General features: G+C 63.8%; 50 protein-coding genes and 1 pseudogene (2 of these 51 running past the window's edge). 29 read left to right on the top strand and 22 right to left on the bottom strand.

Annotated elements, in window-relative coordinates; genetic code table 11:
- The 3 genes from JT360_RS15060 to JT360_RS15050 all read right to left on the bottom strand — a co-directional run.
- Nucleotides 1-710 carry the 5' portion of an aldo/keto reductase gene (locus JT360_RS15060; protein ID WP_214472445.1) on the bottom strand. Its footprint begins 136 nt before the window's first position, so only the first 710 of its 846 coding nucleotides appear in the window; the start codon lies at nucleotides 708-710; its stop codon lies off the left edge, out of view.
- A 92-nt stretch (nucleotides 711-802) separates the two neighbouring features.
- Nucleotides 803-1195 carry a CopM family metallochaperone gene (copM, locus tag JT360_RS15055; protein WP_214472444.1) on the bottom strand — a complete coding sequence of 131 codons (393 nt, stop codon included), beginning with the start codon at nucleotides 1193-1195 and terminating at the stop codon, nucleotides 803-805.
- 44 nt (nucleotides 1196-1239) lie between these two features.
- Nucleotides 1240-3744: a heavy metal translocating P-type ATPase gene (locus JT360_RS15050; protein ID WP_214472443.1), complete on the bottom strand. Its 2505-nt coding sequence runs from the start codon at nucleotides 3742-3744 to the stop codon at nucleotides 1240-1242.
- A gap of 295 nt (nucleotides 3745-4039) precedes the next feature.
- Between JT360_RS15050 and JT360_RS15045 the strand changes: the two genes are divergently transcribed.
- The 6 genes from JT360_RS15045 to JT360_RS15020 all read left to right on the top strand — a co-directional run bounded on the left by JT360_RS15045 (nucleotide 4040) and on the right by JT360_RS15020 (nucleotide 12127).
- Nucleotides 4040-4837, top strand: coding sequence for a glycosyltransferase family 25 protein (locus tag JT360_RS15045; RefSeq protein ID WP_214472442.1), 798 nt, complete (start codon nucleotides 4040-4042; stop codon nucleotides 4835-4837).
- 91 nt (nucleotides 4838-4928) lie between these two features.
- Nucleotides 4929-7730, top strand: a complete 2802-nt coding sequence (locus JT360_RS15040) for a [protein-PII] uridylyltransferase (protein WP_214472441.1) — start codon at nucleotides 4929-4931, stop codon at nucleotides 7728-7730.
- A gap of 46 nt (nucleotides 7731-7776) precedes the next feature.
- Nucleotides 7777-9384, top strand: coding sequence for a murein biosynthesis integral membrane protein MurJ (gene murJ, locus JT360_RS15035; RefSeq protein ID WP_214472440.1), 1608 nt, complete (start codon nucleotides 7777-7779; stop codon nucleotides 9382-9384).
- 173 nt (nucleotides 9385-9557) lie between these two features.
- Nucleotides 9558-10625, top strand: coding sequence for a tryptophan--tRNA ligase (gene trpS, locus JT360_RS15030; RefSeq protein ID WP_214472439.1), 1068 nt, complete (start codon nucleotides 9558-9560; stop codon nucleotides 10623-10625).
- 104 nt (nucleotides 10626-10729) lie between these two features.
- Nucleotides 10730-11221 carry a universal stress protein gene (locus tag JT360_RS15025; protein WP_214472438.1) on the top strand — a complete coding sequence of 164 codons (492 nt, stop codon included), beginning with the start codon at nucleotides 10730-10732 and terminating at the stop codon, nucleotides 11219-11221.
- A 336-nt stretch (nucleotides 11222-11557) separates the two neighbouring features.
- Nucleotides 11558-12127 carry a NifU family protein gene (locus JT360_RS15020; protein ID WP_214472437.1) on the top strand — a complete coding sequence of 190 codons (570 nt, stop codon included), beginning with the start codon at nucleotides 11558-11560 and terminating at the stop codon, nucleotides 12125-12127.
- 139 nt (nucleotides 12128-12266) lie between these two features.
- On the opposite strand, the gene JT360_RS15015 is transcribed toward JT360_RS15020, so the two are convergent.
- Nucleotides 12267-12884, bottom strand: a complete 618-nt coding sequence (locus JT360_RS15015) for a L,D-transpeptidase (RefSeq protein ID WP_214472436.1) — start codon at nucleotides 12882-12884, stop codon at nucleotides 12267-12269.
- A gap of 223 nt (nucleotides 12885-13107) precedes the next feature.
- On the opposite strand from JT360_RS15015, the gene cueR reads away from it, so the two are divergent.
- Both cueR and JT360_RS15005 read left to right on the top strand, forming a co-directional pair.
- The gene (gene cueR, locus JT360_RS15010; RefSeq protein WP_214472435.1) at nucleotides 13108-13530 is read left to right on the top strand and encodes a Cu(I)-responsive transcriptional regulator; all 423 of its coding nucleotides are present in this window, start codon (nucleotides 13108-13110) and stop codon (nucleotides 13528-13530) included.
- A 765-nt stretch (nucleotides 13531-14295) separates the two neighbouring features.
- On the top strand, nucleotides 14296-14796 hold the full coding sequence (locus JT360_RS15005) for an MmcB family DNA repair protein (RefSeq protein WP_214472434.1): 501 nt from the start codon (nucleotides 14296-14298) through the stop codon (nucleotides 14794-14796).
- A gap of 38 nt (nucleotides 14797-14834) precedes the next feature.
- Here the strand turns inward: JT360_RS15005 and nhaA are convergent, their stop codons facing one another.
- The 5 genes and pseudogenes from nhaA to JT360_RS14980 form a co-directional block, all read right to left on the bottom strand.
- Nucleotides 14835-16025: a Na+/H+ antiporter NhaA gene (gene nhaA, locus JT360_RS15000; RefSeq protein ID WP_214472433.1), complete on the bottom strand. Its 1191-nt coding sequence runs from the start codon at nucleotides 16023-16025 to the stop codon at nucleotides 14835-14837.
- 341 nt (nucleotides 16026-16366) lie between these two features.
- Nucleotides 16367-16930, bottom strand: coding sequence for an ActR/PrrA/RegA family redox response regulator transcription factor (locus JT360_RS14995; protein WP_010913121.1), 564 nt, complete (start codon nucleotides 16928-16930; stop codon nucleotides 16367-16369).
- Between the two features lie 64 nt (nucleotides 16931-16994).
- The gene (locus JT360_RS14990) at nucleotides 16995-18326 is read right to left on the bottom strand and encodes an ActS/PrrB/RegB family redox-sensitive histidine kinase (protein ID WP_214472432.1); all 1332 of its coding nucleotides are present in this window, start codon (nucleotides 18324-18326) and stop codon (nucleotides 16995-16997) included.
- A 26-nt stretch (nucleotides 18327-18352) separates the two neighbouring features.
- On the bottom strand, nucleotides 18353-20935 hold the full coding sequence (hrpB, locus tag JT360_RS14985; RefSeq protein WP_214472431.1) for an ATP-dependent helicase HrpB: 2583 nt from the start codon (nucleotides 20933-20935) through the stop codon (nucleotides 18353-18355).
- 46 nt (nucleotides 20936-20981) lie between these two features.
- A pseudogene (locus tag JT360_RS14980) lies at nucleotides 20982-21131 on the bottom strand (DMT family transporter); the annotation flags it as partial.
- 309 nt (nucleotides 21132-21440) lie between these two features.
- Between JT360_RS14980 and JT360_RS14975 the strand changes: the two are divergent.
- From JT360_RS14975 to JT360_RS14910, 14 genes are all read left to right on the top strand, one after another.
- The gene (locus JT360_RS14975; protein WP_214472430.1) at nucleotides 21441-22772 is read left to right on the top strand and encodes an ABC transporter substrate-binding protein; all 1332 of its coding nucleotides are present in this window, start codon (nucleotides 21441-21443) and stop codon (nucleotides 22770-22772) included.
- 109 nt (nucleotides 22773-22881) lie between these two features.
- Nucleotides 22882-23829 carry a carbohydrate ABC transporter permease gene (locus tag JT360_RS14970; protein ID WP_214472429.1) on the top strand — a complete coding sequence of 316 codons (948 nt, stop codon included), beginning with the start codon at nucleotides 22882-22884 and terminating at the stop codon, nucleotides 23827-23829.
- Nucleotides 23826-24776 (top strand): carbohydrate ABC transporter permease, encoded by a 951-nt coding sequence (locus JT360_RS14965; protein ID WP_214472428.1) that lies wholly within the window; start codon nucleotides 23826-23828, stop codon nucleotides 24774-24776. The genes JT360_RS14970 and JT360_RS14965 overlap by 4 nt, the downstream gene beginning before the upstream one ends.
- A complete protein-coding gene (locus tag JT360_RS14960; protein ID WP_081850242.1) occupies nucleotides 24773-24979 on the top strand; it encodes a hypothetical protein in 207 nt (68 codons plus the stop codon). The genes JT360_RS14965 and JT360_RS14960 overlap by 4 nt, the downstream gene beginning before the upstream one ends.
- A gap of 2 nt (nucleotides 24980-24981) precedes the next feature.
- Nucleotides 24982-26094, top strand: a complete 1113-nt coding sequence (locus JT360_RS14955) for an ABC transporter ATP-binding protein (protein ID WP_214472427.1) — start codon at nucleotides 24982-24984, stop codon at nucleotides 26092-26094.
- Nucleotides 26087-27100, top strand: coding sequence for an ABC transporter ATP-binding protein (locus JT360_RS14950; RefSeq protein WP_214472426.1), 1014 nt, complete (start codon nucleotides 26087-26089; stop codon nucleotides 27098-27100). The genes JT360_RS14955 and JT360_RS14950 overlap by 8 nt, the downstream gene beginning before the upstream one ends.
- 75 nt (nucleotides 27101-27175) lie before the next feature.
- Entirely contained in the window at nucleotides 27176-28819 is a 1644-nt protein-coding gene (locus JT360_RS14945) for a dihydroxyacetone kinase subunit DhaK (RefSeq protein WP_214472425.1), read from the top strand.
- 72 nt (nucleotides 28820-28891) lie between these two features.
- Nucleotides 28892-29494: a dihydroxyacetone kinase subunit DhaL gene (gene dhaL, locus JT360_RS14940; protein ID WP_214472424.1), complete on the top strand. Its 603-nt coding sequence runs from the start codon at nucleotides 28892-28894 to the stop codon at nucleotides 29492-29494.
- Entirely contained in the window at nucleotides 29491-29880 is a 390-nt protein-coding gene (dhaM, locus tag JT360_RS14935) for a dihydroxyacetone kinase phosphoryl donor subunit DhaM (RefSeq protein WP_006206912.1), read from the top strand. Before dhaL ends, dhaM begins: the two co-directional genes overlap by 4 nt.
- Nucleotides 29881-29898: 18 nt before the next feature.
- Nucleotides 29899-30201 (top strand): HPr family phosphocarrier protein, encoded by a 303-nt coding sequence (locus JT360_RS14930; RefSeq protein ID WP_214472423.1) that lies wholly within the window; start codon nucleotides 29899-29901, stop codon nucleotides 30199-30201.
- Nucleotides 30202-30242: 41 nt separating this feature from the next.
- The gene (gene ptsP, locus JT360_RS14925; RefSeq protein WP_214472422.1) at nucleotides 30243-31817 is read left to right on the top strand and encodes a phosphoenolpyruvate--protein phosphotransferase; all 1575 of its coding nucleotides are present in this window, start codon (nucleotides 30243-30245) and stop codon (nucleotides 31815-31817) included.
- Nucleotides 31818-31828: 11 nt separating this feature from the next.
- Nucleotides 31829-32254, top strand: a complete 426-nt coding sequence (locus tag JT360_RS14920) for a hypothetical protein (RefSeq protein ID WP_214472421.1) — start codon at nucleotides 31829-31831, stop codon at nucleotides 32252-32254.
- Between the two features lie 32 nt (nucleotides 32255-32286).
- The gene (dhaK, locus tag JT360_RS14915; protein ID WP_214472420.1) at nucleotides 32287-33273 is read left to right on the top strand and encodes a dihydroxyacetone kinase subunit DhaK; all 987 of its coding nucleotides are present in this window, start codon (nucleotides 32287-32289) and stop codon (nucleotides 33271-33273) included.
- A gap of 66 nt (nucleotides 33274-33339) precedes the next feature.
- Nucleotides 33340-34362 carry a nucleotidyltransferase family protein gene (locus tag JT360_RS14910; protein ID WP_214472419.1) on the top strand — a complete coding sequence of 341 codons (1023 nt, stop codon included), beginning with the start codon at nucleotides 33340-33342 and terminating at the stop codon, nucleotides 34360-34362.
- 9 nt (nucleotides 34363-34371) lie between these two features.
- On the opposite strand, the gene JT360_RS14905 is transcribed toward JT360_RS14910, so the two are convergent.
- Genes JT360_RS14905 through JT360_RS14895 form a run of 3 tightly spaced genes read right to left on the bottom strand, consistent with a single transcriptional unit; the run spans nucleotide 34372 to nucleotide 36092 of the window.
- A complete protein-coding gene (locus tag JT360_RS14905) occupies nucleotides 34372-35358 on the bottom strand; it encodes a phosphoenolpyruvate carboxykinase (ATP) (protein WP_214472418.1) in 987 nt (328 codons plus the stop codon).
- Nucleotides 35355-35789, bottom strand: a complete 435-nt coding sequence (locus JT360_RS14900) for a lasso peptide biosynthesis B2 protein (protein ID WP_214472417.1) — start codon at nucleotides 35787-35789, stop codon at nucleotides 35355-35357. The genes JT360_RS14905 and JT360_RS14900 overlap by 4 nt, the downstream gene beginning before the upstream one ends.
- A gap of 18 nt (nucleotides 35790-35807) precedes the next feature.
- A complete protein-coding gene (locus tag JT360_RS14895) occupies nucleotides 35808-36092 on the bottom strand; it encodes a PqqD family protein (RefSeq protein WP_214472416.1) in 285 nt (94 codons plus the stop codon).
- 663 nt (nucleotides 36093-36755) lie between these two features.
- On the opposite strand from JT360_RS14895, the gene JT360_RS14890 reads away from it, so the two are divergent.
- From JT360_RS14890 to JT360_RS14880, 3 genes are all read left to right on the top strand, one after another.
- The gene (locus JT360_RS14890) at nucleotides 36756-38663 is read left to right on the top strand and encodes a propionyl-CoA synthetase (protein ID WP_214472415.1); all 1908 of its coding nucleotides are present in this window, start codon (nucleotides 36756-36758) and stop codon (nucleotides 38661-38663) included.
- 130 nt (nucleotides 38664-38793) lie between these two features.
- Nucleotides 38794-39876 (top strand): acyltransferase family protein, encoded by a 1083-nt coding sequence (locus tag JT360_RS14885; RefSeq protein WP_214472414.1) that lies wholly within the window; start codon nucleotides 38794-38796, stop codon nucleotides 39874-39876.
- A 223-nt stretch (nucleotides 39877-40099) separates the two neighbouring features.
- On the top strand, nucleotides 40100-40858 hold the full coding sequence (locus tag JT360_RS14880; RefSeq protein ID WP_214472413.1) for a metallophosphoesterase: 759 nt from the start codon (nucleotides 40100-40102) through the stop codon (nucleotides 40856-40858).
- Between the two features lie 6 nt (nucleotides 40859-40864).
- Here JT360_RS14880 and JT360_RS14875 read toward each other — a convergent pair whose 3' ends face one another.
- The 6 genes from JT360_RS14875 to JT360_RS14850 form a co-directional block, all read right to left on the bottom strand.
- Entirely contained in the window at nucleotides 40865-43252 is a 2388-nt protein-coding gene (locus JT360_RS14875) for a polysaccharide biosynthesis tyrosine autokinase (RefSeq protein ID WP_214472412.1), read from the bottom strand.
- Between the two features lie 235 nt (nucleotides 43253-43487).
- Complete coding sequence (locus JT360_RS14870; protein ID WP_214472411.1) at nucleotides 43488-44384, bottom strand: UTP--glucose-1-phosphate uridylyltransferase; 897 nt, start codon at nucleotides 44382-44384, stop codon at nucleotides 43488-43490.
- Between the two features lie 74 nt (nucleotides 44385-44458).
- A complete protein-coding gene (locus JT360_RS14865; RefSeq protein ID WP_214472410.1) occupies nucleotides 44459-45427 on the bottom strand; it encodes a glycosyltransferase family 2 protein in 969 nt (322 codons plus the stop codon).
- Nucleotides 45417-46367 carry a glycosyltransferase family 2 protein gene (locus tag JT360_RS14860; RefSeq protein WP_214472409.1) on the bottom strand — a complete coding sequence of 317 codons (951 nt, stop codon included), beginning with the start codon at nucleotides 46365-46367 and terminating at the stop codon, nucleotides 45417-45419. The genes JT360_RS14865 and JT360_RS14860 overlap by 11 nt, the downstream gene beginning before the upstream one ends.
- A complete protein-coding gene (locus tag JT360_RS14855; RefSeq protein ID WP_214472408.1) occupies nucleotides 46367-47356 on the bottom strand; it encodes a glycosyltransferase family 2 protein in 990 nt (329 codons plus the stop codon). The genes JT360_RS14860 and JT360_RS14855 overlap by 1 nt, the downstream gene beginning before the upstream one ends.
- A gap of 15 nt (nucleotides 47357-47371) precedes the next feature.
- Nucleotides 47372-48538, bottom strand: a complete 1167-nt coding sequence (locus JT360_RS14850) for a glycosyltransferase family protein (protein WP_214472407.1) — start codon at nucleotides 48536-48538, stop codon at nucleotides 47372-47374.
- 471 nt (nucleotides 48539-49009) lie between these two features.
- On the opposite strand from JT360_RS14850, the gene JT360_RS14845 reads away from it, so the two are divergent.
- The 4 genes from JT360_RS14845 to JT360_RS14830 all read left to right on the top strand — a co-directional run bounded on the left by JT360_RS14845 (nucleotide 49010) and on the right by JT360_RS14830 (nucleotide 54149).
- On the top strand, nucleotides 49010-50356 hold the full coding sequence (locus tag JT360_RS14845; protein WP_214472406.1) for a glycosyltransferase family 4 protein: 1347 nt from the start codon (nucleotides 49010-49012) through the stop codon (nucleotides 50354-50356).
- A 212-nt stretch (nucleotides 50357-50568) separates the two neighbouring features.
- Complete coding sequence (locus JT360_RS14840) at nucleotides 50569-51363, top strand: family 16 glycosylhydrolase (RefSeq protein ID WP_214472405.1); 795 nt, start codon at nucleotides 50569-50571, stop codon at nucleotides 51361-51363.
- Between the two features lie 214 nt (nucleotides 51364-51577).
- A complete protein-coding gene (locus JT360_RS14835; protein WP_214472404.1) occupies nucleotides 51578-53074 on the top strand; it encodes a lipopolysaccharide biosynthesis protein in 1497 nt (498 codons plus the stop codon).
- 52 nt (nucleotides 53075-53126) lie between these two features.
- Nucleotides 53127-54149: a phosphoribosyltransferase family protein gene (locus tag JT360_RS14830; RefSeq protein WP_214472403.1), complete on the top strand. Its 1023-nt coding sequence runs from the start codon at nucleotides 53127-53129 to the stop codon at nucleotides 54147-54149.
- A gap of 45 nt (nucleotides 54150-54194) precedes the next feature.
- On the opposite strand, the gene JT360_RS14825 is transcribed toward JT360_RS14830, so the two are convergent.
- The 4 genes from JT360_RS14825 to JT360_RS14810 form a co-directional block, all read right to left on the bottom strand.
- On the bottom strand, nucleotides 54195-55274 hold the full coding sequence (locus tag JT360_RS14825) for a glycosyltransferase (protein ID WP_214472402.1): 1080 nt from the start codon (nucleotides 55272-55274) through the stop codon (nucleotides 54195-54197).
- A gap of 69 nt (nucleotides 55275-55343) precedes the next feature.
- Nucleotides 55344-55793, bottom strand: coding sequence for a hypothetical protein (locus JT360_RS14820; protein WP_214472401.1), 450 nt, complete (start codon nucleotides 55791-55793; stop codon nucleotides 55344-55346).
- A 13-nt stretch (nucleotides 55794-55806) separates the two neighbouring features.
- On the bottom strand, nucleotides 55807-57249 hold the full coding sequence (locus JT360_RS14815) for a GMC oxidoreductase (RefSeq protein ID WP_214472400.1): 1443 nt from the start codon (nucleotides 57247-57249) through the stop codon (nucleotides 55807-55809).
- A 67-nt stretch (nucleotides 57250-57316) separates the two neighbouring features.
- Nucleotides 57317-57671, bottom strand: partial view of a UDP-glucose dehydrogenase family protein gene (locus JT360_RS14810; protein WP_214472399.1) — the end only. The gene runs 977 nt beyond the window's last position; the window shows 355 of its 1332 coding nt (coding positions 978-1332); its start codon lies beyond the right edge, outside the window — the gene reads right to left on this strand; it ends in the stop codon at nucleotides 57317-57319.

The following is a 57671-nucleotide window of genomic DNA, read 5'->3' as shown; positions in this document are numbered from 1 at the left end:
ATGGCGATGATTCCCTCCTGGTGCATCACCCAGGCCAGGGCGATCTGCGCCGGCGTCGCATTGTGGCGGGCGGCGACGGCGTCGAGCCTGGGATTGCGGGCCAATGTACCCTGCTCGACTGGCGAATAGGCCATCAACGGAATGCCACGCTTGCGGCTCCAGGGCGCGAGATCGAACTCGAGGCCGCGCCGGACGAGATTATAAAGCACCTGGTTGGTCTGGACATTGCCACCATCGGTCAAGCCGGCCAGTTCCTCTATCTCCTCGATGTCGAAATTGCTGACGCCCCAGTGGCGGATCTTGCCGGCCTTCTTCAAAGCCTCGAAGGCTTCGACCGTCTCCGTCAACGGCACGCTGCCCGGCCAATGCAAGAGATAGAGATCGATGCGGTCGGTGGCGAGACGCTTCAGGCTGTTCTCGCAGGCGCGCTGCACGCCCGCGCGCGAAGCGTTCGAGGGCAGAACTTTCGAGACCAGGAAGACCTCTGCGCGGCGGCCGGCAATGGCTTCGGCCACCACCTCCTCGGCACCGCCACTGGCATACATCTCGGCGGTATCGATCAGCTTGACGCCGAGATCGAGGCCGAGCTTGAGAGCATTCACCTCTTCGGCGCGGCGGCGCGAATCCTCGCCCATCTTCCACGTCCCCTGGCCGAGAACGGGTATGGTCTCGCCGGAGGGCAGCGTGGTGGTTCTGACGCTCGAAGACATGGCAGGCTCCAATTGCGGCCGGATCGCATCACAGGCTGGCGGGAAATCCAGGGCGCTTTTGCCGCGGGCTGCCTTGCGATGCGTGGGAAAACCTATTTCACCGGATGCGCGGCGAGCCAATCCTGCATCTGCTTGATCTCGGCTTCCTGCGCGGCAATCACCGCTTCGGCCAGCTTGCGGATCTCCGGATCCTTGCCGGTGGCAAGCTCGACCTTGGCCATGTCGATGGCGCCTTGATGGTGCGGGATCATGCCCCTAACAAAATCAACGTCGGCATTGCCGGTATACTCGGAGGCCATCATGCCGGCATGCATCTTGTCCATCGCCGCCTTGTAGCCTTCGGTCGACGGGCTGGTCGCATCCGTGGACATGCCAGCCATGTCGTGTTTCATCTCTTCGCTCTGCGCCGGAACGCTTTCGAGGAAGACGGCGAGCAGCATTCCGGCCGCCATCAGCAAAAGCACGAGCTTCTTGGCCAAGGTCATTCATGGTCTCCTGTCGCTTGGGGTTTCGTATTTGGGGCTTTGGATCAGAGTTTCAACGTTCTCAGCCGCAATGCGTTTGATATCACCGACACCGACGACAGGCTCATCGCCGCCGCCGCCAGCATCGGCGACAAAAGCGTGCCGGTGAGCGGATAGAGCACGCCGGCGGCGACCGGCACGCCGAGCACATTGTAGAGGAAGGCGAAGAACAGGTTCTGCCGGATGTTGCGGATCGTCGCCTGGGCCAGCGTGCGGGCGCGCACGATGCCGTTGAGATCGCCCTTGACCAGGGTGATGCCGGCGCTTTCGACGGCGACATCGGCGCCGGTGCCCATGGCGATGCCGACATCGGCGCTGGCCAAGGCCGGTGCGTCGTTGACGCCGTCGCCGGCCATGGCGACGCCGGCGCCCTTGCCGCGCAATTCGTCGACGAGGGCCGCCTTCTGTTCCGGCAACAGCCCGGCGCGCACCTCGTCGATGCCAAGGCTTCTGGCGATGGCGTTGGCCGTGCGTTCATGGTCGCCGGTCGCCATGACGATCCTCAAGCCGCTGTCGTGCAGGGCCTTGATCGCTTCGGCGGTGGTCGCCTTGACCGGATCGGCGACGGCGACGATGCCGGCCAGCCTGCCGTCGACAGCGACGAACATCGCCGTCTTGCCATCGCCCTGCAGTGCTTCCGCGCCGGCCGAAACGGCGGCAACGTCGATGCCGAGGTCGTGCATCATCGCGGCGTTGCCGAGCGCGACAGTCTTGCCCGACACCGTACCGGAAACGCCTTTGCCGGTGACCGCCTCGAAGCCGCTGGCATCGGCCACGGGCACGCCGCGCGCCGCGGCGCCTTCCACGACAGCCTCCGCCAGCGGGTGCTCGGACCCTTTCTCCAGGCTCGCGGCAAGCCCCAGCAATTCATCGTCGGAAAAGCCGTTGGCGGCCATGACGTCGGTCAGTTTCGGCCGCCCCTCTGTCAGCGTTCCGGTCTTGTCGACGATCAGCGTGTCGACGGATGCAAAGCGTTCCAGCGCAGCGGCTTCCTTGATCAGCACGCCGGCATGCGCCCCGCGCCCGGTGGCGGTCATGATCGACATCGGCGTGGCAAGGCCGAGCGCGCAGGGACAGGCGATGATCAACACCGAGACCGCCGAGACGACAGCGAAGATCAGGCTGGGCTCCGGGCCGAAGACCGCCCAGGCGATGAACGCCGCGATCGCGACAAGGACGACGGCCGGGACAAAGTAAAAGGAAACGCGATCGGCCAGACCTTGGATCGGCGCGCGCGAGCGCTGCGCCTTGGCGACAAGCTCGACGATGCGCGCGAGCGTGGTCTCGGCGCCGATCCGTTCGGCACGCATGATCAGCGAGCCGTTCTTATTGAGCGTGCCGCCGGTCAGCGCATCGCCCTCGGTCTTTTCGACCGGCAGCGGCTCACCCGTAATCATCGATTCGTCGATGGAGGAGCGGCCTTCGAGCACAGTGCCGTCGACCGGCACTGCATCGCCCGGCCGGATGCGCAGGCGATCGCCGGCCTTGACACTGTCCAGCGGCACGTCGGTCTCGGAGCCGTCTTCGGCGATACGCCGCGCGGTCTTCGGCGCCAGATCAAGCAAGGCGCGGATCGCCGATCCGGTCTTTTCGCGGGCGCGCAGTTCCAGCACCTGGCCGAGGAAGACCAGTGAGACAATGACGGCAGCAGCCTCGAAATAGACTGGCACCGCACCGCCATGATCGCGGAACTGATGCGGAAAGATGTCCGGGAAGAGCGTGGCGACGACGCTGTAGAGGTACGCCGCGCCGACACCGAGCGAGATCAGCGTCCACATGTTTGGGCTGCGGTTGAGAACCGATTCCCAGCCGCGATGAAAGAAGGGAAAGGCGGCCCAAAGCACCACAGGGCTTGCCAGGATCAGTTCGACCCAGACCTTTGTGCGATCCGTGATCAGGCCTTCCAGCGACAGGCCGAGCATCGGCGCCATGGCGATGAACAGAAGCGGGATCGACAAAGCCGCGCTGACCCAGAACCGCCTGATGAAGTCGACCAGCTCGGGATTTGGCCCTTCATCGCCTGATGGTACGCCCATCGGCTCCAGAGCCATGCCGCAGATCGGGCAGGAGCCCGGCTTGTCGCGGACGATTTCCGGATGCATCGGGCAGGTGTATTGCGTGCCCTTGGGCGCAGGCACCGGCGCTGGCCTGTCGCCGAGATAGGTTTGCGGTGCCGATTCGAACTTCGCCTGGCAAGCGGCGGAACAGAAATAGAAGCCCTGGCCGTCGTGGCGGACAAAGTGCCTGGCGGTGGCCCGGTCGACGCTCATGCCGCAGACGGGGTCGGTGGCCGTCAGATATTGTTCCGGCTGTGCCTGGAACTTCGTCCGGCAACGTTCGCTGCAGAAATGATAGAGCCGGCCGCCATGTTCTGCGGTCGGCTTGCCGGCGGCCGGATCCACGGTCATGCCACAGACCGGATCGCGCGTTGCCGCGCCCGCATCCACGGCCGCACCTTTCGGAGCGCAACAGCCGCCATGCGCGTGATGATCGTGATCTGGATGCGTCATTCCGAGGGCCTCTATCCAACTGCTTCGAGCCGGAGGTAGTGCTTCCAGTAACTGGAAGGTCAAGAGCTGTTTTGACGTTTCCCATCGGCGCCGATAGCGGATTGGACGACTGGCAAAACTGTATACAGCCGGAAGCTCGCCAACATAGGTGTGGTTCAGGCGCTACTTGTCATTCACCGCGCGCAAACCCTCCAAAAACACCGCGCGCAAATCCTCCAAAAAAAGTCGGCAGACACCGGCTCCGGGTGTGCTAGAGAGCGCCGCCACTCCCGCAAGATAGTGATTTCGCGTAGTAATGAAGCTCCTGGTCATCAACCTCGATCGATCTCCGGATCGCCTTGCCCATATGACGGCGGAGTTTACCCGGATCGGCATTGGGTTCGAGCGGGTCGCCGGGATCGATACCAAGCAACATCCCGACCTGGTGTTGCAGCCGCAGCACGCAATACACGCCATCCGGCCCCTTGCCGGCAGCGAGATCGCCTGCCTGCACAGCCATCGCGCCTGCTGGACGATCATAGCCCAGGACGACGCTCCGTACGGCGCCGTGTTCGAGGACGACATGGTCTTCTCCGGCAAGGCCGGTGCGCTGCTGGGCGATACGAGCTGGGTGCCGGCAGACGCCGACGTCGTGAAGCTCGAGACGTTCTTCTCCAGAACAGTGATCCAGAGGAGAAGGACCTCTGCCGGACACGGTTTTTCCATGGTCCGGCTCCGCAAGGGCCATCCGGGAGCTGGGGGCTATCTCCTCTCGCGGCAAACGGCACGCGATTTTCTGCAGGCAACCGCGCAGGTCAATATAGCTGTCGATGATCTCATCTTCGACCCCATCGTGTCAGCCGGCAAGACTGTCTATCAACTTGTTCCCGCGCTTTGCGCGCAAGACCAGTTCGTCGGCGACAGGCTGCCAAGCCTGCTTGACCATGAACGGGATGCCGCGCGGACCGCGAGCGGGCTTATGATAAGGCAGAGGAAGCCGACATCCCTGAGAATCAGGAGAGAAGCCAGGCGAACCCTGAGGTGGATCGCCGACTTCTGCAGGCTGCGGCGACGGATCGTCGTGCCCCTCGATCCGATCGAGGCGACGGACTAGCCCGCTTGCCGGGCTCTCGGCCGGCCCCATACCCAGCGCCGCGAAAACGCGCTATAGACGCCGCCCAACAAGGCAAGGCCAACCGATACCTATGGCGAAAATCTCCCTGAAGCTCGATGAACTGATCGACGGCGAAGCCTTGCGCCGCGAGATGACCGCGCTAACCACGGCCACGGCCGGCGACGGCTCCGGGCCGGTCGCCCGCGCCGGCGTCCTGCAGCTTCTCAAGGCCAGGCTCGCCGAAGGCCGCAAGACCGCCGAGACCATGCTGAGGCAGGACGGCGGCGGCAATGCCTGTGCCGAGCGGCTGTCGCATGTGATGGATGAGCTGATCCGGGCGCTTTACGATTTCGCGGCGACGCATGTCTACCGGGTGAAGAACCGCTCTTCGGCGGAGCGTATGGCCGTCGTGGCGGTCGGCGGCTATGGCCGGGGCACGCTGGCGCCGGGATCCGATATCGACCTCCTGTTCCTGCTGCCCTACAAGCAGACGCCGTGGGGCGAACAAACCGTCGAATACATGCTCTACATGCTGTGGGACCTCGGGCTGAAGGTCGGCCACGCCACCCGCAACATCGATGAGTGCCTGCGGCTGTCGCGCACCGACATCACCATCCGCACCTCGATCCTGGAAGCGCGCTTCCTGTGGGGCGAACGCAAGCTCTATGACGAGCTGATGCTGCGCTTCGACCATGAGGTGGTGCGCACGACCGGCCCGGAATATGTGCAGGCCAAGCTCGCCGAACGCGACGAGCGCCACGCCAAGGCCGGCGAAAGCCGCTATCTGGTCGAGCCCAACGTCAAGGACGGCAAGGGCGGGCTGCGCGACCTGCAGACGCTGTTCTGGATCGGCAAATATTTCTACCGGGTGCGCACCGGCGAGGAACTGGTCGAGAAAGGTGTCTTCACCGAGGCCGAGTACCGTGAGTTCCAGAAAGCCGAGGATTTCCTGTGGGCGGTGCGCTGCCACATGCATTTCCTCACCGGCAAGGCCGAGGAGCGGCTGCATTTCGACATCCAGCGCGAGATCGCCGAGCGGCTTGGCTACACGACGCATCCCGGCCTGTCGGCGGTCGAGCGCTTCATGAAGCACTACTTCCTCGTCGCCAAGGATGTCGGCGACCTCACCCGCATCTTCTGCGCCGCGCTCGAGGAGGAGCAAGCCAAGCACGTGCCTGGCTTCAACCGCATCTTTCTCACCTTCCAGCGCCGCAAGCGCAAGCTCGCCGGCACCTCCGACTTCATTGTCGACAACCACCGCATCAACATCGCCGACGACCAGGTGTTCGAACGCGATCCGGTCAACCTGCTGAGACTGTTCTGGTTCGCCGACAAGCATGGGCTGGAATTCCACCCCGATGCGTTGAAGCTGCTGACCCGCTCGCTCGGCCTGGTCAACAAGTCGCTCAGGCGCGACGAGGAGGCCAACCGGCTGTTCCTCGACATCCTCACATCGGACCGCAACGCCGAACTCAACCTGCGGCGCATGAACGAGGCCGGGTTGCTGGGCAGGCTGATCCCCGACTTCGGCAAGATCGTCGCCATGATGCAGTTCTCGATGTACCACCACTACACGGTGGACGAGCACCTGATTCGCTGTATCGGCGTGCTGGCGGAAATCGAGCGCGGCGATGGCGAGAAGGTCCATCCGCTGGCGCATTCGCTGATGCCGGGCCTGAAGAAGAGCCGCGAGGCGCTCTATGTCGCCGTACTGCTGCACGATATCGCCAAGGGCAGACCGGAAGATCATTCCGAGGCCGGCGCCCGCATCGCGCGGCGCATCTGCCCGCATATGGGGCTGTCGGCGGTCGACACGGAAACGGTCGCCTGGCTGGTCGAGAACCATCTCGTCATGTCGATGACGGCGCAGACCCGCGATCTGAACGACCGCAAGACCATCGAGGATTTCGCCTCGATCGTGCAGTCGGTCGAGCGGCTGAAGATGCTCCTGATCCTCACCGTCTGCGACATCAGGGGCGTCGGACCGGGTGTCTGGAACGGCTGGAAGGGCCAGTTGCTGCGCACACTTTATTATGAGACCGAACTGCTCCTCACCGGCGGCTTTTCGGAAGTGTCGCGCGCCAAGCGCACCGCGGCGGCGCGCGAACGCCTGGCCGAAGCGCTCGCCGACTGGCCCGACAAGGCCCGCAAACGCTATGTCGGCCAGCATTACGAGAATTATCTCCTGACCGTCGACCTGCCGGACCAGCTTCGCCACGCCGAATTCATCCGCGAGGCGGACGCGGCGGGCAAAAAGCTCGCCACCATGGTCAAGACGCACCAGTTCGAAGCGGTGACCGAAATCACCGTTCTGGCGCAGGATCATCCCCGTCTTCTCTCGGTCATTGCCGGGGCATGCGCCGGCGCCGGCGGCAACATCGTCGACGCGCAGATCTTCACCACCTCGGACGGCCGCGCCCTGGATACGATCCTGATCAGCAGAGAATTCGACCGCGACGAGGACGAGCGCCGGCGCGCCGAGCGCGTCGGACGGCTGATCGAGGACGTGCTGTCGGGCAAGAGCTGGCTGCCGGAGATGATCGAGAAGCGCACCAAACCGCGGCGCGGATCCAAGGTGTTCAAGATCCCGCCACGCGCCGAAATCCGTAATGCGCTGTCGAACCGTTTTTCGGTCATCGAGGTCGAGGGGCTCGACCGCCCGGGGCTGCTGTCGGAGATCACCGGCACGCTGTCCGACCTGTCGCTCGATATCGCGTCGGCGCACATCACCACTTTCGGCGAAAAGGTCATCGACACCTTCTACGTCACCGACCTCACCGGCCAGAAGATCGACAGCCCGGCCCGCATCGCCACCATCCGCAACCGGCTTATCGCGACGCTCGAAGGCATCGCCCCCGAGCGCGGCGGCAAGGCCAAGGCGGCCGCCGAGTGAGAGCCATCCTCACCTTGTCCCAATTCCACAGGCAGTCTTCGAACGCATGAGCCTCGTCAAGAAATTCGCAACGGTCGCTTCCGGCACGCTGATGAGCCGCGCGCTCGGTTTCGGCCGCGAGATGCTGATGGCGGCAGCCCTCGGCACCGGACCGGTGGCCGACGCCTTCAACGCCGCCTTCCAGTTTCCCAACACGTTTCGCCGGCTGTTCGCCGAAGGCGCCTTCAACGCGGCCTTCGTGCCGCTGTTCGCCAAGGAGATCGAGACGCACGGCACCGACGGCGCCAAGCGCTTCTCCGAGGAAGTGTTCGGGGTGCTGTTCTCGGCGCTTCTGGCACTGACCATCGCGATGGAACTGGCGATGCCGCTGATCGTGCGCTACCTGGTGGCGCCGGGCTTTGCCGACACGCCGGGCAAGTTCGAAACGACCGTCGCACTGGCGACGATCATGTTCCCGTATCTCATCTGCATGTCGCTGGCCGCCATGATGGCCGGTATGCTGAACTCGCTGCGCCGCTATTTCGCGGCGGCGATCGCGCCCGCTTTCCTCAACATCATCCTGATCAGCGTGCTTGGCTACGCCTGGTATCGCGGGCTGGATGCACATGCAGTCGGCTTCAGCCTGTCCTGGGGCGTTTTGGCGGCGGGCATCGTGCAACTCGCCATCGTCTGGGTGGCGGTGCGCAACGCCGGCATCTCGATCGGCTTCCGCCGGCCGAAGATGACGCCGAACGTGAAGCGGCTCCTGATCCTGGCACTGCCGGCGGCGATCACCGGTGGCATCACCCAGATCAACCAGCTGATCGGCACGGCGATCGCGTCTGCGCAAGACAGTGCCGTGTCCTCGCTGGCTTACGCCGATCGCGTCTATCAGCTGCCGCTGGGGGTGGTCGGCGTGGCGGTGGCGATCGTGCTGTTGCCCGAACTGTCGCGGGCGCTGAAATCAGGCAATCTGATCGAGGCCGCCAATCTGCAGAACCGCTCCGTCGAGTTCACCTTGTTCATGACCTTGCCGGCGGCGGCGGCGCTCTGGGTGATGTCGGAGCCGATCGTGCGGCTGGTCTATGAGCGCGGCGCGTTCGCCGCCAACCATTCGACGCCGACGGTGGCGGCGATCCTGGCAATCTTCGGTCTCGGCCTGCCGGCCTTCGTTCTGATCAAGGCCTTCACCCCAGGCTATTTCGCCCGCGAGGACACGCGCACGCCGATGATCTTCGCCGCCATTTCGGTGGCGGTGAACGTTGCCACCGCGCTGACGCTGTTTCCCAGGATGGGCGCACCCGGCATCGCGGTCGCCTCGGCCGTGGCCGGCTGGGTCAACGCGCTGATGCTGCTTGCCGTGCTCATCCGGCGCGGCCATTGGGGCCGCGACGTGCCGCTCCTGAAGCGCATTCCCCGCCTGGTGCTGTCGGCGGCGGTGATGGCGGTGGCGCTGTATTTCGCCGAGCACTGGCTGGCCGTCAGGCTCGGCCCCGGCTCGCCGCTGGTCGTCAAGGCGACGACGCTGCTGGCGCTGGTGGCCGGCGGAGCGCTGCTCTACTTCATCACGGCGTTTGCCACCGGTGGCGCCGATTTCGGCATGCTCCGGCGCAATGTCAAACGCGGATCGAGCAAGGCAGCGCCACCAGCCGCCAAGGCCGAATCGGACGAATAGACCGGTCAAGCAGACAGAAACACCGGTCTTGATCGTTGCGTCGTGTTCGTCCATAAGCGCGCCGTCGCAAGACTTTCGCCGCGCGCGGTTTCCAGCCGCATGATTGGCTCCAAAAAGGTCTGCAACTTTTTGGAATCATGCTTATACGGCCCTCCACAAGCCATGAGGAAACCATGTCCGCCTTCAAGCCACTCGTCTTCTCCGGCGTCCAGCCGACCGGCAATCTGCACCTCGGCAACTATCTTGGCGCCATCAAGAAATTCGTCGCCCTGCAGGAAACGTCCGATTGCATCTACTGCGTCGTCGACCTGCATTCGCTGACCGCGCAGCTCGTTTATGACGATCTTGCCGACCAGACGCGCTCGATCACCGCTGCCTTCCTCGCCTCCGGCATCGACCCGAAGAAGCACATCGTCTTCAACCAGTCGCGGGTGATGCAGCACGCCGAACTCGCCTGGATCTTCAATTGCGTCGCGCGCATCGGCTGGATGAACAAGATGACGCAGTTCAAGGACAAGGCCGGCAAGGACCGCGAGAATGCTTCGCTGGGACTGCTCGCCTATCCCTCCCTGATGGCTGCCGACATCCTCCTGTACCGCGCCACGCATGTGCCGGTGGGCGAGGACCAGAAGCAGCATCTGGAGCTGACCCGCGACATCGCCCAGAAGTTCAACAATGATTTTTCCAGCCGCATCGCCAGCCTTGGCGTCGGCGTTGAGATGCAGGTTGGCGAGGAGACGGTGAACGGCTTCTTCCCGATCACCGAACCGGTCATCGGCGGCCCGGCGGCGCGCATCATGAGCCTGCGTGACGGGTCGAAGAAGATGTCGAAATCGGACCCGTCGGACCTGTCGCGCATCAACCTGACGGACGATGCCGACACCATCTCGAAGAAGATCCGCAAGGCCAAGACCGATCCGGAAGCCTTGCCGAGCGAAGTTGACGGGCTGGAAAGCCGGCCCGAGGCCGAAAACCTGGTCGGCATCTATGCGGGGCTGGCCGAGATGTCGAAGGCCGACGTGCTGAAGGAATTCGGCGGCCAGCAATTCTCCGTGTTCAAGCCGGCGCTGGCCGATCTCGCAGTGGAGAAGCTGGCGCCGATCGCCGGCGAGATGCGCCGCATCCAGGGCGACCGCGCCTATGTCGACGCCGTGCTCAGGGACGGCGGCGAACGCGCCGGCGTGCTCGCGCGGGCGACGATGAAGACGGTGCGCGACATCATCGGGCTGCTGCAGGGCTGACCCCGATCGTCAGTGCACCGCACCACACTGGCCCAAGGTCGGCGGCTTGCCGCCGGTCTGCCGTGGTGGCAGATTGCGGCCGAAGCGATGCCGAGTAGATAGACATGGTCTCAAAACGCCTCAGCCGCGAAGCCGGTCATCGCAGGAAATTCCTGGCGATCATCGACGACACGCCGGAATGCGAGCGCGCCGTCGCCTACGCCTCGAAGCGGGCGCAGAGCACGAGCGGCACGCTGGTGCTGCTCTATGTCATCGTGCCGGACGATTTCCAGCACTGGCTGGGCGTCGAGAAGATTATGCGCGAAGAGGCGATGGCAACAGCGCGCGCGGCCCTCGACGGCCACGCCAACAAGGTACGCCAGAAGCTCGGCATCGAGCCGGAGATGGTGGTGCGCGAGGGCAAACCGACGGAAGAGATCCACAGGCTGATCGAGGAAGACCAGGATATCGCCATCCTGGTGCTGGCGGCCGGCGCCGGCAAGGAAGGGCCCGGACCGCTGGTCGGCGCAGTGGCCGGCAAGGGTGCGGCCTTCCCGATCCCGGTCACGGTCGTGCCGCAAAACCTTTCCGATGAGGAGATCGACAGCCTCGCCTGAGGTGTATTGATATTCAGGTGATGCCGGCCTGCAAACGGCGGTTTCCTGCGCTTCCGGCCTTCGCCGGCCGAAGCATCCATGATAGTGATGATGGAGCTAAGGCTATGGCCGGCGTAGGCCGGTGCTCACGTACGAAAAGTACGCTCCGCTCCGGTTCTCGGAATCCACCATTTTCGGCGCGGCCTGACCTGAATCTCAATACACCTCAAAGTGGAGCCGCAAAAAACATTCCGTTAGCCGGCCTTTCGGGCGATGCGTTTCGCTTGAATGTCGCGCCGATAGAGCCTATTTAGAACTATTCCAAACTATCTGCCCGAAACGGGCACGGAGACGGCTATGTTCATCCAGACCGAATCGACGCCCAATCCGGCGACGCTGAAATTCCTGCCCGGCAAGGAAGTGCTGCTCGAAGGCACGGCCGATTTTCGCGATGCCGACAGTGCGGCAACGGCCTCGCCGCTGGCCGGCCGGCTGTTCGAGATTCCCGGCGTGACCGGCGTCTTCTTCGGCTACGACTTTGTCACCGTGACCAAGGACGGTCCCGACTGGCAGCATCTGAAGCCGGCGATCCTCGGCGCCATCATGGAGCATTTCATGTCCGGCGCGCCGGTCATGGCCAAGACCGGCCCGGCCGCCGAGACCAGCCAGACCGGCGAATTCTACGACAAGGCGGACGAGGAACTCGTCATCACCATCAAGGAACTGCTCGACACGCGGGTGCGCCCGGCGGTGGCCCAGGATGGTGGCGACATCACCTTCCGCGGCTTCGAGAACGGCACGGTGTTCCTGCACATGAAGGGCGCTTGCGCTGGGTGCCCGTCATCGACGGCGACGCTGAAGCACGGCATCCAGAACCTGCTTCGCCATTTCGTGCCTGAAGTGCAGCAGGTCGAACAGGTCGCTTGATCGCTCCGCACGGGACACCATCTCAACCGCAAACAACAAAAAACCGGGCCGAATTGCCCGGTTTTCTGTTTTAGGACGTCCATTGTTGCCTAGACGGTCCGCGTACGAACAGGTTTAACCTTGATCCCTGCGATCACGGTCAGAGGACGATGACCTTGGCGCCAACCTCGGCGCGGTCGTAGAGGTCGATGACGTCCTGATTCATCAGCCGGATGCAGCCCGACGACATCGCCTTGCCGATCGAGTTCCATTCCGGGCTGCCATGCAGTCGGTAACCCATGTCGCCGCCCTTGTTGAACAGATACATGGCGCGCGCGCCGAGCGGGTTCTTCAGACCAGGGTCCATGCCGCCGGCGAACTTGGCAAGCTCCGGCTGGCGCCTGATCATCTGGGAAGGCGGCGTCCAGGTCGGCCATTCGCGCTTGATCGCGATATGGGCGGTGCCGTGCCACTCAAAACCCTCGCGGCCGACGCCGATGCCGTAGCGGATCGCCCGGCCGTCGTCCTCGACGAAATAGAGGAACTTGTTCTGCGTATCGACGATGATGGTGCCGGGCTTTTCCTTGGTGTCGTAGCTGACTTCCTGGCGATGATACTTCGAGGGCACCTTCTCGATCGGAATGCGCGGCAGCTGGTAACCAGCATCGGTCACCGCGCCATAGTCGTTGGAGAATATCTGCCCGCCAATGGTGCTGCAACCGGCGATAGCCGTGGACAGCGCCAACGCGGCGATTATTGCAAGCGACTTCATGCGCATGAGATGATCCGGTGCCCTGCCAAACTTAGCGGCTCGAGTCGGCCGCTTTATCGCCATCATTCATGCTGGCATTTGCTTTGCTTGCCAAGCACACGATGCCTATATCCAGGACCTTACCTGCCGGTAAGCGTATAACTATGGCATTTCGGCAACAGCCTTCACCGGATTGTGAAGGAAATTCAATGGGCCTGAATCGCAGGCCGCAAAATCGAGGTACCCAGCCATGAATGTCGGCGACGCCGCCAACCGTTCAGGCCTGCCGGCCAAGACCATCCGTTACTATGAGGAGATCGGCCTGATCGCCCCCGCGCGGGCCGCCAACGGCTATCGCGACTATTCCGGCGACGACATCCACCGGCTGGCCTTCCTGCGACGCGCGCGCAATCTCGGCTTTTCCATAGACGATTGCCGCCAACTGATGGCGCTCTACCAGGATCGCGGCCGCGCCAGCCACGACGTGCGCGAGATCGCCGCCGCCCATGTCACGGCGATCGAGGAGAAGGTGCGCGAGCTGCAGTCGATGCGCTCGACCCTGCAAAAACTGATTCACTCCTGCAATGGCGACAGCAGGCCGGACTGCCCGATCCTTGATGATATGGCGGGAGCCGCTTTGCCCGGCGACAGGGCCGTTTCACAGTCCGCCTGAGGGCAAGCGCCGGGTTCGGCCGACCAGCGCTCGCTTCGCGGTCGGCGACTTGTCGAAGCGCCGGCTCGACGCAGCACCGTGGAACAAGGGACTTCAGTCTTATTTGCGCGATTGCTAATATACGTATAGATTGATCGATGCGGGGACGATCATACCCAAAGCCCAGACCCGCAATGGCCGGCGCAGCCCCCCTTAAACCCAAAGCCAAACTGCGCCGGCCATTCCGCCAGCCATTGTGATTGGTGGATGCATCCAGACGATCGCCCGAAAAAGAAGCCAAGGAATAGCGATGCTCGCCCCGTCTTGCGGTACCGGAGGTCTTCTACATGGCCTGTAGCCATTCCCCTACGGCTGGGTAGCGTCCGCCAAAGGATGCGCCGTTCATCCGGTGGAACGGGACAGGGCCGGTGAACTAACGGGTTGCCTATGGGGCCGGAACATAAACCCCGAGAGCGACTGCCACCTGCATTCCCAGCAAAATCGTCGCAAACATAATCAGGAAAAACAAGCGGATAAGAAGTGACCGCTTGACCTTGTACCTTTGAGCCAAGAGCACGCACACGATAGTAGCGACGCCCGCTGCAGCGGTAAAAATCAGATCAACCGTGACACCTCGCGAAACCATAGCCCCCTTCCCCAAGCAGGAACTGCAATCCTAACGCGAACGGCCCGCCTTTTGGAAGGGCGGGCCGTGGTCTCGCGAGTTGGCAATCGCCCGGCACAAGGGGGTTCAAAACGTGAACAAAATCTGGCATGGTGCCTGCCATGCCGATCATCTCGCCGATTCCGCTCAACCCGCTCATCGATGGTCGCCAGTCCGAACGCGCCATGCTGGTGCGGCGTGGCGTGCAGCGGCTGCTCAAGAAAATGGGCGCGCATGTGCTGCCTGAGCTGTCGCTGGCCACCGGCCGCCGCGCCGACCTGGTGGCGCTGACCCGGCAGGGCGATATCTGGATCATCGAGATCAAATCGTCGATCGAGGATTTCAAAGTCGACCGAAAATGGCCCGATTACCGGCTGCATTCCGACCGCTTCTTCTTCGCCACCCATCCCGGCGTGCCCTCGGAGATCTTTCCGCAGGAGTGCGGCTTCATCCTCTCCGACGGCTATGGCGCCGAGATCCTGCGCGACGCGCCGGAGCATCGCATGGCGGCGGCAACGCGCAAGGCGCTGATGCTGCGCATCGCGCGGGCCGGTGCGGCGCGGCTGCTGGCGGCGGAGCTGGCGGGCGTGTCGGTGCCGGCGCTGGAGGGGGAGAGCGAGTAGCTATCGACGTTTGCGGCAGCGCGCCGTCTGGAAGAACCCTACTCCTCACCCTCCTCCACTCTTTCAGCGGCCGGCGCCATCAAAAGCACGGCGGCGCCGAGGATGGCTGCGATGAAGGAGCCGGCGAGGATGCCGACCTTGACGGCGTCTTGCAGCGCGACATCCCCGGCGAAGGCAAGCAGGCCGATGAACAGGCTCATGGTGAAGCCGATGCCGCAGAGCAGCGAAATGCCGATCATGTGCGACCAGCCGGCATGGGCAGGCAGATCGGCAAGGCCGAGCCGGATGGCAAGTGCGGAGGAGCCGAAGACGCCGACCAGCTTGCCGAGCACGAGGCCGGCGGCGACGCCCAGTGTCAAGGGCTCGATCAGCGCACTGAGGCTCAAGCCGGCGAGCGAAACGCCGGCGTTGGCGAAGCCGAAGATCGGGATGACGAAAAACGGCACGATCCTGTGCAGGCCATGCTCGAGCCGGTGCAGCGGCGAATGGTCGAGATCGTGGCTGATGCCGGCGGAGCGTTCGAGCGGAATGGTGAGCGCCAGCGCAACGCCCGCAAGTGTTGCATGGACACCTGATTTCAGCACCAGCACCCACAATATGGCGCCGAGCACGAGATAGGGCACCAGCGTCATCACCCGCATGCGGTTGAGCACGATGAGCACGGCAATGACCGCAAAGGCCGAGCCGAGATAGGCCAGCGACAGGCCGCTTGTGTAGAAGATGGCGATGATGATGACGGCGCCGAGGTCGTCGATGATGGCCAACGCGGTGAGAAACACCTTGAGCGAGGCCGGCACCCGGCTGCCAAGCAGCGACAGCACGCCGAGCGCGAAGGCGATGTCGGTGGCGGTCGGGATCGCCCAGCCGGACAATGCCGGACCATTGTTGCGGTTGATCAAGACATAGACGAGCGCGGGAACCAGCATGCCGCCGGCCGCCGCTATCCCGGGCAGAACCCGGCGCGGCCAGGTCGAAAGCTGGCCATCCAGCATCTCGCGCTTGATCTCCAGCCCGACGAGCAGGAAGAACACCGCCATCAGCCCGTCATTGACCCAGTGCGACACGCTGAGCGGGCCGAGATAGGCGTGGAGAACGGAGAAGTAGGTTTCGGAAAGCGGCGAGTTGGCGACGATCAGCGCCAGCGCTGCCGCCACCATCAGGATGATGCCGCCTGCCGCCTCGCTGTCGAGAAATTCGCGGAAGACCGATTTTTGCCGCTCGTCGCGCATGTATCCACCGTTGCTTGGCCTGGCGGCCGGGTTCCTATTGCCACAATGATGAGCAAGCGTCGCCGGCGTCGCAAGACTTCTGATTTCCTAAGTCTGTATGACTTCACATTGACCGATGACGTGCCTCGACGATTAGCTGGAACGCCCGTCGCTTCGTCATCCTATGGCGGAGCAAGGAGCGAAGCGACGCGGCGCAGACCATAGGATCCATGCCGTGACTTCAGAGCGCTGCTGCGGTACCGAGATCTCTTCCGTTGCACTCCACGTCTGGTGTCACGGCATGGATCCTTGGGTCTTCGCTCCGCTTTGCGTCGCTACGCCCAAGGATGACGAAGCTCTGTTTAGCGCGGCGCGCGCTTGGCCAGTATGCGCTGCAGCGTGCGGCGGTGCATGTTGAGCCGGCGCGCGGTCTCGGAGACGTTGCGCTCGCACATTTCATAGACGCGCTGGATATGTTCCCAGCGCACGCGATCGGCCGACATCGGGTTTTCCGGCGGCGCGGCGCGTTCGCCCGAGGTGCGGGTCAGGGCGGCAAAGATGTCGTCGGCGTCGGCGGGCTTCGACAGATAGTCGACGGCGCCGAGCTTCACCGCCGTCACGGCGGTGGCGATGTTGCCGTAACCGGTCAGGATGATGGTGCGGGAATCCTCGCGCTTCTCGCGGATGGCGGCCACGACGTCGAGGCCGTTGCCATCGCCGAGCCGCATGTCGACCACGGCGTAGGCCGGCGGATTGGCGCGCGCCTTGCCCACGGCCTCCTCGACGCTTTCGGCGGTCTCGACCACGAAGCCCCTGGTTTCCATGGCGCGGGCAAGACGGGTGAGGAACGGCTTGTCGTCATCGACGATCAGAAGCGAGGTATCCTCGCCTTCAACCATTGCGCCAATATTTTCATCGCCTGTCATGGTCTCAAAAATTCCTGCTGCCTTAATTTTACGCAGATATAGTTTTGCGCCGCTATTGTCCAATTCACGCAGTGTCAAACATCGTCGCCGGGGCCAGTTCCGGGTTCAGGAAGACACTGCGCGGCCACGAAATCTGCACCACCGCGCCCTCGCCCAGGCCGCTCGAATTGCGGAAGTCGAGTGTGGCGCCCGAGCGTTCGAGCAGCGTCTTGGCGATGAACAGGCCGAGCCCGAGGCCACCGCCGGCTTCCGTGCCCTGGCGCGTCGACATATAGGGCTCGCCGATGCGGTCGATGATCTCGGCCGGAAAACCGGGCCCGTCATCGATGATCGAAAAGGTGACGGTCGCCTCGTCCCAGTTCCAGCTCACGGTGACGCTTTTGCGGGCGAAATCGACGGCGTTCTCGACAAGGTTGCCGAGGCCATAAATGACGCCCGGATTGCGGCGCCCGACCGGCTCCGGCCCGGTCCGTTCGCCGGGGCGAAGCTTGATCGAAATGCCGAAGTCGCGATGCGGCGCGGTGACCTCCTCGACCAGCGAGGTCAGCGGCAAACGGGAAAGGTGCGCCTCGCCCTCTGACGACAGGCTGGTCAGGCGCTTGAGGATTTCGCGGCAGCGCTCGCTCTGCGAGCGCAGCAGCTTCACGTCTTCCGCGTATTTCGGGTCGCTGCCGAGCGCCTTTTCCATCTCCTTGGCGACGAGCGTGATGGTGGCGAGCGGCGTGCCGAGCTCATGCGCCGCAGCAGCGGCCAGGCCATCGAGCGCCGAAAGGTGCTGCTCGCGCTGCAGCACCAGTTCCGTGGCGGCCAGCGCATTGGCCAGAAGCCGCGCTTCGGCGGCCACCCGGAAGGCATAGATCGCCGTGAAGGCGATCGAGGACAGCACCGCCATCCACATGCCGGCGACATAGAGGAAGGGCATCACCAGCGGCGCGCCCTCATACCAGGGCAATGGCAGATGGATGAACACAAGCAAGGTCGCCGCGATCATCACCAGCCCGCCGAGGATGGCGGTCAGGCGCAAGGGCAGCGATGTCGCCGAAATCACGACGGGCACGGTCATCAGCAGCGAGAACGGGTTGGTCAGGCCGCCGGTCATGTAGAGCAGGCCGGCAAGCTGCAGGCTGTCGAAGATGAGGATGCCGAAGGCGGCGAACGGCGTGAGCCGGTGCGCCGCCGGAAACCGGAAGGCCAGGAACAGGTTCATCCACGCCGAACAGGCGATCAGCGCGAAGCACAGGCTGACCGGCAACGGGAACTTCAGGCCATAGGCGACGACGAGCACCGTCACGCTCTGGCCGACAATAGCCAGCCAACGCAGCCGGATCAGCGTGTTGAGGCGCAGTCTCTGGCTCTGCTGGAAATCGGGCGAACGCAAAACGTTGATCATTGCCATGGATTACAGCCGCGAGAGGGCAAACGCTAGGTCCCGCGCGGTTTGGCGCGGGCGGTGGCGGCGGCGAGCAGCGGGTTTTCCGGCCAGACATGCTTGGGATAGCGGCCGCGCATGTCTGCGCGCACGTCGGCCCAGGAGCCGCGCCAGAAGCCGGGCAGGTCGCGCGTCGTCTGGATCGGCCGGTGCGCCGGCGATAACAGCTCGAGCGTCAGCGGCACCGTGCCGTTGGCGATCGAGGGATGGCGGTCGAGACCGAACAGTTCCTGGACGCGAACCGCCAGCACCGGCCATTCGCCGTCATAGCGGATCGGCACATGGCTGCCCGACGGCGCGTCGAAATGGGTCGGCGCCAGCGCCTCGACCTTGCGCTGCAGGTCGTGCGGCACCAGCGAAATCAGCCCGGCCGAGACAATACCGGGATCGATGGCGGCAAAGGATGCAGCCCCTGACAGGAACGGCAGCAGCCAGTCGTCGAGGCGCTCGATAAGGGCCTCATCCGACATATCGGGCCAGGGCGACCCGAGGCCACGATGCAGCCAGGACAGCCGCTGGCGCAGCGTCTCGGCTTCCTTGCTCCAGCTCAGCAGCGACAGCCCGTGTTCCCGCAAGGCGTCTGTTATGGCGCGGTCCGCATCGGCGCCCGAAGGAGCCGGCAGCATGCGTTCGGCAAGCGTGATGGCGCCGAGGCGCACGGTTTCGCGCACGCGCACGGCACGGCGCTCGCGGTCGAAGCTCGTTTGCCGGCGCGTTTCGATCCGGTCGGCCAGCGCCGAGCGGATGTCGTCTTCGCTTATGGCCGCGGCGGCCGCGATACGCGCATTCTGCGCCTTGCCCTGCAGGTCGGCGACGACCAGAAACGGCTCGCCCGCCAGCGGGTCGGCAGCGTCGAGCATGGCGCCGGAGCCGTTGGCCAGCACGAAGCGCCCGCGTTCGCCACGCGCCTTGGCGACGCGGTCCGGCCAGGCCTGGATGAGGAGGGAGCCGGCGCTGCTACCATCCCCCTTGTGGGGAGGGTCGATCCGCAATGCGGATCGGGGTGGGGTCGGTTCGGGCACGCCATCGGCGACCCCACCCCGTCTCCCTCGCGTCACTGCGCTCTGCTCGCTCGCCGACCCTCCCCTCGAGGGGGAGGGTAAGAGCTGCCGCGCCAGCCGCTCCGCGAGCTGCCGTGCCGCGGTGGCGCGCGGCGACCGTTCAGATCGAAAGCGCATCAGCCGCCGTTCGAGATCGGCGGCGTCGCCGCCAAGACCGCGTTCGGTGAGCAACACCGCAAGCATGGTCGCTTCGCCGGCATGACCGCTCTTCGCAGCCTCGGCCACCATATGCGCCAGCCGCACCGGCAAAGCGAGCTTGCGCATCGCCATACCCGCTTCGGTCAGGCGCCCGGCTTCGTCGATAGCATCCAGCGCGCGCAGCAGCGCCCTTGCCTCGTTGAGCGCCGGCGCCGGCGGCGGATCGAGGAAGGCCAGCGCCGACGGATCGGCAACGCCGAAGGCGGCGCAGTCGAGCAGCAGGCCGGAAAGGTCCGCTTCGAGGATTTCCGGCGGCGTGAAGGCGGGCAATGCCGCCGTCTGCTCGGCGCGCCACAGCCGGATGGCGACGCCCGGTTGGGTGCGCCCGGCGCGGCCGGCGCGCTGGTCGGCGGAGGCTCTGCTGACACGCACGGTTTCCAGCCGGGTCAAGCCGCTGGCCGGCTCATAGCGCGGCAGCCGCGACAGGCCGGAATCGATGACGACGCGCACGCCATCGATGGTTATGGAGGTCTCGGCGATCGAGGTCGCCAGCACCACCTTGCGGCGGCCTGACGCCGCCGGCTTGATCGCCGCGTCCTGCGCCTTGCCGTCGAGCTGGCCATAGAGCGGCACGATATCGGTGTCGGCGCCGAGCTTGCCGGCCAGCCGCTCGGCGGTACGCTCGATCTCGCGCTGACCAGGCAGGAAGGCAAGCACGCTGCCGCTCTCGTCGACGAGTGCCGAGCGGATCGCCTTGGCCACCGCATCCTCGATCGGGACGCCGGCCGGCCGTTCGTCGTAGCGGATGTCGACGGGAAAGGCGCGGCCTTCGCTTTCGATCACCGGCGCGCCGGACAGCAGTTTGGCGACACGCGCGCCGTCAAGCGTCGCCGACATCACCAGCAGCCGCAGGTCCGCACGCAGCGCGCCTCGCACGTCCAGCGCCAGAGCCAGGCCGAAATCGCCGTCGAGCGAGCGCTCGTGGAATTCGTCGAAGATCACTGCCGAGACACCGGGCAATTCGGGATCGTCGAGGATCATGCGCGCCAGCACGCCCTCGGTGACGACCAGGATTTTTGTCCGGGCCGAGGTCCGGTTCTCCATGCGCATGGCATAGCCGACGGTGGCGCCGGGTTCCTCGCCGAGAAGTTCAGCCATGCGGCGGGCGGCAGCGCGGGCGGCGAGGCGGCGCGGTTCAAGCAGGACGATCCTGCCGGCACCCAGCCAGGACACATCGAGCAGAGCCAGCGGCACCAACGTCGTCTTGCCGGCACCGGGCGGCGCCACAAGCACGGCGCTGGTGCCGGAGCCGAGCGCTTCGCTCAGCGCCGGCAGCACGGCGGATACCGGAAGCTCGGGCAAGGTTCTTTTCGTCATCGCGCCCGCATATCAGCGGTCGCGGTCGCCGTGCAACCGGCAGGGGTCAAAGCCGGGTGCGCGAAAACGGGTTCCAGCGCACCGTGACCAGCCGCACTTCCTCGCGCACCATGGTCAGCAGGCCGGAGCTGCCGACGACCGCGAGGCCGACCAGCGACAGCCAGTCGGGGTATTCCTGGAAGAACAGCGCGCCGAGAGTGCCAAGCGGGTCGACTGAACTAGGCAACCATCTCCGGACCAGGTCTTGGAATAGCGCCGCGCGACTTCCGCAGTCCGCACGCGTTCGCTCCGCGCCGACACTTTTCCCAACATTTTCAGAGGTCGGCGCAAACATGGTGCGACGCAGCAACGAATTCGCTTGCCTTGTTTAGTAAAAATTGCATCACTAAACAAATTACTAAACATTCGCGACGTGCTGCGTCGCCATGTTTGGGCCCTCGGAGGAGCGAGGGTAACGGGCTCTTGAAACCGCCATTCGGGCGCGTTTCGCAAATGGGAGGAAGGCATGAAATCGAGCTTTAAACTGGCGTTGGGACTGGCCTCGGCGATCACAGCGTCGACAGCCCTCTCGAACGCCGCGCACGCTGAAGACCTGACGCTGTGCTGGGCCGCCTGGGATCCGGCAAACGCGCTTGTCGAACTGTCCAAGGATTTCACCAAGGAAACCGGCATCGGCATGAAATTCGAATTCGTGCCGTGGACCAACTATGCCGACCGCTTCCTCAACGAGCTGAACTCGCACGGCAAGCTGTGCGACCTGATCATCGGCGACAGCCAGTGGATCGGCGGCGCGGCGGAGAACGGCCACTACGTCAAGCTGAACGACTTCTTCGACAAGGAGAAGATCAGCATGGACGACTTCGTGCCGGCGACCGTCGTCGGCTATTCGGAATGGCCGAAGAACACGCCGAACTATTGGGCGCTGCCGGCCATGGGCGATGTCGTCGGCTGGACCTACCGCAAGGACTGGTTCTCCAAGCCGGAGCTGCAGAAGGAATTCAAGGAGAAGTATGGCTGGGATCTCGGACCGCCGGCCACCTTCGACCAGCTGAAGCAGATCGCCGAATTCTTCCAGAAGCGGCAGATCGACGGCAAAACCGTCTACGGTGCTTCGATCTACACCGAGCGTGGCTCGGAAGGCATCACCATGGGCGCCATGGATGTGCTCTACAGCTACGGCTTTCAGTATGAGAATCCGAAGAAGCCCTACGACATGGAAAGCTTCGTCAATTCCGATAAGTCGGTGAAGGGGCTGGAGTTCTACAAAGCGCTCTATGACTGCTGCACCCCGCCGGGAGCGTCGAACAGCTACATGGGCGAAGGCATCGACGCCTTCAAATCCGGCCAGGTGGCGATGCATATGAATTTTGCTTTCACATGGCCCGGCCTGCAGAAGGACGAGAATGTCGGCGGCGACAAGATCGGCTATTTCGTCAATCCCAAGGGACCCGGTGGCGACCAGTTCGCGCAGCTCGGCGGCCAGGGCATTTCGGTGGTGTCCTATTCCGACAAGCAGGAATCGGCGCTGAAATACATCAAGTGGTTCGCCAACAAGGACGTGCAGGCCAAGTGGTGGTCGCTTGGCGGCTATTCCTGCCTGAACGCGGTGGTGAAGGATCCGAAATTCCCGGCCAGCCAACCCTACGCCCAGACCTTCCTCGACTCGATGGCCATCGTGAAGGACTTCTGGGCCGAGCCCAGCTACGCACCGCTGCTGCAGGCCTCGCAGAAGCGCTTCCACGACTATGTCGTCGCCGGCCAGGGCTCCGCCAAGGATGCTCTTGACGGCCTGGTCAAGGACTGGACGCAGGTGTTCCAGGACGATGGCAAGATGTAACCGGCTCCTCCCGAGCTAGGCCAAGCGTCCCGTGCCACCCTTGGCACGGGACGCAGTTCAGATAAATTCCATAACAGAGACGACCCAAGTGACCGAAGCAGGACTGACCATGCTCAATCGGACCGCGGAGAACGTTGCCCGGGCCACCCCGGAACCGTTGGCCCGCAAGGTCCGGGGCATCAGCGACAAGGGCCTGGCGTGGCTGTTCATCTCGCCGACGATCCTGTTGCTGCTCGCCATCAACATCTTCCCGCTGTTCTGGGCGATCTATCTGTCGTTCACCAACTACCGGGCCAACCGGCCGAACGAGATGGTGAAGAACCTCGGCTTTGCCAATTACCAGCGCATCCTCGGCGACCAGGACATCTGGATCGCCATGCAGACGACGGCGCATTTCGTGTTCTGGACCATCCTCTTGCAGACACTGATCGGCTTCACCCTGGCCTGGCTGATCGACCGGAAATTCCGTGGCCACGCTTTCTGGACGACACTGATCCTGGTGCCGATGATGCTGTCGCCGGCGGTGGTCGGCAATTTCTGGCGCTTCCTCTACGAGCCGCAGATCGGCTTGTTCGCCTATGCCATCTCCTTCGTGTCAGGCATCCCGCCGGCAAACATCCAGATGCTCTCCAACGTCTCGCTGGCGCCGTGGTCGATCATCATCGTCGACACCTGGATGTGGACGCCCTACGTGATGCTGATCTGCCTCGCCGGCCTGCGCTCGATCCCCGAATACATCTACGAGGCGGCCGAGGTCGACCGCGCCTCCAACTGGCGGCAGTTCTGGTCGATCACGCTGCCTATGGCGCTGCCCTTCATCATGCTGGCGGTGCTGTTCCGCGGCATCGAGAACTTCAAGATGTTCGACATGGTCAACCTGTTGACCGGCGGCGGGCCGGGCTCGACCACCGAGGTCGCCTCGATCACGCTGAAGCGGCAGGCTTTCGAGAGCTGGCGCACCGGCTATTCATCGGCCTTCGCCATCATCCTGTTCGTCGCGGTGTTCGGCCTCGCCAACATCTACGTCAAGGCGCTCAACAAGGTGAAGCAGAGATGAGCCTGACATCTGCCCATTCGGTCGTCGCACCTTCGGCAAACTCGAAGCGCATCGCCGGCGCGATCATCATCGCCTACGCGCTGATCTCGATCGTGCCGCTGCTGTGGATCTTCGCCACCAGCTTCAAGACGCCGCCGGATTCGATCGCCTATCCGCCAAAAATCCTGTTCCAGCCGAGCATCGAGGGCTATTGCAACCTGTTCACGACGCGCACAAGGCAGACGCCGGAATACATCAACTCGCTGGGACCGGCGACCGGCTTCTGCGATGAGACTGTGCGCAAGCGCAACATGGTGATCGCCGGCCCGTCCAACTTCCTGCCGCGCTTCGTCAATTCATTGATCATCGCTTTCGGCTCGACCTTCTGCGCTGTCTTTCTCGGCACGCTGTCGGCCTATGGCTTCTCGCGCTTCAAGGTGCCGCTCGCCGACGATCTTCTGTTCTTCATCCTGTCGACGCGCTTCATGCCGCCGATCGCCGTCGCCATTCCGATCTACCTGATGTACCGCGAGCTTGGCTTGTCGGACACGGCGCTTGGCATGATCCTGCTCTACACGGCGGTCAACGTATCGCTGGCCGTGTGGCTGCTGAAGGGCTTCATCGACGAGATCCCGCGCGAGTACGAGGAAGCGGCGATGATCGACGGCTATACGCGGCTGCAGGCCTTCTGGCGCACCGTGCTGCCGCAGGCGACGACCGGCATCGCAGCGACCGCCATCTTCTGCCTGATCTTCGCCTGGAACGAATATGCGTTCGCGGCACTCCTCACCTCCGGCACGGCGCAGACCGCGCCGCCCTTCATCCCGACCATCATCGGCGAAGGCGGCCAGGACTGGCCGGCAGTGGCGGCGGGCACGACGATCTTCCTGGTGCCGATCCTGGTTTTCACCATCCTGCTTCGCAAGCAATTGCTGCGCGGCATCACCTTCGGCGCGGTGCGCAAATGAGCATGACCAAACCCGTCAAACGCAAATCGCGCTGGCCGGTCTGGGCCCGGCGCGGACTGATGGAAAACATCGCGACGGCACTCATCGCCATCGGCTTCCTGATGCTGTTCCAGCCTTTCGCGCTGTCGCTCTATACCTATTCCTTCATCACCATGCTTGCCGGCACCGTGATGTTCATCATCGTCTCGAAGTTCCCGGAATAACCATGGCCGAAATCCGCGTCCAGAATTTGAGGAAGGCCTTCGGCGACTTCGTCGCCGTGCAGGATTCCAACTTCGTCGTCGAGGATGGCGAGTTCTTCGTTATGCTCGGCCCATCGGGCTGCGGCAAGACGACGACCTTGCGCATGATCGCCGGGCTGGAGCTGCCGACCGGCGGCCAGATCCTGCTCGGCGGCGACGACGTCACCATGCTGCGAGCCCGCGAGCGCGACATCGCCTTCGTCTTCCAGCTGTTCGCGCTCTATCCGCATATGAATGTGCGCAAGAACATCGGCTTCCCGCTCTTGGCGCAAGGCATGCCGTCGGCCGAAATCCGGACAAGGGTCGAGGAAACGGCGAAGCTGCTGCGCATCGACCATCTGCTCAACAAATCAGTTTCCGGCCTTGCGGGCGGCGACCGCCAGCGCGTGGCGCTCGGCCGCGCCATCGTGCGGCGGCCGAAATGCTTCCTGATGGACGAGCCGCTCGGCACGCTCGACACCGAATTCCGCGATTTGATGGTCCATGAATTGCGCGAGCTGCACAACCGCATCCATGCCACGACGGTCTATGTCACACACGACCAGATGGAAGCGATGTCGATGGCCGACAAGATCGCTGTCATGAACCACGGTGTCATCGAACAGTTCGGCAGCCCACGTGAAATCTATGATCGCCCGGCGACCATGTTCGTCGCCGACTTCATCGGCTCGCCGCCGATGAATTTTTTGGGGTTTGGCGGCGGGCTCGCCAAGGGCGCGAAGGAGATCGTCGTCCAGGGAGCGAAAGTCGCGGTGCCGGAGGTGCGGGAGGACATCGCGCCGGCTGACATGGCGCTTGGCATCCGGCCCGAACACATCCGCTTCGACGATGCTTCCAAGCTGCGCGGCGCGATCTACGGCACCGAATATCTCGGCACGACGCAGATCGTCGCGGTGGAGACGGCGGACGGCATCATCAAGGCGCGGGTGCCGGCCGAGATCCGGCTCAATGCCGGCGATCATGTCGGGCTGACGCTGAACAGCGCGCGGCTGTCGCTGTTCGACAAGGGCTCCGGACGCGCGGTGAGAACCGCGGTTCACGATACCGCCTCTCAAGGGAGAGCGCAGCATGGCTGACGTGCACATCAAGAACGTGACCAAGAGCTTTGGCGATCATGTCGCCGTCGACGGTCTCGACCTGCATATATCAGACGGTGAGTTCGTCGTGCTGCTCGGGCCGACCGGCGCCGGCAAGACGACGACATTGCGGCTGATTGCCGGGCTGGAACGGCCGGACGCCGGCACGATCGAGATCGGCGGCCATAATGCGACGACGCTATCGCCGGCCGAGCGCGACACCGCCTTCGTGTTCCAGCAGTATTCGCTCTATCCGCATCTGTCGGTGTTCGACAATCTCGCCTTTCCGCTGCGCTCGCCGGCCCGGAGAATACCGGAAGACCAGATCCGCCGGCGGGTCGAGGAAGTGGCCAGGATGGTGCGCATCCATCACAAGCTCGCCAACCGTTCGACCAAGCTCTCCGGCGGCGAAATGCAGCGCGTCGCCATCGGCCGCGCGCTGGTGCGCAAGCCCGCCATCTACCTGATGGATGAGCCGCTGTCGTCGCTCGACGCCAAGCTGCGGGCGGACCTGCGGCTCGAGTTGAAGCGGATCCAGTCGGAACTCGGCGCCACAATGCTCTACGTCACGCATGACCAGATCGAGGCGATGACCATGGCCGACCGCATCGGCATCCTGGCCGACGGCGTGCTGGTGCAGATCGGCTCGCCGCGGACCATCTATTCCGAGCCGGCGAACCTGCATGTCGCGGCGAGGCTCGGCCAGCCGGCGATCAATCTTCTGCCGACCGGCCTGCTGCCCGATGGCGGCACGCCGGCCGGCACCAGAACGATCGGCGCGCGCACCGAGCATCTGGCCATCGAAAAAGCCATGAATGGCCATGCCGATGGCGTCGTCGACTGGGTCGAGCATCTCGGCGACCAGAACCACCTGCATGTGACGGTCGGCCCGAAGAAACTGGTGACGCTGACCGATCCAGACACGGATCTGGCGCAAGGTGACAGAGTGGTGATCCGCTACCGCTCGCCGCTCTATTTCGGCGCCGATGGACAAAGATTGATGTGAAACGGTTTTCGGCTCTCCCGCCAAGGGTCCAAACGCCGGTTTGTGATTGACGATTGTGAATACGGGACGAATTCGATGAAGCACTTTTTCAACCGCCGGGAAACGATCGTCACCGAGGCGCTGGACGGTCTGTTGCGGACCATTGGCGCAGGCGATCTCGCGCGTCTCGACGGCTATCCCGAGGTCAAGGTCGTGCTGCGCGCGGGCTGGGACAAGTCGAAGGTCAGCGTCGTTTCCGGTGGCGGTGCCGGGCACGAGCCTTCGCATGCCGGGTTCGTCGGCAAGGGCATGCTGACTGCGGCGGTCTCGGGCGAAATCTTCGCCTCGCCAAGCGTCGAGGCGGTACTGGCGGCCATCCGCGCGGTCACCGGACCGGCCGGCTGCCTGCTGATCGTCAAGAATTATACCGGCGACCGTCTCAATTTCGGCCTGGCTGCCGAGAAGGCGCGCGCCGAAGGCTTTCGCGTCGAGATGGTGATCGTTGCCGACGATATCGCGCTGCCTGACATTGCCCAGCCGCGCGGTGTTGCCGGGACCTTGTTCGTGCACAAGATATCAGGCCATCTGTCGGAGGCCGGTCATGATCTGGCGTCGATTGCGGCAGCCGCTCGGGCCGCTGCGAAGGACATCGTTTCTCTCGGCATGTCGCTATCGTCCTGCTCCATCCCCGGCCAGCCGCATGAAGACAGGTTCGGGGCCGACGATGGCGAGCTCGGCCTCGGCATACATGGCGAACCCGGTGTCGAGCGCATCGTGGTGCAAAGCGCCAACCGGCTGGTGGCGATCATGGCGGAGCGCCTGGCAGTGCGGCTCGACCCGAAGGCAAGCTATGCTTTGCTGATCAACAATCTCGGTTCCGTGCCGCCGCTCGAAATGTCTGTCATCGCCAATGCGGTGCTTGCCTCGCCACTCGCCAAGGCCATCAAGCTGACGATCGGCCCGGGACCGCTGATGACGGCGCTCAACATGAACGGCTTCTCGCTGTCGCTGATCCGGCTCGACGCCGCGCGCGAGACGGCCCTGCTGGCGCCGGTCGGCCCGTATGCGTGGATGCCGGCAAAGCCGGTCGTTGCACCCGATGTCGTGCCGATGGCGAAAGCAGCCGGACAAAGTGCTGCACGCAAGCCCAGCCAGCATGCAGGCACCAGGCGCCTGATCGTCACGGTCGGCGAAAGGCTGATTTCACTCGAAGGGGTATTGAACGGGCTCGACGCCAAGGCGGGCGACGGCGATACCGGCTCGACGGTGGCAACCGGCGCACGCAGCATCCTTGAGCGGCTCGACACGCTGCCGCTTGCCGATCCCGCAGCGGCCCTTGGCGCGATAGGCGACATACTGAGCGCATCGATGGGCGGCTCCAGCGGGGTGCTGCTGTCGATCTTCTTCACGGCGGCCGCGCAGGCCGTGGACGGCGGGGCTGATGTGCCGAAGGCGCTGCTTGCCGGGCTTGAGCGGATGACCTTCTACGGCGGAGCCAAACCGGGCGATCGCACCATGGTCGACGCACTGGAGCCGGCGCTCAAGGCGCTCGACAGCGATGGCCTTGGCGATGCGGCGATAGCGGCCCGGCGCGGTGCCGAGGCCACGGCCGCCATGGAGAAGGCAAAAGCCGGACGGTCCGCCTATGTCGGCGCCAAATTGCAGGGCGTGACCGACCCTGGCGCCCATGCGGTGGCTGAGGTGTTCGCGGCAGCCGCCTCTCTGCTTGTCACGGCCTGACGCATGCACCCGTTGCCGAATGACCGTTCTTTCGCTACTGCCGGCAAGGTGGAAACCGGGAATTTTGGCGAAATGGCGGCGTTGAACCTTGCCAGGCTGATCGCGGCCGCGGCGGATGCGATTGCCGCTCACGCCGAGGAATTGACGGCGCTCGACCAGGCGATCGGCGACGGCGATCATGGGCTGAACATGAAGCGCGGCTTTGAGGCCGTGCGGGCCGAGGCTGATCTGTTCGCCGCAAAGCCGCTGCCCGAGGCCCTGAAGGCGATCGGCACCAAGCTGGTGATGACTGTGGGCGGTGCATCGGGCCCGCTGTTCGGCACATTGTTCATGGCGCTCGGCAAGGAGATTTCGGCGGAGCCCGATCGCGCCAACCTCACGGCTGCCTTCGGCAAGGCGATCGAGGCGGTCGCCGCGCGCGGCAAGTCGCAAGTTGGCCAGAAAACCATGCTCGATGTGCTGCAGCCGGTGCACGACGCCTTGGCCGGGGAGAAGACGGCGGCGGAGATCGCCGACATCGCGGACGCCGCCGCCAAGGCGACCGTGCCGATGAAGGCGCTGCGCGGCCGCGCCTCGTTCCTTGGCGACCGGTCGATCGGCCACATGGATGCCGGCGCGCGCTCGACCGCGCTGCTGGTGCGCACAGTGGCGCAAGCGATCGGGGAAGACGCATGAGCAATGTCGGGATCGTGATCGTGTCGCATTCGCCGCTGGTCGCGGAGGGCACGGCCGACATGGTACGGCAGATGGTGGGCGACGAAGTGCCGCTTGCGTGGTGCGGCGGAAACGGCCATGGCGGGCTCGGCACCAGTGTCGAAGCGATCATGGGCGCCATCGAAAAAGCCTGGTCGGAAGCCGGTGTCGCCATCCTTGTCGATCTCGGCGGCGCCGAGACCAATTCGGAAATGGCGGTGGAGATGATCGGCGAACCGCGTGCGCAGAAGATCATCGTCTGCAACGCGCCGATCGTCGAGGGCGCGGTGATGGCGGCGACCGAGGCATCCGGCGGCGCATCGCTGAAAGAAGTGGTGGCGACGGCGCACGAATTGTCGCCGTCGTGAGTGAACGGGATTTCTAGAATGTCCGCAGCCGCCGAAGCGACCGTCCTGATCACCCACGATGTGGGCCTGCATGCGCGTCCTTCGGTGAAGTTCACCAAGCTGGCCAAGACCTTTGCCGCCGACGTGGAAATAGCACTTGCCGCCAATGGCCCATGGTTCGACGCCAAGAGCATCGTCAAGGTGATGGCGGCCAAGGCGCCAAAGGGAACGGTACTGCATATCAGGGCCCGGGGTGATGACGCCAATGACGCTATCCGCGCGCTGATCGAATTGGTGCGGCGTGATTTCGACGAGAATGCCGGTCATGTCCGGTCGGCTTGAGGCTGGCGCCCGCTTTCGCCAGCCCGCGGGGAATGCGGGCCATGCGGATTGAGGGTGTTCCGGCCTCGGCCGGCTATGCCGAAGGGCCGCTGTTCGACCTCGACCGGCCGCCGGCCGTCTACGCAGGCAAAGCCACCGCAGCGGAAGAAAAGACATCGCTGGAAGCCGCGATCGGCAAGGCGGTAAGCCGACTTGCGACAATAGTCGAAACCGCCGACAGCGACGCCGCCGGCATACTCGAATTCCACATCGCCATGCTGGAAGACGACGCGCTGAGCGGACCGGCCTTCGCGTCGATCGCATCCGGACGGACCGCCGACGCGGCTTGGCGGCAGGCACTCGATGCCGAGATCGCCGGCTACGAGGCCTCGGACCAGGATTATTTCCGCGCCCGCGCAACGGACCTGCGCGATATCAGGGACCAGGTGCTGCGCGCTCTGACCGAGGATGATGACCCCGCCGCACCGTCCGGTGCCATCCTCTGCGGCGAGGACATCGCGCCGACGCGCTTTCTCGAAACCGACTGGAGTCATGGCGGCGGCATCGCGCTGAAGGCGGGCAGCACCGCCAGTCATGTCGCCATGCTGGCGCGCTCGCGCGGCGTGCCGATGATCGTGGGCCTGCGCGAACCGCCCGCCAAACTTGCCGGCATGGCACTCCTCGACGCCGAGCACGGCAGTATCGTCCTGGCGCCCTCGCCGGCGGAGATCGGCTCGTTCCGGCAGTCGGCCGCTTCCTTCGCGGCCCGCCAGGGCAAGGCGCGGACTTTCCTGGCGCGGCCGGCGGTGACCAGGGCCGGCACTGCGGTGCGCGTGCAGGTCAATATCGCCGACCCCTCAGATGTCGACGCCATCGACATCGCGACCTGCGACGGTGTCGGGCTGATGCGGACCGAATTCCTGTTCGGCAAGACATTGCCGGATGAGGAGACGCAGTATCGCGCCTACCGCAAGGTGCTGGAGTGGGCCGCTGAAAAGCCGGTGACGATCCGCACCGTCGATGCCGGCGGCGACAAGCCGGTGCCGGGCTTCACCGTCGAGGAGGGCAATCCGTTCCTCGGGCTGCGCGGGATCAGGCTGTCGCTGGCCCGGCTCGACATTTTTCGCGTACAGATCAGGGCATTGCTGCGCGCCGCGCCACACGGCAATCTCAGGGTCATGTTTCCGATGATCGCCATGGCCGAAGAGTATGAACGGGCAGCCTCCTTGTTCGCCGAAGAACAGGCAGAACTTGCCGCGCGCGGCGCAGCACAACAGATGCCGCCGCTCGGCATCATGGTCGAGGTGCCGTCGGTGGCGATCGCGCCGGAGGCGTTCGCCGGCGTCGCCTTCTTCTCGATCGGCTCCAACGACCTGACGCAGTATGTGATGGCGGCGGCGCGCGACAATGCCGCGGTCGCACACCTCAATTCGGTCCGCCATCCCGCGGTGCTGCGGCTGATCGGCTCGGTCACGGCCTTCGGACGGGAAAACGGGATTCCTGTCAGCCTGTGCGGCGATGCCGGTGGCGATCCCGCCTCGATCCCGGCGCTGATCGAGGCTGGCCTGCGCGACCTTTCCGTCGCACCGGCGCAACTCGCAATGGCCAAGGCGGCCATATCAGACGTTTCGATCTAGGCGCGGCTGGCATGGTTGACATCAAACCCGAACCCGGCTCCGAAGAGGCGATCCGCGCCTACAAGACGATCCTGTCGCAGGTCATCGACCAACGCCCGTCCGGCATGCGCCAGCGCCTTGCCGACGCGCTTGGCAAGCACCGCAGCTTCGTCACGCAGATCTCCAGCCCGACCTATTCGATCCCTATCCCCTCGAAACATCTGCCTTCGATTTTTTCCGTCTGCCATTTCAGCCCGGCCGAGCGGGATCAGTTCCTCGCCGCCTACCATCAGGCCCATCCCGGAAAGATGTCGATCGCGGCAGGCATGCGCAAGACGCGGCATGTTTCGCTTGTCGTGCCCGATTTCGGCGACGACAAGCAGAATGCAGCGCTCGACCGGGCGATCAACGAATTCATCCAGAAGATCACCAGCATCGCCGGCAAGGGTGGCGGCTGACCATCTCTTGCCGGGCTGTTTGGGAGGACGCCATGAAGAAATTTATGAACGCGGTGGACACGGTGCTGACCGAGAGCCTCGACGGGTTCGCGGCCGCCCATGCCGATATCCTGGTGCTTGGTGACGAGCACAAGTTCATCCGCCGCAAGACCTTGCAGCCGGGCAAGGTGGCGCTGATCTCGGGCGGAGGCTCCGGCCACGAGCCGCTGCATGGCGGCTTTGTCGGCCATGGCATGCTGGATGCCGCCTGCCCCGGCCAGGTGTTCACCTCCCCGACGCCGGACCAGATGCTGGCGGCGGCGCAGGCCGTCGACACCGGTGCCGGCTGCCTGTTCATCGTCAAGAATTACGAGGGCGACGTGATGAATTTCGACATGGCGGCCGAAATGTCGGAGGGCATCCTGCAAGTGGTGACCAATGACGACGTCGCCGTCGAGAATTCATCCTATACGACCGGCCGGCGCGGCGTCGCCGGCACGCTGGTGGTGGAAAAGATCGTTGGCGCGGCGGCCGAGCATGGCCTGGCGCTGCCGGTGTTGAAGACGCTGGGCGACCGCGTCAATGCCGCCACCCGCTCGATGGGCGTGGCGCTGACCAGCGGCACGGTTCCGGCCGCCGGCAAGCCAACCTTCGACATCGGCGACAGCGAGATGGAATTCGGCGTCGGCATCCACGGCGAACCCGGCCGCCGCCGCGACGCTTTGAAAAGCGCCGACGCGATCGCCGAGGAGATTTGTGCCGCGATATCAGGCGATCTCGGCGGCAGGGCAGCGGGCCCGGCCCTGCTGTTCGTCAACGGCTTCGGCGGCACGCCGCTGATGGAGCTCTATCTGATGTACAACAGCGCGCGCAAAATTTTCGAGAAGCGCGGCGTGACGATAGCCCGCTCGCTGGTCGGCACCTATGTCACCTCGCTCGACATGGCCGGCTGCTCGATCACGCTGACCATGCTCGATGACGAGATGACCGGCTGGTGGGACGCGCCTGTCCACACGGCAGCACTGCGCTGGGGCATGTAAGGCTGGCTTCCACAACGCTTTTCTGCAACCATCCTGGGCATCCACTTAGTGACTTGCCCAGGGCTGATGCTGCCATTCCTCAACTCCGCCGAAGAAAGACTGCTGCTGCGCTTCGCCGATCCAGAGGCCGCGGCAGTCGAGGATAATTTGTCGGCAAAGGCCCTGTCGGCGTTGCTCGACAATGCTGAATTCCACGGCATCCTGCCTATCATGCTGCGCAAGCTGCAAGAGCGCGGCGACGCGCATTTGCCGCCGGACGCCAGCTTGCGGGAGAAGCTCGACGACCTGCGCCAAAAGGCGACGATGGCCACCGGCCAGTCGATGCTGCTGCAGTATCATGGCGACCGCATCATGAAGGGGATGGCGACGCAAGGCATTCCGGCGCGGATCGTCAAGGGACCGATCTTCGCGCGGAAGCTCTATCGCAACGTATCCGACCGGCCGTTCACCGACATCGACATCCTCGTCGAACCCGTCAACCTTGCGCGGGCAAACCAGGTGATCGCGGCATGCGGCTTCGAGCTTGGCAGCAACGAAGCCGAATCCTACCGGCTGCAGGAGTTCAAATGGCTGGAAAAGGAGAATTCGAGCCTGCTGGTCGAACTGCATGGCGACCTGGTGCACGACACCGGCATGCGGCGGCGCCTGTCGCTGGGGTTTCGCGAATTGGGCATCATCGACGGCGAGGCGACGGACACACCGGCAGCGCTTTTGACCATCGCCATCGTGCATGCCGCCGGCGGCCACAAATTCCATCGGCTGCAGCTTTGCGTCGACGTGCTGCAAGGCGTGCGGGCGCTGCAATCGCCGGAAGCGGAAAGCCGCCTGCTCGAGGCGGCGCACATGACCGGCATCGAGCTCGAACTGGCGATCGTGCTCAACGTGACCGGCGAGCTGTTCGGTGAGAGCGGCGCGCTTGAGCTCGCCCGTCGCATCAAGCCCGGCCTCTCGATACGGCTGGCCAAGCGGCTGATTACGACGAACACGCTGCTCAGGGTCAATTCCAGGGACAAGATCGGCTCGCGCCTGCGCCGCGATGCCTTCCGCTGGATCCAGCGGCTGGCGAAGGCCAGGCCTTCCGCAGCCTGAACCTCCGGCTCAGTCTTGCTTCGTCGGCGTGGCGATGATCAGCGCCGCCGCGTCGGCGGGACGCGCGCCGACCTCCAGCATGAAGGTCGGCACTGACGAGACCAGCTTGCCGATCGTCGCCAGCCGGCGCTTCTGCAGCGGCAGCAGGCCGGTCATGCCGGTGCGGACATTGTCCATCGCCAGCGCCACCATCGCGTCGGTCCGGGCCATCGGTACGAGCTGTGTCTGGCTGTCGGCCGAGCGCGCCAAATGCAGGAGTGCTGCGACCGGCCTGGCGACGGGACTTTCGATCCGTACGATCTCGCTCAATCGCTCCAGCGAAACGGCCTGTTCGCCGTTGCGATCCCAGGAGGTGCCAAGGCATGGCGCCACCTGCGGGATCATCTCGGCGGTCTTCTGGTGGATCTTGACGTGGCGCGGCAAACCCCAGGCCATCGGCCTGGCCGCAGCGACGTCCAGGATCATGGCGTCGTCGGAGCAGAGGCCGAAGCCTTGCATTGCCAGCGCCAGCGACGTCGTGGTCTTGCCGGTGCCGCTCGGCGCATGGATCAGCACGACGGCATCGCGGCCAGGCAGCGTCAGGCCGGCCGTGTGCAGCATATGCTGGCCGCCGGCGTCGAGTGCGGCGTCCAGAACCAGCATCGATGGCGTCCAGGCGGCTTTCGCACCAGGGCGAACCCGGAGTTCGGCCCAACCTTCCTCGTCATTGATCGCAACGGTCTGGCGTCCGGGAAATACGAGGTGGACAGTGCCGCCATCCGCGATCATCCGGCAGTGGCCATCCTCCGGTATCTCGCCATCGAAGACGAGCGATCCGCCGGGTGCCTCGTCCAGGACGTCCGCCTCGGCAATATCGAGGCGAAAGCCCGGATCGACGGGATCTTCGATGCGCAGGATGCCCAGCATCCTGTCGAAGTCCTGCCACAGCTCGGGCCGCTCGGCCGCTATGCCGAGGATCTGGCCGTTGAGGCCATAGCATGCTGAAGGCCTGGTCAAGCGGGGCGCACCTTTATGGCATCGGCATGGTGGCGATAGATCTCCACCATGCCGGGAAGGCGGTCACTGACCACCGGCCTGCCGTCGAGGCAGACCCAGCAATGCGCCGAGACGCGCGGTGTCTGCAGCGATTTCGGATCGACGCCGAAACGCAGCTCCGGATCGAAGCCGGCAAGGCGCAGGAAGCGATGGCCGAGCAGGCCTTCGCGCAGGCATCTGCGGTCGCGCATCAGCCAGGGATGGCGCACGGTGCGGTTGACGCGAGCGACAATGTAGGCGGCGGGCAGGCCACGATAAAGGGTCGACGAGGCGAGCGGCGCCCATTTCAGCACCTCCTCGAAGCTGCGCTTGGCAATAAGGGCCGGCATCAGCCGGGCGCTTGCCCAGAGATGGCAGCGAAACAAAGCGCGCAGGAGCGGACCGTCAGGCATCAAGCGGTACCTCAGCCATCAAGGAGCTGGGGCGGCGAGGATACCTTCCGAGACGAGATCGGTGGCCAGTGCCGCCATATCCTCGTCGAGCGTACCCTTGTCGACCTCGAACTCCGCGCAAAGCAGGCCGACGATCTGGTCGAGGCTGCGCGCACCATCGACCTTCTCGAGAAAGGCTTCGGTCGTGCCGTTGCATGTATAAAGCTGGCCGCTGCGCGCCAGAAGCACGACGGCACCGTCGCCGACATGCTGGACCGAGGCGTCGTCCGCCAACCGCAAAACCGTTCCAGAAACAATTTCCATCACGAACCCCACCAAGCCTGCAAACCCCGAAATGAGATAGCGCGGCTGTGCGGCGCTGTCTATCGGCCGGCCGGGGGAGATAGCCCATGCTGCTTTGCGTTTGCGACGGAATCCTGCCGATCGCAGAATGCGCCGCGACCTGTTTCCAATCGAAAATCATCCCAGAAATAGTCGTCGACATAACGCCACGGGCAAGTGTGTTGACCGGACGGGCAGTTGCTTTTCTTCCCCTGAGTAAGGTAAGGACTCCACGGGTTTTGGGGAGATAGAGTATGCGTTACAACTGGGAGCGGGCTCCGACGACTTTCGAACGTCATCGAAAAGCCCTGGCGGCAGCCATTTTGATCTTCGGCGGCGTAGGCCTCATGCTTGTGGCCCTGCCGATCTAGGGCGCCTGGGGCAGCCAGGATTGCATCCTTCGCTTTGGCGGCCGTCACAACAAACATTCGGGATTGGCAGAGCATCCCCAACTTCGTCATGTATCGCGAAGCAGGAGCGCCGTGCGGCGGCATTCCCAGCTCGCGACCCCGCCGATGCCATCGGCTGACACCGGGCATCTCCGTCAAGACGAGACCGGCTCGGACGAAAATCAGGGAAGACAGCGCCGGAAAAAACAGCATAGGCTGTTTGCAAAGACGGCAAATCGTTCCTGGGGAGGTACGGATGGCTTCACGCTATCACGAGGTCTATGAAAGCTGGAAACGCGACCCGGAAAAATTCTGGGCCGACGCGGCCGGCGCCATCGACTGGTATTCGCCCTGGGACAAGGTGTTCGATGCCACCGCCGGCGTCTATGGCCGCTGGTTCACCGGCGCGACCTGCAACACCTGCTACAACGCCATCGATCGGCATGTCGCCGCCGGGCGCGCCGATCAGATCGCACTGATTCATGACAGCGCCATCACCGGAACGGTCAAAAAATTCACCTATGCCGAGCTGAAACGCGAAGTGGTGGCGCTGACCTCGGTGTTGAAGAACCGTGGCATCGGCAAGGGCGACCGCGTCATCATCTACATGCCGATGGTGGCGGAGGCGGCCATCGCCATGCTCGCCTGCGCCCGGATCGGCGCAGTGCATTCGGTCGTCTTCGGCGGCTTCGCCTCGCATGAGCTTGCCACCCGCATCGACGACGCAAAACCGAAGCTGATCATCTCGGCCTCCTGCGGCCTGGAGCCGGGCCGCACCGTTGCCTACAAGCCGCTGCTAGACAAAGCGATCGAGATGTCCCGCCACAAGCCGGACGCCTGCCTGATCCTGCAGCGCGACCAGTTGCGCTGCGATTTGAAGGACCATTTCGACATCGACTATGCCGACGCCGTCGCGCGCGAGCGGGCGGCCGGCGCCAATGTCGACTGCGTGCCGGTGCTTGCCACCGATCCGCTCTACATCATCTACACGTCAGGCACGACCGGCCAGCCCAAGGGCATCGTGCGCGACAATGGCGGGCACATGGTCGCGCTGAAATGGACGATGGAAAACGAGTTCGGCGTCAAGCCGGGCGAAGTGTTCTGGGCGGCGTCCGATGTCGGCTGGGTGGTCGGCCATTCCTACATCGTCTACGGACCGCTGCTGCATGGCTGCACGAGCGTCCTGTTCGAAGGCAAGCCGATCGGCACGCCGGACGCCGGCACCTACTGGCGGGTTATCGCCGAACATGGCGTGGTCGCCCTGTTCACCGCGCCGACCGCCTTTCGGGCGATCAAGGGCCAGGACCCCAAGGGCGAATTCGTTCCCAAATACGATCTGTCCAAATTCCGCACGCTGTTCCTCGCCGGCGAGCGCGCCGATCCCGAGACCATCAAATGGGCGGAACAGAAACTCAACGTGCCGGTGATCGACCATTGGTGGCAGACCGAGACCGGCTCGCCGATGACCATCAACCCGGCCGGACTTGGCCTGCTGCCGGTGAAATACGGCTCGCCAGGCGTGCCGATGCCCGGCTACGACATCCGCGTGCTCGACGATGCCGGCCACGAGGTGCCGCGCGGTACGCTGGGCAATGTGGTGATCAAGCTGCCGCTGCCGGCCGGCTGCCTGCCGACGCTGTGGAACGCCGATGCGCGCTTCCGCCAGGCTTATCTCGACGAGTTCCCCGGCTTCTACAAGACGGCCGATGCCGGCATGATCGACGAGGATGGCTATCTCTACGTGATGGCGCGCACCGACGATATCATCAATGTCGCCGGCCACAGGCTGTCGACGGGCGCGATGGAAGAGGTGCTGGCCGCCCATCCCGATGTCGCCGAATGCGCCGTCGTCGGCATTGCCGATGCGATGAAGGGCCAGGTGCCGCTCGGTTTCGTGGTGCTCAATGCCGGTGTCGCGCGCGAGGGTGGCGCCATCGAGAAGGAGGTCGTCGCCCTGGTGCGCGAGCGCATCGGCCCGGTCGCCGCCTTCAAGACCGTGGTGACGATCAAGCGCCTGCCCAAGACGCGGTCTGGCAAGATCCTGCGCGGCACCATGCAGAAGATCGCCGACAAGGAGGAATGGACCATGCCGGCGACCATCGACGACCCGGTCATCCTCGACGAAATCACCGCCGCCCTGAAGGAGCGCGGGATCGGGATTTGAGGCCGCCAACGCGGAAGCGATCCCGCGCAGCCTTTGCTTGCCGACGACGCTGATCGGCAAGCAATACTTTTGTTGTGCAATGCAGCAATCCACCCTAAAGTTTTGCCGGGGGGCCATCCGGCGGTACGGTATGGCTCAGCAGAAAATTACATTTGGCGGCGTCGATATCCTGCGGTTTCTCGCCGCTGTGCTGGTCATGGTCTATCACTACGGCTTCTGGGTATGGGCCTACCCGGACGGCATCTCGGCGCAGGCTACGGGCGGCGTTCCTCCGCAACCTGATATAGGCGCCTGGGTCGGGTCCGGCTGGGTCGGCGTCGAAATCTTCTTCGTTATCAGCGGCTTCGTGATCGCCTTCAGCGCCGAGAAGTCGACGCCGCTGCGGTTTTTCGAAGCCAGGGTGAAACGGCTGGCACCGGCGGTCTGGGTCTGTGCGCCGGTCACCGCGGCGCTGCTGCTCATCATCGGCCTGAGCTGGCCGACCGATGCGGTGGTCCGGCTCCTCCGCACCGCGCTGTTCGCGCCCTATGGTCCGTGGGTGGACAGCGTCTACTGGACACTCGGCATCGAGATCGCCTTCTACGCCATCGTCTGGATCCTGCTGCAACTCGGCCGTTTCCATCTGATGGAGGCGGTCGCGATCACCATCGGCCTGGTCAGCACGCTGTTCTGGTGCCTCTATTATCCGCTCGGCTGGTCCGACTTCGCCGAAACGCGCTGGCTGCAGCTCATCCTGGTGCATCATGGCTGCTTCTTCGCGGTCGGTGTGCTGCTCTGGCTGATGCGATTCAAGGCGCTGACGGCCCCACGCCTCGGCTTCTGCCTGCTGTTCCTCGGCGGCGGCGTGCTGCAGATCGCGAGCTCGGTCGACGTCCACAGCATGAAGGTCGAGGCCGTGATGCCCTATGCTCCGCCGATCCTGATCTTCCTCGTCGCCATGGCACTCATGGCATGGTCGCTGCGGCTCGACCTCAGTTGGAGCGGCTGGCGGCGGATCGGCCTGATGACCTATCCGCTCTACCTGATCCACGACGTCATCGGTGCGGCCATGCTTGGCGCCTTGGTCCGCGCCGGAGTGCCTTATCTCGTGTCGATGGCAATTGTCGGCGCGACCATGATCGCGGCAAGCTGGCTGGTGGCCACCGAGGCTGAAACGCGCATCCGGCTGCTGCTTGACCGCACCGTTTTCCGCTACCGGCTCAAGGCCGCCTAGCCGCCGTTCACGGTTACGGTTTCGCTATAGAACCGCGCCATGGCGTGAACACGCCGGGCCTGTCCGCCATTCCAGGCTGTCGGGCGTAGCATGATCTTTTCAAAAAACCGGATTCCGCTTTCGGAATCATGCATTAGCCACTTGGCACTTTCCGCTTCACGCGGGATAACAGACAGTCATGCTTTGTGCACGACTGTCTGCTCGATATCGGGATGCTCCGCCAGTGACCCTGTTTCAGCGAAAACCTCGTATCGCGGCGCGCGCACGCCTCGATATCGATTTGCAGGACACGACCGTCTATGCAATCGGCGACGTGCACGGCTGCTACAAGGAGCTGCGCTCGCTGGAGCAGAAGATCCTGCTCGATTCGCTGCGCTTCCAGGGCCGCAAGATCATCATCATGCTTGGCGACTATGTCGACCGCGGGCCGCAATCGGCGCGCGTGCTCGATCATCTCCTGGCGCCGCCTCCGAAAGGCTTCCAGCGCATCTGCCTGGCCGGCAATCACGAGGTGGCGATGCTGCATTATCTCGACGGAAACCTGTCGCGCGAGCCCTGGCTGGCAACGGGTGGCCTGCAAACCCTGTTTTCCTACGGCCTCGATCCGACGCGGCTGGCCAGTCTCTACACAAGCGGCGCCGAGATCGACCGGCGCATAAGGGAGGTCATTCCGGCCGAGCATGTCGGCTTCCTGCGCGGGCTGCCGATCATGGTCCGATCGAGGAAGTTCGTCTTCGTGCATGCAGGCATCCGGCCCGGCGTCGACCTTGCGGCACAGGACGACCATGACCTGCTTCACATCCGCTCGGACTTCTTCGACGCATCGCATCTGCTCGACCGCTGGGTGGTGCATGGCCACACGCCGGTGGACATCCCCAGGCTAGAGGGACGCAGGCTGGGTATCGATACCGCCGCCTTCCAGAGCGGCCGCTTGACCGCAGTCAGGATCGCCGACAAGCGGGGCCGGCTGATCTTCTCCTGATCGGGCCTATGCCGTTTCCTTGGTGCGCACTTCCGACTTGTCGAGATAGTAGGTCGCGTATTTGTCGAAGAATTTCTCCGACGCTCCGAACGACCCATATTTGGCCAGCTTCTTCAAGTCGACCTTGTTGAGCACCGCCCCGACGATCTTGTTGGCGACGTAGGGTTCGGATTCCAGCATCGACCTCACCATCGCGCGCGGCGTGCGGCCCCATTCGGTGACCAGCACGAAGCCGTCGACGAGCGGCGCGAAGGCCTTGGCGTCGACCACCGGCCCGAGCGGCGGCAGATCGACGACGATGTATTCGAACGTCTCCTTGGCGTTCTCGATGAAGCGCCGCATTCCGGCCGAGGAGAGAAGCTCGCTGGTGTGCGAGAAGTGCCCGCGCAACACGGCCGGGATGATGGCGAGCTTGGTCTGCCTGTCGATCTTGCCGACGGACTGCCAGGTCTGGCCGGTCACCACCGCTTCCATCAAGCCTTGCTCGGCTTCCATGCCGAGGCTTCGGCTAAGCCCCGGATTGCGCAGGTCACCGTCGATGAGCAGCGTCTTGGCGCCGTTGGCGGCAAGCAGGCCGGCGAGATTGGCCGCGACCGTCGACTTGCCTTCGCCGGGAAGAACCGAGATGACGCCGATGACGCGGCTGCCTTGTCCTTCCATCACGACATCGAAGGCGATCTTGGCGCTGCGCAGCGTTTCGGCGAACATCGACGCCGGAGCATCGATGCTCACCCGCATTCGGGCGCGCCTTTCAATGGCGGCCGGCGACCTGGCCAGTTTGGCATCCGGCTGAGCCTCGGCCTGCTTGTCCTCCTTGACGGGTTTGCTGCCGATGGTCGGCAGGTAGCCGAGGAATTTGAGGCCGACGCGGTCGCGTACCTCCTCGCCGGTCCTGAAAAACCGCTCGTTGAACTCGTTGAGGCCGCCAAAGCCGACGCCCATCAGCGTGCCGAGCACGAGCGAAAGTCCGAGCACGATGATGGTGCGCGGGCTCGAGGCGGAGAGCGGCGTCGACGCGTCCGAGATGATGCGGATCTTGCCGACAGGGAAGGACTGCTGCTGCGCGGCTTCCTCGTAACGGCCAAGGAACGTTTGATAGAGTGTCGTCAGCGCCGTCGCCTTCTGGTCGAGGTCGCGCAATTTGACCTGCGACTGGTTATCGATGGAACTCTTGCCTTGCGCGGCGGCGACATTGGCCCTGAGCGCGGTCTCCCGCGCCAACGCCACCTCATATTCGTTGCGATAGCTTTCAGTCAGTTGCTTCAGCTCGCCGAAGATCTGTGCCGATATGTCGGCCTTTTCCTTGGCGAGCGCCACAGCCTGCGGATGCTCGGGGCCGAAATTCGCCTCGACATCCTGCTGCCGCTTGGCGACCGTGAGGTAGCGGGTCTTGAGCGCCGAGATGACCGAGCTGCTCGGCTGGTCGGCCGATATGGCCGCATCCTTGAAAGCGTTTTCGGAGCCGCTCTCGACGATCGACTTGTACTGCTGGTAGCGGGCACTGGCGCGCGCGGTGTCGGCCTGCGCCACGATCAGCTGGGCATTGAGGTCGGCGAGCTGCTTGTCGCTCATCAGCTGGCCATCGCTGTTGGCGGACAGGCCGTGTTCGGCCCTGAACTTCTCGACCGCGAGCGATGCCTGTTGCGAGCTCTCGCGCAGTTCCGTCAACCTGCCCTGCAGCCAGACCGCCGCGCGCTCGGTGGCGTCGAAGCTGGCATCGAGCTGATCGGCGAGATAGGCATCGGCATAGGCCTTGGTGATCGCGGTCGCCAGCCCGGGATCCGTCGCCTGATAGCCAAGCGCGATGACGTAGCTTCGTCCGACACGGTCAGCCCGGATCTCGTTCTGCAGCTTGAGGATCGCGTAGTCTCGACCCGAGGTGGCAATCAGCGCATCGCGCGCGGCCGGGTCGAGCTTGCTGATGTCACCAACGCCCGGTATGGGCTGGCTGGGGCGGACATACTGGATCAGTCCGCGGATCAGGCCGACGCCCTGGGCAAGGGCCGACTGGGGCGGGTTCATGAACGCTTCGTTCTTATCGAGCTTGAGCTTGTCGACGACCACCGCGGCAAGCCGTGTCGAGGTCAGGATCTCGATCTGGCTCAGGATGGCGCTGTCGGTCTGCATGGTAGTCGACGCCGCCGAGATGTCGTCGACGATCTTGTTCAGACCCTCGTCGATCAGCACGCTGGCGACCGACTGATATTTGGGCGGCGTGGTCTGGATATAGAGCATGCCGAGGAAAAGGCCGATGACAGCGCACACGGCAACCACCTTGGCCTGCCGTGCGGCCATGCCAAGCAGCCGCTCGATATCGATGAAGTCTTCGCCGTCTCCTGCATCCGAATTCGGCAATGGCATCCTCTTGTCGAGAGGAAAGTTGGCATAATTCATCTTCGGTCCAATTCCAGAGCCGGTTCCATCCCGATCATTGGGGTGGGGCTCTATCTCTCTGTTTGAGCATGATCTTTTCCGGAAACCGGGACCCACTTTCCGGGATCATGCCTTGGCTGTCAGGCGCCTCGAAGATCGGGAGCATTGCCAAAGGCAACGCAAGCTTCATGCCAGACGGCGGGGCCTGTCGGCCCCTCGCCGCCAGCCATCCGGCAATACTCCCGAAAGATGGGCATTATGCGGCTTCTTCCTGACGTTCATGCGACCGGACGAACTCCCGGAGCATCTCGAAAACCGGGCCCTTCATGTCGTCGCGCGCCAGCGCGAAGGCGATGTTGGCCTGGATGAAGCCTTCCTTCGACCCGCAGTCGAACATGCGGCCGTTGAAAGGCTGGGCGAAGAACGGCTGGTCCTGCGCCAGGCGGACCATGGCATCCGTCAGTTGGATCTCGTTGCCGGCGCCACGCTGCTGATTGCCCAGCAGCGCGAAGATCTGGGGCTGCAGGATATATCGGCCGTTGATGTAGAAGTTCGACGGCGCGTTGGCAGGTGCCGGCTTTTCGACCATCGCCGTCACCTCGAAACCGCCGCCGATCTCGGCGCCGCGGCCGACGATGCCGTATTTGTTGGTCTCGGTCGGATCGCAGCGCTCGACGGCGATGACGTTGCCGCCGGTCTGTGCGTAAAGGTCGGTGATCTCGGCCAGGCATCCGCGCCCGCCGAAGGAGACCATATCAGGCAAAAGCAGGGCGAAGGGTTCGTCGCCGATAACCTCGCGCGCGCACCACACGGCGTGACCGAGGCCCTGCGGCGACTGCTGGCGGATGAAGCTTGTGGCGCCGGCCACGGGTAAAAGGCTTTCCAGCGACTGCAATTGCGCCTTCTTGCCGGACTGCTCCAGGGTTCCGATCAATTCCGGATGCAGGTCGAAATAGTCCTCGATGACCGCCTTGTTGCGGCCGGTCACGAACACGATGTGCTCGATGCCGGCTTCGAAGGCCTCGTCCACCGCATATTGCACGACAGGCCTGTCGACCACGGGAAGCATTTCCTTCGGCATCGACTTGGTCGCCGGCAGGAACCGTGTTCCAAGCCCCGCCACCGGTATCACGGCCTTCCTGATTTTCTTCATCGCAAATTCCTTCTGAGGAGATCGACTTCAGTCCATTCACAGGCCACGAAAAATCCCTCCATGTGCCTGCATCTTCACCTCCCCACCCCCACGGCAAACTGTGCCGCTACTCGTCGCAACCGCACCGCGATCGGCATGCCCATATGCCTGACCGCCGCCGGGTCGCTGAGCGCCGTCCGGATCGCCTTGAGCAGGGACCGCGCCTTGATGTGCTGAACCATCGCCAGGAAGGAGGCCGCCTTGCGCAGGCTGCGGTCGCGCCGGGCAAATGCGGCCCGGGCCGCCTCATCCATCCGATGGGTTTGAGCAAATACCGCATCCGCCTTGCGCATCGCCTCGACGTGGTGAGGCTCGAGCACGCGCGAAATGGAGCCGCTGCGGATATGGTAGGCGTAGCCGATATCAGGCTCGACCACGCATCGGCCACCCTTGGCCAGAGCTTCGGCAAACAGGATGTAGTCCTCGCCGATCCTCAGTTTCTCATCATAACGAAGTCGGTTTTCGTCCAGGAACCGGCGCTGGAAGATCGGCTTGAGGTAACCGAGGTTGAACTTCGATTCGAAAACGATGTTACCGCCGATGTAGGTGGCCAGCGAAATCTCGCGCAAGCCTTCCAGATACTGCCTCGGGAACATGGCATCCTCGACCACACCGTCCTCGCGGATGACCTGGAGATTGTCGACGGCGATCTGGGCGTCCGCCCTTTCGGCGCGGCCGATCATGGTGGCGATGCGGCCGGGAAAGACGGCATCGTCGGAATCCAGAACCGCGATCCACCTGCCGCGGGCGATTTCGAGCCCGGCATTCCTGGCGCCGCCTGGACCACGATTTTTGGCCAGCGCGACGACGCGCACGATATCCCTGGGATAGGCTCGCGCCACATCGAGCGTCGCATCGCGCGATTGGTCGTCGACGACGATGATTTCGACGCTGACGTCCTTCTGGGCGATGGCGCTGGCGATCGCCCGGTCTAGGGTGGCCTCGGCATTGTAGGCGGCGATCACGAAAGAAACATCGGGGACGAAGGAAACGTCAGGCTGCACGCTTGCCTCCTTCCTGTGGCGAGGGTTGGCCGTAAAGGCGGATTTCGCGGATGCCGACCAAGCCACTGACGACGCCGACATGCATGATGCCGCGCAGCACGCTGCGGTTCCTGCGCACCGGGCTGGCGACGACGGGAAGTGCCGCGGCGAAGCAATAGAGCGCCTTTGCCGAAGCCAGGCCGACCTGTTTGACCAGGCCGGCACCGCCGGCGTCGTGACCCAGAAGGTGGCCGTGCGTCTGCCCGACCCGGAAGCGCCGCCGGCCGAGCCAGTCGAACGCGGCCCTGGCGCGCGGCACCACCTCGTTCACCCAGGCATCGGGAGAAAAGGCGATACGGCCGCCTGCCTTGTGCATCTGGTCGAAGAACTCAGTGTCCTCGCCGCCGGTCTGGCCGCGCGCCAGGCTGAAGCGGCGGCCGCGCAGGCTGTCCGTCCCGACGCGGAGCAGGACGTTGCAGGTGTAGCCGGTGCGGATCTCGCCATGCACCCAGACGGGCAAGGTGGAATGAAAGTCGCCGCGCCGCATCCAGTCCGGCGCATCCGGGCGGTAAAGCGCCCGCACCGGACCGAGCACGGCGGCAGCACCGCTCACGTCAGCCGTCGCCACCAGTTCGGCGAGCCAACGGGCGGTGGCCGTCTCGTCGTCGTCGATGAAGGCGAGGAAATCCGCCTCGCTGGCATCGAGGCAAGCGTTGCGGGCGATCGAGATGTTGCGAGCCGGGCAATGATGATAGCGGATCGGCAAGGTCAGTTCCCGCGACAGCGCCGTTACCAGTTCCCTGGCGCTCGGCGTGTCGTCATTGTCGGCGACGACGATGCCGACATCGAAGCCTTCAGGCATGTCCATGGCGGCAAGCGAGCGCAGCGTGTCGGCCAGTTCCGGCCGCCGGAACGTGCACACGCCGATGTCGATGCTGCGGTTCTTGGCCTGAACCGCCATCACGCCACCCCGCGTCGCGCGCCGAGGCCGAGAAGCTGCAGCCAGAAGCCGACGGACCAGCCGAAATGCATGACCATGGCCGAGACGCCGGCGAGCGCGATGTCGGCCTTGCGCTGGCGAATGGCTGCCGCCAGGCCGTAACCCAGGCACACCGATACCCACAGCAGCAGCGGCACTGCTGCGATCCAGTGCACGAAGGAAAAGGCCGCCAGAAGAACCACCGGGAAGACCGCCAACGGCACCATCTGCCGGATCTTCGGAATGACGCGGTGCTTCAGCACGTTCTTGGCGCGGCCGCGGCCATAGCCGAGATACTGGAAATAGAGGCCTTTGAGCGAGGCGCGGGGATAGTAGACCATCTGCGTCTTGCCGCTCATCCAGATCTTGTAGCCGGCCTGCCGCAGCCGGTAGTCGAGTTCGGCATCCTCATTGTGGCTGAACGTCTCGTCATAACCGCCGACGGCACCGAAGGCCGATATCCGCATCAGCGCGTGATGGCCATGGTCGATCCACTCCCCGGCGGAGAGGTGGCGGTGCTTGGAGCCGCCGGTGCCGAGTTTGGAATTCTGTGCCGCGGCGGCGGCTTTCTGCACGGCGCCGCTGCCGCTGGTCAGCATGGAAACCACGACCGAATCAGCGCCCGTCGCCAAGGCCTCCTCGACCAGCCGGTCGCAGTAATCGTCGGGATAACCGCCATGCGCGTCGATGCGGATCAGGTAGCGAGCACCCTCGCCGAAAGTGCCGACGGCGAGATTGATCGCCGCGCTCTGTATGCGGCGCCTGTTGTGCAGCAGGATGACGCGCGCATCCCTGGCAGCGACATCCTCGACGATGGCCAACGTGCCATCGGTGCTGCCGCCATCGGCAACGATAATCCTGGCGCCGAGCCTTTCGGCCGAGGGCCGCAACTGATCGAGCAGCGCACCGATATGGGCCGCCTCGTTCAGGCAAGGGATCACGATCAGGCTGGAAGGAAGCGCTTGCGTCATCGGGCGATGTTCATCCTATGCCATGGCCTCGGCCGCAATGGGTTCGCGCAGGCCGGTCAGGCGGCGCAGCTTTTCGACCAGTGCCCGGCAGTCGCTGCGGTCGTGGCTCCATGTCTTCGGATTGTGGGCAAGCACGGTCGCCTTCAGCCTGCCGAAGCGGTGCTCCTCCATCTTGCCGAGTGCTGTTTCGAGCGCGTCCGACGTGGCCTGGGGCAGAAGAACGCCGATGTTCTGCCGGCTGAGGAACCGTCCGGTTTCTGTATGGCCCATCGAGATCGGGACCGCGCCGAAGCGGCAGCCTTCATAGAGGCGGTTGGGCAGCAGCCATTCCGAATTCTGCCCCTCTTCGAAGAAGTCGATCGCCCAGGAGAAATGGACGTCCTGGTAGATCGCCGCCATGTCCTCCGGATTGCGGTAGGGGCCGTGAAACGACAGGTAAGGCTCGGCATCGACGAAGGCATGGAAATCCGGGAATTCGGACAAGGCCGGGCGGCCGCGCAGCACGACCTCGAAACGTCCCTCCATGCGGCGCGTGAAATCGGCCAGCAGTTCGAGGGAGCGGCGGCAGCGCAGCGCCCCGAACCAGCCGATGCGCCATGGCGGGGCGGCGAGCACCGCCTCACGTTCACCGGGCAAGATCGCTGTCGCCTCGAAATACTTGTTCTCGACCAGCTCGACGGGTGCCGCGACCTGGCCGAACGGCTTGAAATAATTGGCGATGAAGGCGGGCGAACTGGTCACCAGCAGCTTCACGTCCCGCGCCAAATAACGCTCCATGGCGCGCAGCGCCTTGCCAAGAGCATCCTCGCGGAGCACCAGGCGGTGGATGTCGAGGCATTCATAGACGATCGGCACCGTGGCGCCGAAAGCCGACCTGGCGCGGCGGGCAAGCGCCAGCATTTCCAGGTTGCGCGCGATGATGAGATCGGGCCTCGGAACGCCCGCAAGCTTTGAACCGATTGAAATCCCAGCTTTCGCCACCGCCGCAAGGCGCTGGGCGAATCGGCCGTCACGTGTCCCGCCAAGGTCGATCGGCCGCAATCCTTCTATATCCGCAATAGGGTTGGCGGTGCGGCGGAAGCCTGCCAAGGTAACCTGGGCGCCGCCTGTTCTGAGCATTGTGATCCGCCGGCGGACCGCCGGATCGGAGACATCGTGCACCAGGTACAAGACATGCAGCATGAAAACTCGACCGCTGTTTGACCCACCCAAGGGAATGCTAGTACAGCTTTTGCTGCATCGCAACATTTTTGGTGCCGCGTAGCAAGAAAGTCACCTCTACCGCACCGCACACTGAGCTTGGCAGCGCGCGAAAATGGACGCGCAGGCGAGCAGCGCAACGCGATAGGGGCTGCGGGCCCGGGCGATTCGGCGGTTTCGGCCTTTATCGCGGCAAAATGGCAACTTCACCTGGCCAGCCGTGATCCCTCGGGCAACAGCGCTCGTAGTTAATCAATCGCTAAATTTGTATTGCACTGCAACAAAAAATGATGTTGAGTTCTTGGCAGGGAAGTTGGGCTTTGAATTCGGCTAGGGGATGCGCGCCTGCACTCAGTTGCAGCGCGGTATGGCATGTCGACTGCAGCGCTGCTGCGCCTTTGAAATGGTTGCGAATACCCCCTTGATGCCGCTGTTGAATGCAGGTGGTGCTGTATGGGTAAGTCTCTTCGTATCGCCGTCTATGACGACAAGTATCCGACAAGCTTCGTTACACCGCGAATGTCCAGGCATACGATCCTGCGGCAGCGATTTCTGCCCCTGAACCTGGTCTCATCGAAGCTGGAAGGTGTAACGCTGATCGAACCTGCGCCGTCTGTCGACGTGGTGCATGCATTCAACCGGATACCGCTCAATTCCTCCAAGTACATCATGTCGTTCGAATCCCATTTGCCGCGGCAGTTCGCGCTTCGCAAACGCGGGCTGATGGCACGCTATCTGGTGTCGCGGATCACCAATCCCGGTTGCCGCCGCATTATCGCCTTGTCGCATTTTGCCCGCAGGAGTTTTCTGCGCCAGCACGCCGACAATCCGGAACTCGGCCTGTTGACGGAAAAGCTGCTGGTCCGCCACCCGAACATCATTGTCCCGGCAACGGAAGACGCGATGGCGCAAGACACCGCCCAGGAGCTGGTGCTGACATTTGTCGGCGCCCATTTTGGCCGCAAGGGCGGATGCGTTGCGGTCAAGATCGCGGAAAAGGCCATTGACCAGAACTTGCCGATCCGGGTGAACATCGTCTCCAGTCTCCAGGTCGGCGGTCATATATGGACGGATCCGACAAGTCCGGGCTTCTTCGACCCCTACATCAAGCTGCTTGAACTTAAGAACGTCCGGCATCACGGGCTGTTGCCGAACCAAGGGGTCCGACACTTGCTGCGCAATTCGCATTTCTGCATCCTCGCCACTCTTGGCGACACCTTCGGTTATTCGGCGCTGGAATCGATGTCCGAGCACACGCCGGTTCTTGGAACGAAAGTATGTGCCTTGCCGGAATTCCTGGAGGATGGCGTCAACGGGATCTCATTGCCCGTAGAACTCGACGATATCGGCGATTGGTCGAGCCCGGGATATGACTCGCGCGGGGAAGCGAAATACGCCCAGTATTTCCGCGATGAAGTCGAACGGCTCGCCAGTCTGGCCATCGAACGGCTGAAACCATATATCGGGCAGCCAGCCTTGATGGCGCCGCTGCGACGCGAGGCTCGCAGGACTGCGGAGGTCATGTTCGCGGCAGAGCCCGCAGCCGCGTTTTTCGATGCGCTTTACGACCGTGTCGCACTGGAAAGAGCACGCGAGCCGGCGCAACTCGATCCTGCCCTCGACGTTTCGTCTCCCCAATCGCTGCCGCGCGAAACCCTTCAGCCCATGCCGCTGCCGTTCGATCCTGGCCGGCAGAATGCAATCGGGCGAGCCCGCCACATCCCGGCAGCCGGCGGCTTGAGCACTGCTGCGAGCGTTGCAACCGCGGCTCATTTGTCCGCCCATCCTGATCGCGGATAACCGGGCCCGGCCGCCATAATCCACCCGAAAAGGAGATCAATTTTGTTGCATCGCAACATTTTTGATGCCGCGTAGCAAAAAATCGCCTTATCGTTGGTTTAGGGCTCGGCCCTCAATGGCGCGCAAGCCATCGCCGCACTGCCACGAGCCGCGCCGAATGCTAGCTCGAATATCGCCGCCGACAAGGTCAAGGCGGCCAATGGAGGCTACCGATGAATTTCACACGCAGAAAACTCCTTGCGCTTTTGGCCGCCTCCACCGCGGCTCAAACTGTCGCCCGCCAGGCACTGGCCGACAGCGCTGCGGCGGGAAAGGGTGCCGCTGCCCTCGACAAGCTTCCCGACTGGTCCGAAGTCAAGCTCCAGCTTTGGAAATACTCGAACCCCTTCGTGCCGTCGCAATGGAGCGAGCCCAAGCTCGGAGGCTATGATTGGAAGGCCGCCAACGTCAAAATCGTCGACGGCGCACTTCAACTTACCGTCAGCGAGAAAGCCTCCGCGGAGGTCATGTCAGGAGCCAATTCCGCATCCACATCGGCAAAATGGGAAGTGGACGTAACGCTGCCGAAGATGAGGCCAGGGCTGATCGCGGCGCCGCTTTGGGTGTTCAACGACAAAGCCCATGAGGAAATCGATTTCGAGTTCGTCGGCACCAGGGGCTTGCAGCTTACAGTCTGGGCTAACGTCGATAACAAGCACAAGGCCGTTTGGGTCAAATGGGCCCTGCTCGGCGACCTCTCGGGCAAACACTATCGGCTCGGCATACAATATGAGGGCGGGAAGCGGGTTACCTTCTCCATCGATGGCAAGGACGTTGCCGTGGTTACGCCGGCCGATACCGCCGGCGGAGCCTTTCCGAACAAGCCCATGCAGCCATATTTCGACCTTTGGGTGGCAGGGGGCGCCATCATGGATCCGCGCTGGGCCGGCAAATGGGAACCAATGGCCGCCTCGGACAAATTGGTCATGACGCTTCACGGATACAGGCGTAGCGACGTTGGCCAATGAGGCAGCGACGTTGCCAATGAGATAGACGCCGAGGGGCGTGAAGCTGTCGTGCCGAGCCTCGACGCCGATCCACACACGGCATGGTGCATCGCAACATTTTTGGCGCTACGATCCACGTTTTCTGTTGCACTGCAAAATTATTGCCGTAGTTTGGCGTCGGCGGTGGTTGTGGATTTCGGGTTCGGAATCCGCGCAAAGATCAGGAATCCTGAATTTGGAAGCCAATCCATTCGACCCGCCAGAGGGCTCCTTGCGCAAATCGGTCGGGCGTGGCGCGGTGGTGACCGCCCTGTCGCAATCGGTGCGGGTCGCGACACAGATCATATCCGTCATTGTGCTGTCGCGGCTCCTGTCGCCGCAGGATTTCGGCGTCGTGGCGATGTGCGCGCCGGTGCTGGCCTTCATCGCGCTGTTCCAGGATTTCGGCCTCACCCAGGCGACAATCCAGAAGTCAGGCATCCGTCATGAGGAGGTGAACTACCTTTTCTGGATCAATGTCGCGGTCAGCGCGATCCTGGCCTGCGTGCTCGCGGGTGCGGCACCCTTGGTCGCCGCCTTCTACGGCGAGCCGCGCGTGGCCGGGCTGGTGGCCGCGTTCGGGCTGCAGATCATGGCCTATGGGCTCGGCGCCCAGCATCTGGCGCTTTTGACGCGGCGCATGCAGTTCGGCCGGCTGGCGATCATCGATGTCGCCAGCGCCGTCGCGGGACTGGCCGTCTCGATCGCCTGGACCTTCATCGACCGCTCCTATTGGGCGCTGTTTGCCGGCACGCTGACCGGCGCCGTGCTGCCGACACTGTGCTATTGGGCAAGCTCGCGCTGGCGGCCCGGCCTGCCGCGCAAGGTCGCCGGCATCGGCGAGCTGATCCATTTCGGCGCCGGCATCACCGGCTTCAACTTTGCCAATTTCTTTGCCCGCAACCTCGACAATGTGCTGATCGGCAAATACTGGGGCGAGGCGCAGCTCGGCCTTTATGATCGCGCCTACAAGCTGCTCTTGTTTCCGCTCAGCCAGATCACCAATCCGCTGTCGAAGGTCATGGTGCCGGCGCTTTCCAGGCTGAAGGACGAGCCGGACCGCTACCGCAGCGCCTATCTGCGCGTCATGCCGCTGATCCTGCTGGTGGCCCTTCCCGGCGTCGCCTTCGCCACCGCCATGTCGGACGTGCTGATCCCGTTCGTGCTCGGCGAACAGTGGCGCGCAAGCGCCTCGATCTTCCTGGCGCTCGGCTTTGCCGGCCTGCTGCAGCCGCTCAACAATCCGGCGGGCTGGCTTTTCGTCAGCCAGGGCCGCTCCGGCGACTTCATGCGCTGGGGCATCATCACGGCCGTGACATCGGTGCTCGCCTTCGCGCTCGGCCTGCCCTACGGCGCGCTCGGCGTGGCGATCGCCTATGCTGTCAGCGAGTATCTGCGCACGCCTTTCCTGTGGCTCTATGTAGGCAAGAGCGGACCGCTGCGGGCCAGCCATGTGCTGCGCGCGGCAACGCCGTTCGTGCTCGGCGCGCATCTGGCGCTGGCGGCGGTCTGGCTGATCAAGCCGCTGCTGCCGCAACAGCATGTCATCGCCCTGGCCAGCGCCGCCATTCTCGCCTACCTCATCACCATCGTCGTCGCGCTGGCCTTCGCATCCGGCCGCGAGGCCCTGCGCGAGGCCCTGAAAATGCTGCCGGCACGGCCGCCGGCGGCAGCGCCGCGTGAGGCGCAATAATTTCGGCGCCTTTGTCAGCTATCCACATCCAACCCAGCATCAGGTCTGATTCATGCACTACCGATCGATCTCCGACATGAACGACACGATCGTCAGCAACCTTCACCGGCTGCCGCGCGACATCGACCTGGTGGTTGGCGTTCCCAGAAGCGGCGTGCTGGCGGCAACGCTGGTGAGCCTCGCGGCGAACATCCCGATGACCGATTTGGACTCCTTCCTGGACGGCCGGGTCTATACGTCGGGCGTCACCAAGCGCCGCGCTGCGCTCGACCGCAAGGTCTCGGAGATGCGCAAGGTGCTGGTGATCGACGATAGCGTCGCCGGCGGCAATGCCATGCGCGATGCCCGCGGACGGATTGAGGCTGCCGGCATCGAGGCTGATTTTACATTTGCCGCAGTGTTCGGCCTGCAGCCGCAGCATCCTGAAACCGATATCGTCTTTGACGTCGTGCCGCATCCGCGCATGTTCCAGTGGAATTTCATGCACCACAAATTCCTGGCGCAGTGCTGCGTCGACATAGATGGCGTGCTCTGCCTCGATCCGACCGAAGCGGAAAACGACGACGGTCCGGCCTACGAGAAATTCCTCAGCGAAGCGCGGCCGCTCCATGCCCCGACCCACAGGATCGGCTGGTTGGTCACCAGCCGGCTTGAGAAATACCGTGGACTGACCGAGGCGTGGCTGGCCAAGAACGGAATCCAGTATGACCAATTGGTCATGCTCGACCTGCCGAGCAAGGCCGAGCGCCAGCGGCTTGGCGCGCATGGCAGTTTCAAGGCCGATTTCTACCGCAAATCCGATGCCATGCTGTTCATCGAAAGCGAGCATGCGCAGGCGCTGAAGATCACCGAGCTATCCGGCAAGCCAGTGCTGTGTGTCGAGACGCATATGGTCAGCTTTCCCGATGCGCTGTCGCTGCCGGCACTCGGCCAGGCCGCGCGCAACCTGCCGGCCAGGCTACGGCAGATCAACTCGCAGGAAGGCCGCAAGGGCGCCGTCAAGGCCCTTGCCCGTGCCCTGCTTGGGGCGCGAGGCTACGAGACGCTGAAAAGCCGGGTCAAGCGCCCGGCCTGATTTCCGTGCTGCGACGCAATCCGGATGGAAAGCCGTTCCACATATTTAGGCGGCCTGGCGCGCACGCTGCTGCACCGCCCTGTCCAGTATTGAGAAGAAGGTGACGAACTGACGGTCGGGATCGAGTTCCGGGCGCGCCGCGAAGCTGCGCGCGAGACCCGAGACCCGGTCATATTCCTGGTTGTCGTTCCACAACTGCCTGACGGCCGCGACCCAGTCGGCGAGCGGCGCGTCATAGTCGAGCACCGCGCCGCCGGGACCGATCGCTTCCGGCAGGCCGCCGCGCCGCGAGCCGACGACCGGGATGCCGCTGCAATGAGCCTCGGATGCGACACGGCCCCAGGCCTCCTCCCATTTGCTGGGCGCAAGCAGGATCCTGGTGCGGCCATAGACCGTCTTCATGTCGCTGGTGCGGCTTTCCAGCGTGACATTGCCGAGCGGCTCGATCGTATCTTCGATGCGCGCCCGATGGTCTTCGTCCAGCTTCCAGCTTTCGACGAACAGGAACGGGATTTCGGGGCAGGCGCCGGCAAGACGCACCGCCAGCTCAAAGCCTTTTTCCTCATAGGGGTTGATCAGGGTGACGAACTGGCCCGTGCTCGGCGTGCTGTAATGCATCGGATTGATGGTCGGCGGGATCACCGCCGCATCAATGCCGAACTCCCTGCTGTAGGTGCGCGCGGTGAATTCGGAATTGGCGATGTAGAGTGCGGAGCGCAATTCGCGCAGGTCACCGCCCAGTTCATGAAACTCGACATTGCGGAGATAGACGACCAGCGGCACGCCCTCCGCCTGCAGAGCCTTGCCGAGCGGAACCGACTTGTGACACTGAACCACCGCCACATCCGGCTTCACCCGGTTGACGGCAAAGCTTGCCGCCTCCCAGGGGAACCACGCCCGGATCACCGGGTAGCCGGGAAAACTGTCGACGACCGCCGGTTGGCGCAACAGCTTCATCTTGGCGCGCGCCTTGAAGCCGAAGACACCGTCGCCGAACAGGGCGGCAAGCACCGCGGCCTCATGCCCGTGCTCGATCAGTTGTTCGGCCAGATGATGCGTGCTGGACTGGACGCCGCCGCTGAACTCCGGCGGGTAGCCGTTGCCGCCTGCAAAAAGAACTTTCATGATCCTGGCTCCTGGTCTTTTCGCGTTTCATTCCCTGCGGCCCGATGAAGAGCCGCGTCGAAGGCCGCCTCAGGCATTTCGCGGCGCATCAAGCGTCGCGAACGGATTGGTGCATGGCTGCCATCCGGTGAACCGGATCGGATCATCGGGCGAACTGCGCCAGGCGTAGTCCGTCAGCATATGGAACTCAGCAACCAGCCAGCGATCGAAATGCGTGAGATCGCGCCGCTTCTGCCTCGGCAGCAAATCGCGTGCCTGCCCGAGCTTCGTCGTTTCGAGCAAGGTGATGGCATCACTGAGTTTTTTACTTGGGAATATCCACGGGTTCCGGTTGCGGAACGCCAGCACGAACTGCTGCAGATGCTCAATGCGCATGTTCAGCCTGCCGAAATATTTTTCGAGCGTGACGCGAACCAGATCCTCGTCCGAAAACGAGGAGACGGCCGCATAGGCAACGCCTGTCGAGGCAACTCCACCGGCCATGATTGCCAGTGCCGAGCGCCGTGTGATTTCGATCATCGGTCTGCTCCTCTCACGCGATGCGGCTCGCCGCCCGCAAGGACAAAGCTGCCGCGGTCAGGCTCGGGTTGGCGCAGGAGCAGCTTGGATAGGTGCTGGTGCCCACGACAACCAGGTTTCTCAACCGGTGATGGATCATGCTGCTGTCGACAACAGAATCGGCCGGGCCAGTGCCCATCCTCAGCGTGCCCTGGACATGCGATTCCGTTGGCCGGATGCCGCGGTCGAAGAGCCTTTCGACCGGCAGCGGGGCAAGCAGCTCAGGCAATTTCTCCAGCGCCCGAGCCATGCCTTTGACTGCATAGTCCGACGGCGCCTTGAAACTGACGAAAGCATTGTCGTCGTCGTCGAGGGTGACGAAATTCTCGTGGTCGAGCAGGTTTTCAGTGACCACGACAAGCGGCAGAGCTTGGCGCAGCCGCCCCTTCTCGGCACGCATCCCGTGTTGCCAGCGGTTCTCGAAATAGACCAGTGCCGCCGCGTGCTCGGACCGGTGCGGACCATCATAGAGGCCGAAATTCAGGCCGGTGGTGATGGTGCTGCCGTCGAAATTGTCGACGCCGTCTAGATAGACTTCGAAATTCCAGCCATAGGATTCATGCAGGCCGCGCCCGACGAATTCGTCTCCGAGGCCTGATCGCAGCATGATCGCGGCGCTCTGGATGGCATTGGCGCCGAGAATGAAGAGGTCGCCGCTGACCTGGTATTCCTTGCCGTCATGGGCGAAGGTAACCGAACGGACCGTGCCGCCGACATGGTCGAGCCGCCGCACTTCCGCGCCGAGGCAAACCGAAACGTCGGGATGCTCGAAGACATGCATCAGGCCGTTGTTGGCGGTGAATTTGGCGTCGACCGGGCACAGCCAGCAGCGCAGATTGGCACAGCACGACGTGCGCTGCGCGGTCGGCACGCGGGCGCGGGCGGTGGGCATGACGAAGTGCTGGTCGGGCTGGGCCGCCTTCATCATCCTGTCCGGCGTCGACATGCGATGCGGCGGCTGCGGAAACGGCTTCGAACGCGGTAGCATCGCCGCCATGTCGGGATCGCCCGAGATCGACATGATCTCCTCGGCATCGCAGTAGAACGGCTCGACGTCATCATAGCTGATCGGCCAGTCATTGCCGATGCCGTAGGTGCTTTTCAGCCTGAAATCATTGGGATGAAACCTTGGCGTCTGCGCGAACCAGCAATTGGTCCCGCCGCCCAGCCCGATCGTGTAATTCCACGGCTTGTCGGAATTGGTCTTGTAGGTCGTTTCGTCGTCGATATCGGTGTTGGCGTTCTGGCCGAGCTGCCATTCATGCGTGTTGTGCCGGCCCCATTCCAGCACCAGGATGCGCGCCTTACGCCGCTTGGCGAACTCGTGCAGGAAAAAGGCCGAGCCGAAGCCGGAACCGATCGCGACAAGATCGAAATGATCCTTGGTAATTTGCTCTGGCTTTACGTCCAGCACCATCAGCCACAACTCCTTTCCGCGCCGGGCGCGCCCGCAGGATTGAGCCTCGGGCTCTCCGCGCCCTGTCTCATGCCGCCATTCTGCCGATCGAGTGGTATTCGATGCCGTGGCGCGCCACGACCTTGGGATCATAGAGGTTGCGGCCATCGAAAATGACCGGCGTGGTCAGCGCGTGCTTCAGAGCGTCGAAGGACGGCGCACGAAAGCTCTTCCATTCGGTGGCGATCATCAGCGCATCGGCGCCGCGCAAGGCCGCTTCCTTGGTGCCGCACAGCATGAGGTCGTCGCGCAGGCCGTAGATGGCCTGGCATTCCTGCATCGCCTCGGGGTCATAGGCCTGCACCGTAGCGCCGGCCTTCCAGAGCGCTTCCATCAGCACACGAGCAGGCGCCTCGCGCATGTCGTCGGTGTTGGGCTTGAAG

The organism is Mesorhizobium sp. dw_380 (assembly GCF_018588885.1).
GTDB lineage: Bacteria > Pseudomonadota > Alphaproteobacteria > Rhizobiales > Rhizobiaceae > Mesorhizobium.
This window is presented reverse-complemented; position numbering and strand designations above follow the sequence as displayed.

Bases quoted from the DNA above. Each gene is read 5' to 3' on its own strand.
- JT360_RS14890 (WP_214472415.1), top strand. From the start codon at position 36,756: ATGGCTTCACGCTATCACGAGGTCTATGAAAGCTGGAAACGCGACCCG.
- JT360_RS14845 (WP_214472406.1), top strand. From the start codon at position 49,010: ATGGGTAAGTCTCTTCGTATCGCCGTCTATGACGACAAGTATCCGACA.
- JT360_RS14885 (WP_214472414.1), top strand. From the start codon at position 38,794: ATGGCTCAGCAGAAAATTACATTTGGCGGCGTCGATATCCTGCGGTTT.
- JT360_RS15040 (WP_214472441.1), top strand. From the start codon at position 4,929: ATGGCGAAAATCTCCCTGAAGCTCGATGAACTGATCGACGGCGAAGCC.
- JT360_RS14910 (WP_214472419.1), top strand. From the start codon at position 33,340: ATGCTGCCATTCCTCAACTCCGCCGAAGAAAGACTGCTGCTGCGCTTC.
- JT360_RS14930 (WP_214472423.1), top strand. From the start codon at position 29,899: ATGTCCGCAGCCGCCGAAGCGACCGTCCTGATCACCCACGATGTGGGC.
- JT360_RS14970 (WP_214472429.1), top strand. From the start codon at position 22,882: ATGCTCAATCGGACCGCGGAGAACGTTGCCCGGGCCACCCCGGAACCG.
- copM (WP_214472444.1), bottom strand. From the start codon at position 1,195: ATGACCTTGGCCAAGAAGCTCGTGCTTTTGCTGATGGCGGCCGGAATG.
- JT360_RS14870 (WP_214472411.1), bottom strand. From the start codon at position 44,384: ATGAAGAAAATCAGGAAGGCCGTGATACCGGTGGCGGGGCTTGGAACA.
- JT360_RS14945 (WP_214472425.1), top strand. From the start codon at position 27,176: ATGAAGCACTTTTTCAACCGCCGGGAAACGATCGTCACCGAGGCGCTG.
- dhaL (WP_214472424.1), top strand. From the start codon at position 28,892: ATGGCGGCGTTGAACCTTGCCAGGCTGATCGCGGCCGCGGCGGATGCG.
- JT360_RS15020 (WP_214472437.1), top strand. From the start codon at position 11,558: ATGTTCATCCAGACCGAATCGACGCCCAATCCGGCGACGCTGAAATTC.
- dhaM (WP_006206912.1), top strand. From the start codon at position 29,491: ATGAGCAATGTCGGGATCGTGATCGTGTCGCATTCGCCGCTGGTCGCG.
- JT360_RS14825 (WP_214472402.1), bottom strand. From the start codon at position 55,274: ATGAAAGTTCTTTTTGCAGGCGGCAACGGCTACCCGCCGGAGTTCAGC.
- hrpB (WP_214472431.1), bottom strand. From the start codon at position 20,935: ATGACGAAAAGAACCTTGCCCGAGCTTCCGGTATCCGCCGTGCTGCCG.
- dhaK (WP_214472420.1), top strand. From the start codon at position 32,287: ATGAAGAAATTTATGAACGCGGTGGACACGGTGCTGACCGAGAGCCTC.
- JT360_RS14960 (WP_081850242.1), top strand. From the start codon at position 24,773: ATGAGCATGACCAAACCCGTCAAACGCAAATCGCGCTGGCCGGTCTGG.
- JT360_RS14965 (WP_214472428.1), top strand. From the start codon at position 23,826: ATGAGCCTGACATCTGCCCATTCGGTCGTCGCACCTTCGGCAAACTCG.
- JT360_RS14855 (WP_214472408.1), bottom strand. From the start codon at position 47,356: ATGACGCAAGCGCTTCCTTCCAGCCTGATCGTGATCCCTTGCCTGAAC.
- JT360_RS15025 (WP_214472438.1), top strand. From the start codon at position 10,730: ATGGTCTCAAAACGCCTCAGCCGCGAAGCCGGTCATCGCAGGAAATTC.
- ptsP (WP_214472422.1), top strand. From the start codon at position 30,243: ATGCGGATTGAGGGTGTTCCGGCCTCGGCCGGCTATGCCGAAGGGCCG.
- JT360_RS14830 (WP_214472403.1), top strand. From the start codon at position 53,127: ATGCACTACCGATCGATCTCCGACATGAACGACACGATCGTCAGCAAC.
- JT360_RS14820 (WP_214472401.1), bottom strand. From the start codon at position 55,793: ATGATCGAAATCACACGGCGCTCGGCACTGGCAATCATGGCCGGTGGA.
- trpS (WP_214472439.1), top strand. From the start codon at position 9,558: ATGTCCGCCTTCAAGCCACTCGTCTTCTCCGGCGTCCAGCCGACCGGC.
- JT360_RS15005 (WP_214472434.1), top strand. From the start codon at position 14,296: ATGCCGATCATCTCGCCGATTCCGCTCAACCCGCTCATCGATGGTCGC.
- JT360_RS14860 (WP_214472409.1), bottom strand. From the start codon at position 46,367: ATGGCGGTTCAGGCCAAGAACCGCAGCATCGACATCGGCGTGTGCACG.
- JT360_RS15050 (WP_214472443.1), bottom strand. From the start codon at position 3,744: ATGACGCATCCAGATCACGATCATCACGCGCATGGCGGCTGTTGCGCT.
- JT360_RS14875 (WP_214472412.1), bottom strand. From the start codon at position 43,252: ATGAATTATGCCAACTTTCCTCTCGACAAGAGGATGCCATTGCCGAAT.
- JT360_RS14995 (WP_010913121.1), bottom strand. From the start codon at position 16,930: ATGACAGGCGATGAAAATATTGGCGCAATGGTTGAAGGCGAGGATACC.
- cueR (WP_214472435.1), top strand. From the start codon at position 13,108: ATGAATGTCGGCGACGCCGCCAACCGTTCAGGCCTGCCGGCCAAGACC.
- JT360_RS14850 (WP_214472407.1), bottom strand. From the start codon at position 48,538: ATGCTGCATGTCTTGTACCTGGTGCACGATGTCTCCGATCCGGCGGTC.
- murJ (WP_214472440.1), top strand. From the start codon at position 7,777: ATGAGCCTCGTCAAGAAATTCGCAACGGTCGCTTCCGGCACGCTGATG.
- JT360_RS14900 (WP_214472417.1), bottom strand. From the start codon at position 35,789: ATGCCTGACGGTCCGCTCCTGCGCGCTTTGTTTCGCTGCCATCTCTGG.
- JT360_RS14895 (WP_214472416.1), bottom strand. From the start codon at position 36,092: ATGGAAATTGTTTCTGGAACGGTTTTGCGGTTGGCGGACGACGCCTCG.
- JT360_RS15015 (WP_214472436.1), bottom strand. From the start codon at position 12,884: ATGCGCATGAAGTCGCTTGCAATAATCGCCGCGTTGGCGCTGTCCACG.
- JT360_RS15045 (WP_214472442.1), top strand. From the start codon at position 4,040: ATGAAGCTCCTGGTCATCAACCTCGATCGATCTCCGGATCGCCTTGCC.
- JT360_RS14920 (WP_214472421.1), top strand. From the start codon at position 31,829: ATGGTTGACATCAAACCCGAACCCGGCTCCGAAGAGGCGATCCGCGCC.
- JT360_RS14975 (WP_214472430.1), top strand. From the start codon at position 21,441: ATGAAATCGAGCTTTAAACTGGCGTTGGGACTGGCCTCGGCGATCACA.
- JT360_RS14950 (WP_214472426.1), top strand. From the start codon at position 26,087: ATGGCTGACGTGCACATCAAGAACGTGACCAAGAGCTTTGGCGATCAT.
- JT360_RS14990 (WP_214472432.1), bottom strand. From the start codon at position 18,326: ATGGCAATGATCAACGTTTTGCGTTCGCCCGATTTCCAGCAGAGCCAG.
- JT360_RS14955 (WP_214472427.1), top strand. From the start codon at position 24,982: ATGGCCGAAATCCGCGTCCAGAATTTGAGGAAGGCCTTCGGCGACTTC.
- JT360_RS14815 (WP_214472400.1), bottom strand. From the start codon at position 57,249: ATGGTGCTGGACGTAAAGCCAGAGCAAATTACCAAGGATCATTTCGAT.
- nhaA (WP_214472433.1), bottom strand. From the start codon at position 16,025: ATGCGCGACGAGCGGCAAAAATCGGTCTTCCGCGAATTTCTCGACAGC.
- JT360_RS14840 (WP_214472405.1), top strand. From the start codon at position 50,569: ATGAATTTCACACGCAGAAAACTCCTTGCGCTTTTGGCCGCCTCCACC.